General features: G+C 69.8%; 50 protein-coding genes, 1 tRNA gene and 2 pseudogenes (1 of these 53 only partly in view). 28 read left to right on the forward strand and 25 right to left on the reverse strand.

Annotated elements, in window-relative coordinates; all coding sequences use genetic code 11:
* Positions 1–100 precede the first annotated feature (100 nt).
* Positions 101–1,381, forward strand: coding sequence for a glycosyltransferase family 39 protein (locus tag AB0C59_RS08400; protein ID WP_363001943.1), 1,281 nt, complete (start codon positions 101–103; stop codon positions 1,379–1,381).
* Positions 1,382–1,606: 225 nt separating this feature from the next.
* On the opposite strand, the gene AB0C59_RS08405 is transcribed toward AB0C59_RS08400, so the two are convergent.
* Together AB0C59_RS08405 and AB0C59_RS08410 are read right to left on the reverse strand one after the other, a co-directional pair.
* A complete protein-coding gene (locus AB0C59_RS08405; RefSeq protein ID WP_007383480.1) occupies positions 1,607–1,810 on the reverse strand; it encodes a cold-shock protein in 204 nt (67 codons plus the stop codon).
* A gap of 228 nt (positions 1,811–2,038) precedes the next feature.
* Entirely contained in the window at positions 2,039–2,377 is a 339-nt protein-coding gene (locus tag AB0C59_RS08410; protein WP_363001945.1) for a MerR family transcriptional regulator, read from the reverse strand.
* 770 nt (positions 2,378–3,147) lie between these two features.
* Here AB0C59_RS08410 and AB0C59_RS08415 point away from each other — a divergent pair.
* Positions 3,148–4,512: a phosphatase PAP2 family protein gene (locus AB0C59_RS08415; RefSeq protein ID WP_363002390.1), complete on the forward strand. Its 1,365-nt coding sequence runs from the start codon at positions 3,148–3,150 to the stop codon at positions 4,510–4,512.
* Positions 4,513–4,616: 104 nt separating this feature from the next.
* Here the strand turns inward: AB0C59_RS08415 and AB0C59_RS08420 are convergent, their stop codons facing one another.
* Positions 4,617–5,159 carry a DUF4232 domain-containing protein gene (locus AB0C59_RS08420; protein WP_363001947.1) on the reverse strand — a complete coding sequence of 181 codons (543 nt, stop codon included), beginning with the start codon at positions 5,157–5,159 and terminating at the stop codon, positions 4,617–4,619.
* 303 nt (positions 5,160–5,462) lie between these two features.
* Here AB0C59_RS08420 and AB0C59_RS08425 point away from each other — a divergent pair.
* The 7 genes and pseudogenes from AB0C59_RS08425 to AB0C59_RS08455 form a co-directional block, all read left to right on the forward strand.
* Positions 5,463–5,609, forward strand: a pseudogene (locus AB0C59_RS08425) (helix-turn-helix transcriptional regulator); the annotation flags it as partial.
* Between the two features lie 975 nt (positions 5,610–6,584).
* Positions 6,585–7,172 carry a hypothetical protein gene (locus AB0C59_RS08430; protein ID WP_363002424.1) on the forward strand — a complete coding sequence of 196 codons (588 nt, stop codon included), beginning with the start codon at positions 6,585–6,587 and terminating at the stop codon, positions 7,170–7,172.
* A 195-nt stretch (positions 7,173–7,367) separates the two neighbouring features.
* Positions 7,368–8,762 (forward strand): hypothetical protein, encoded by a 1,395-nt coding sequence (locus tag AB0C59_RS08435; protein ID WP_363001949.1) that lies wholly within the window; start codon positions 7,368–7,370, stop codon positions 8,760–8,762.
* 152 nt (positions 8,763–8,914) lie between these two features.
* Positions 8,915–11,470, forward strand: coding sequence for a hypothetical protein (locus AB0C59_RS08440; protein ID WP_363001951.1), 2,556 nt, complete (start codon positions 8,915–8,917; stop codon positions 11,468–11,470).
* A 588-nt stretch (positions 11,471–12,058) separates the two neighbouring features.
* Positions 12,059–13,318, forward strand: a complete 1,260-nt coding sequence (locus AB0C59_RS08445; RefSeq protein ID WP_363001953.1) for a nucleotide sugar dehydrogenase — start codon at positions 12,059–12,061, stop codon at positions 13,316–13,318.
* Positions 13,319–13,339: 21 nt separating this feature from the next.
* Positions 13,340–13,513, forward strand: coding sequence for a hypothetical protein (locus tag AB0C59_RS08450; protein ID WP_363001955.1), 174 nt, complete (start codon positions 13,340–13,342; stop codon positions 13,511–13,513).
* 29 nt (positions 13,514–13,542) lie between these two features.
* On the forward strand, positions 13,543–14,826 hold the full coding sequence (locus AB0C59_RS08455) for a glycosyltransferase (protein WP_363001956.1): 1,284 nt from the start codon (positions 13,543–13,545) through the stop codon (positions 14,824–14,826).
* 616 nt (positions 14,827–15,442) lie between these two features.
* Here AB0C59_RS08455 and AB0C59_RS08460 read toward each other — a convergent pair.
* Entirely contained in the window at positions 15,443–16,534 is a 1,092-nt protein-coding gene (locus AB0C59_RS08460; protein ID WP_363001958.1) for a DUF1152 domain-containing protein, read from the reverse strand.
* 177 nt (positions 16,535–16,711) lie between these two features.
* Here AB0C59_RS08460 and AB0C59_RS08465 point away from each other — a divergent pair, with 177 nt between their 5' ends.
* The 3 genes from AB0C59_RS08465 to AB0C59_RS08475 all read left to right on the forward strand — a co-directional run bounded on the left by AB0C59_RS08465 (position 16,712) and on the right by AB0C59_RS08475 (position 18,346).
* Positions 16,712–16,837, forward strand: coding sequence for a hypothetical protein (locus AB0C59_RS08465; RefSeq protein ID WP_363001960.1), 126 nt, complete (start codon positions 16,712–16,714; stop codon positions 16,835–16,837).
* Positions 16,834–17,541 carry an SDR family oxidoreductase gene (locus tag AB0C59_RS08470; RefSeq protein ID WP_363001962.1) on the forward strand — a complete coding sequence of 236 codons (708 nt, stop codon included), beginning with the start codon at positions 16,834–16,836 and terminating at the stop codon, positions 17,539–17,541. Before AB0C59_RS08465 ends, AB0C59_RS08470 begins: the two co-directional genes overlap by 4 nt.
* A 217-nt stretch (positions 17,542–17,758) precedes the next feature.
* Complete coding sequence (locus tag AB0C59_RS08475) at positions 17,759–18,346, forward strand: hypothetical protein (protein WP_363001964.1); 588 nt, start codon at positions 17,759–17,761, stop codon at positions 18,344–18,346.
* Here the strand turns inward: AB0C59_RS08475 and AB0C59_RS08480 are convergent.
* The 4 genes from AB0C59_RS08480 to AB0C59_RS08495 form a co-directional block, all read right to left on the reverse strand.
* Entirely contained in the window at positions 18,334–19,314 is a 981-nt protein-coding gene (locus AB0C59_RS08480; protein WP_363001966.1) for a hypothetical protein, read from the reverse strand. The two genes, AB0C59_RS08475 and AB0C59_RS08480, sit on opposite strands and share 13 nt — an antisense overlap.
* A gap of 277 nt (positions 19,315–19,591) precedes the next feature.
* Positions 19,592–19,774, reverse strand: a complete 183-nt coding sequence (locus tag AB0C59_RS08485) for a hypothetical protein (protein ID WP_363001968.1) — start codon at positions 19,772–19,774, stop codon at positions 19,592–19,594.
* A gap of 417 nt (positions 19,775–20,191) precedes the next feature.
* Positions 20,192–20,584 (reverse strand): nuclear transport factor 2 family protein, encoded by a 393-nt coding sequence (locus AB0C59_RS08490; protein WP_363001970.1) that lies wholly within the window; start codon positions 20,582–20,584, stop codon positions 20,192–20,194.
* Positions 20,585–20,653: 69 nt separating this feature from the next.
* A complete protein-coding gene (locus AB0C59_RS08495; protein WP_363001972.1) occupies positions 20,654–21,886 on the reverse strand; it encodes an alpha/beta hydrolase in 1,233 nt (410 codons plus the stop codon).
* A 128-nt stretch (positions 21,887–22,014) separates the two neighbouring features.
* On the opposite strand from AB0C59_RS08495, the gene AB0C59_RS08500 reads away from it, so the two are divergent.
* The 3 genes and pseudogenes from AB0C59_RS08500 (at position 22,015) to AB0C59_RS08510 (ending at position 23,355) form a co-directional block, all read left to right on the forward strand.
* On the forward strand, positions 22,015–22,611 hold the full coding sequence (locus AB0C59_RS08500; protein ID WP_363001974.1) for a TetR/AcrR family transcriptional regulator: 597 nt from the start codon (positions 22,015–22,017) through the stop codon (positions 22,609–22,611).
* A 219-nt stretch (positions 22,612–22,830) separates the two neighbouring features.
* Positions 22,831–23,112, forward strand: coding sequence for a hypothetical protein (locus AB0C59_RS08505; RefSeq protein WP_363001976.1), 282 nt, complete (start codon positions 22,831–22,833; stop codon positions 23,110–23,112).
* Positions 23,109–23,355: pseudogene (locus AB0C59_RS08510) on the forward strand (hypothetical protein). Before AB0C59_RS08505 ends, AB0C59_RS08510 begins: the two are co-directional and overlap by 4 nt.
* 507 nt (positions 23,356–23,862) lie before the next feature.
* On the opposite strand, the gene AB0C59_RS08515 reads toward AB0C59_RS08510, so the two are convergent.
* The 7 genes from AB0C59_RS08515 to AB0C59_RS08545 all read right to left on the reverse strand — a co-directional run bounded on the left by AB0C59_RS08515 (position 23,863) and on the right by AB0C59_RS08545 (position 30,419).
* Positions 23,863–24,663 (reverse strand): FkbM family methyltransferase, encoded by an 801-nt coding sequence (locus AB0C59_RS08515; protein ID WP_363001978.1) that lies wholly within the window; start codon positions 24,661–24,663, stop codon positions 23,863–23,865.
* Between the two features lie 871 nt (positions 24,664–25,534).
* Positions 25,535–27,283 carry a diadenylate cyclase gene (locus AB0C59_RS08520; RefSeq protein WP_363001980.1) on the reverse strand — a complete coding sequence of 583 codons (1,749 nt, stop codon included), beginning with the start codon at positions 27,281–27,283 and terminating at the stop codon, positions 25,535–25,537.
* 10 nt (positions 27,284–27,293) lie between these two features.
* Positions 27,294–27,965, reverse strand: a complete 672-nt coding sequence (locus AB0C59_RS08525; RefSeq protein WP_363001981.1) for a hypothetical protein — start codon at positions 27,963–27,965, stop codon at positions 27,294–27,296.
* Positions 27,938–28,852, reverse strand: a complete 915-nt coding sequence (locus tag AB0C59_RS08530; RefSeq protein ID WP_363001983.1) for a nucleotidyltransferase — start codon at positions 28,850–28,852, stop codon at positions 27,938–27,940. The genes AB0C59_RS08525 and AB0C59_RS08530 overlap by 28 nt, the downstream gene beginning before the upstream one ends.
* A 307-nt stretch (positions 28,853–29,159) precedes the next feature.
* A complete protein-coding gene (locus AB0C59_RS08535) occupies positions 29,160–29,543 on the reverse strand; it encodes a hypothetical protein (RefSeq protein ID WP_363001985.1) in 384 nt (127 codons plus the stop codon).
* Complete coding sequence (locus AB0C59_RS08540; RefSeq protein WP_363001987.1) at positions 29,537–29,965, reverse strand: ATP-binding protein; 429 nt, start codon at positions 29,963–29,965, stop codon at positions 29,537–29,539. Before AB0C59_RS08540 ends, AB0C59_RS08535 begins: the two co-directional genes overlap by 7 nt.
* A gap of 46 nt (positions 29,966–30,011) precedes the next feature.
* Positions 30,012–30,419 carry an NUDIX hydrolase gene (locus AB0C59_RS08545; RefSeq protein WP_363002392.1) on the reverse strand — a complete coding sequence of 136 codons (408 nt, stop codon included), beginning with the start codon at positions 30,417–30,419 and terminating at the stop codon, positions 30,012–30,014.
* Positions 30,420–30,526: 107 nt separating this feature from the next.
* Between AB0C59_RS08545 and AB0C59_RS08550 the strand changes: the two genes are divergently transcribed.
* Entirely contained in the window at positions 30,527–31,315 is a 789-nt protein-coding gene (locus tag AB0C59_RS08550; protein ID WP_363001989.1) for a GntR family transcriptional regulator, read from the forward strand.
* Positions 31,316–31,618: 303 nt separating this feature from the next.
* Here AB0C59_RS08550 and AB0C59_RS08555 read toward each other — a convergent pair.
* Positions 31,619–31,692: transfer RNA gene (locus tag AB0C59_RS08555), tRNA-Gly, on the reverse strand.
* A gap of 479 nt (positions 31,693–32,171) precedes the next feature.
* Here AB0C59_RS08555 and dcd point away from each other — a divergent pair.
* A complete protein-coding gene (gene dcd, locus AB0C59_RS08560) occupies positions 32,172–32,747 on the forward strand; it encodes a dCTP deaminase (RefSeq protein WP_363001991.1) in 576 nt (191 codons plus the stop codon).
* A 22-nt stretch (positions 32,748–32,769) separates the two neighbouring features.
* On the opposite strand, the gene AB0C59_RS08565 is transcribed toward dcd, so the two are convergent.
* The 3 genes from AB0C59_RS08565 to AB0C59_RS08575 are packed head-to-tail and all read right to left on the reverse strand — an operon-like array spanning position 32,770 to position 36,181.
* A complete protein-coding gene (locus AB0C59_RS08565) occupies positions 32,770–33,783 on the reverse strand; it encodes a YIP1 family protein (RefSeq protein ID WP_363001993.1) in 1,014 nt (337 codons plus the stop codon).
* 47 nt (positions 33,784–33,830) lie between these two features.
* Positions 33,831–35,015: an MraY family glycosyltransferase gene (locus AB0C59_RS08570; protein WP_363001995.1), complete on the reverse strand. Its 1,185-nt coding sequence runs from the start codon at positions 35,013–35,015 to the stop codon at positions 33,831–33,833.
* A 5-nt stretch (positions 35,016–35,020) separates the two neighbouring features.
* Complete coding sequence (locus AB0C59_RS08575; RefSeq protein ID WP_363001997.1) at positions 35,021–36,181, reverse strand: NAD-dependent epimerase/dehydratase family protein; 1,161 nt, start codon at positions 36,179–36,181, stop codon at positions 35,021–35,023.
* Positions 36,182–36,455: 274 nt separating this feature from the next.
* On the opposite strand from AB0C59_RS08575, the gene AB0C59_RS08580 reads away from it, so the two are divergent.
* The gene (locus AB0C59_RS08580; protein ID WP_363001999.1) at positions 36,456–37,748 is read left to right on the forward strand and encodes a nucleotide sugar dehydrogenase; all 1,293 of its coding nucleotides are present in this window, start codon (positions 36,456–36,458) and stop codon (positions 37,746–37,748) included.
* A gap of 69 nt (positions 37,749–37,817) precedes the next feature.
* On the opposite strand, the gene AB0C59_RS08585 is transcribed toward AB0C59_RS08580, so the two are convergent.
* The 4 genes from AB0C59_RS08585 to AB0C59_RS08600 all read right to left on the reverse strand — a co-directional run bounded on the left by AB0C59_RS08585 (position 37,818) and on the right by AB0C59_RS08600 (position 43,297).
* Positions 37,818–38,747: an NAD-dependent epimerase/dehydratase family protein gene (locus AB0C59_RS08585; protein WP_363002001.1), complete on the reverse strand. Its 930-nt coding sequence runs from the start codon at positions 38,745–38,747 to the stop codon at positions 37,818–37,820.
* Positions 38,744–39,901 (reverse strand): glycosyltransferase, encoded by a 1,158-nt coding sequence (locus AB0C59_RS08590; protein WP_363002003.1) that lies wholly within the window; start codon positions 39,899–39,901, stop codon positions 38,744–38,746. Before AB0C59_RS08590 ends, AB0C59_RS08585 begins: the two co-directional genes overlap by 4 nt.
* Before the next feature lie 258 nt (positions 39,902–40,159).
* A complete protein-coding gene (locus AB0C59_RS08595) occupies positions 40,160–42,442 on the reverse strand; it encodes a (Fe-S)-binding protein (protein WP_363002005.1) in 2,283 nt (760 codons plus the stop codon).
* A 285-nt stretch (positions 42,443–42,727) separates the two neighbouring features.
* Positions 42,728–43,297 carry an LPXTG cell wall anchor domain-containing protein gene (locus tag AB0C59_RS08600; protein WP_363002007.1) on the reverse strand — a complete coding sequence of 190 codons (570 nt, stop codon included), beginning with the start codon at positions 43,295–43,297 and terminating at the stop codon, positions 42,728–42,730.
* A 321-nt stretch (positions 43,298–43,618) separates the two neighbouring features.
* On the opposite strand from AB0C59_RS08600, the gene AB0C59_RS08605 reads away from it, so the two are divergent.
* The 8 genes from AB0C59_RS08605 (at position 43,619) to AB0C59_RS08640 (ending at position 52,793) form a co-directional block, all read left to right on the forward strand.
* Positions 43,619–45,079: a polysaccharide biosynthesis tyrosine autokinase gene (locus tag AB0C59_RS08605; protein ID WP_363002009.1), complete on the forward strand. Its 1,461-nt coding sequence runs from the start codon at positions 43,619–43,621 to the stop codon at positions 45,077–45,079.
* Positions 45,076–45,819 (forward strand): hypothetical protein, encoded by a 744-nt coding sequence (locus tag AB0C59_RS08610; protein ID WP_363002011.1) that lies wholly within the window; start codon positions 45,076–45,078, stop codon positions 45,817–45,819. Before AB0C59_RS08605 ends, AB0C59_RS08610 begins: the two co-directional genes overlap by 4 nt.
* 161 nt (positions 45,820–45,980) lie before the next feature.
* Positions 45,981–47,834 (forward strand): molecular chaperone DnaK, encoded by a 1,854-nt coding sequence (gene dnaK / locus AB0C59_RS08615; RefSeq protein ID WP_363002013.1) that lies wholly within the window; start codon positions 45,981–45,983, stop codon positions 47,832–47,834.
* Positions 47,831–48,493, forward strand: a complete 663-nt coding sequence (grpE, locus tag AB0C59_RS08620) for a nucleotide exchange factor GrpE (RefSeq protein ID WP_363002015.1) — start codon at positions 47,831–47,833, stop codon at positions 48,491–48,493. The genes dnaK and grpE overlap by 4 nt, the downstream gene beginning before the upstream one ends.
* A gap of 81 nt (positions 48,494–48,574) precedes the next feature.
* On the forward strand, positions 48,575–49,750 hold the full coding sequence (gene dnaJ / locus AB0C59_RS08625; RefSeq protein ID WP_363002017.1) for a molecular chaperone DnaJ: 1,176 nt from the start codon (positions 48,575–48,577) through the stop codon (positions 49,748–49,750).
* Positions 49,751–49,754: 4 nt separating this feature from the next.
* Complete coding sequence (locus AB0C59_RS08630) at positions 49,755–50,201, forward strand: helix-turn-helix domain-containing protein (protein WP_363002019.1); 447 nt, start codon at positions 49,755–49,757, stop codon at positions 50,199–50,201.
* Between the two features lie 252 nt (positions 50,202–50,453).
* A complete protein-coding gene (locus AB0C59_RS08635) occupies positions 50,454–51,557 on the forward strand; it encodes a substrate-binding domain-containing protein (RefSeq protein WP_363002021.1) in 1,104 nt (367 codons plus the stop codon).
* A gap of 135 nt (positions 51,558–51,692) precedes the next feature.
* Positions 51,693–52,793: a LuxR C-terminal-related transcriptional regulator gene (locus AB0C59_RS08640; RefSeq protein ID WP_363002023.1), complete on the forward strand. Its 1,101-nt coding sequence runs from the start codon at positions 51,693–51,695 to the stop codon at positions 52,791–52,793.
* On the opposite strand, the gene AB0C59_RS08645 is transcribed toward AB0C59_RS08640, so the two are convergent.
* Entirely contained in the window at positions 52,732–53,733 is a 1,002-nt protein-coding gene (locus tag AB0C59_RS08645) for a helix-turn-helix transcriptional regulator (RefSeq protein ID WP_363002025.1), read from the reverse strand. The genes AB0C59_RS08640 and AB0C59_RS08645 overlap by 62 nt on opposite strands.
* Before the next feature lie 340 nt (positions 53,734–54,073).
* Between AB0C59_RS08645 and AB0C59_RS08650 the strand changes: the two genes are divergently transcribed.
* Positions 54,074–54,409: a hypothetical protein gene (locus AB0C59_RS08650; protein WP_363002027.1), complete on the forward strand. Its 336-nt coding sequence runs from the start codon at positions 54,074–54,076 to the stop codon at positions 54,407–54,409.
* A 190-nt stretch (positions 54,410–54,599) separates the two neighbouring features.
* On the opposite strand, the gene AB0C59_RS08655 is transcribed toward AB0C59_RS08650, so the two are convergent.
* On the reverse strand, positions 54,600–55,013 hold the full coding sequence (locus AB0C59_RS08655) for a TIGR03618 family F420-dependent PPOX class oxidoreductase (protein ID WP_363002029.1): 414 nt from the start codon (positions 55,011–55,013) through the stop codon (positions 54,600–54,602).
* A gap of 147 nt (positions 55,014–55,160) precedes the next feature.
* On the opposite strand from AB0C59_RS08655, the gene clpB reads away from it, so the two are divergent.
* A protein-coding gene (gene clpB / locus AB0C59_RS08660; protein WP_363002030.1) for an ATP-dependent chaperone ClpB crosses the window boundary here: on the forward strand, positions 55,161–57,288 show its 5' portion. Its footprint extends 518 nt past the window's final position; 2,128 of the gene's 2,646 nt are visible here — the first part of the coding sequence; the start codon lies at positions 55,161–55,163; its stop codon lies beyond the right edge, outside the window.

Below are 57,288 nucleotides of genomic sequence, written 5' to 3' on the forward strand. Positions count from 1 at the left end.
CTGCTCCTGGGCAGGTGACGGAGGTGGTGGTGCTGGTCGCGGCGAACCTGGTCGCGACGGTCGTCCGGTTCCTGCTCTTCCGCACCTGGGTGTTCCGCGGATGAACGACGGCGCCACCTCCACGCTCACCCCCGCCGCCCGGAGCTGGAACGCGAGGCCGTCGCGGCCGCCCGCCGCCGCGGCCCCCGACCGCCGGGACCGACTGCGCCGCGCGGCGCGGCACTACGGCCCGGTCCTGGCCGTCTACGGCTCGCTCAAGTTCGTCGGCTTCGCCGCCTTCATGTGGCTGCTGCACGCCGCCGGGGACTTCCGCTCGAAGAACCCCCGCTTCGGCGGCGGCGCCCACCCGTGGGACGTGCTGGCCACCTGGGACGGCTGGTGGTACCAGCAGATCGCCGCGCACGGCTACCACCCGCAACTGATCCCGGTCCCCGGCGCCACCGGCCCCATCACGCTCGAAGGCAACTCGGCGGCGTTCTTCCCGCTCTACCCGGCGCTGATCCGGCTGGTGTCCGAACTCACCGGCCTCGGCACCTACGGCGCCGGCCTGCTGGTCTCCGTCGTCGCCTCCTTCGCCGCCGCGCTCGGCATCCACGCCGTCACCGCACGCCTCGCCGGCAGGGGGGCGGGGCTCGCCGCGGCCGGCCTGTGGGCCGTCTGGCCCGGTTCCGGCGTGGAGTGGGCCGTCTACTCCGACTCCCTCTACGTGGCCCTCGCCGCCTGGACCTGCCATGCCGTCCTGACCCGCCGCTGGCTCACCGCCGGCCTCCTGGCCTGCGTGGCCGGGCTCAACCGGCCCACCGCCGCGGCGCTGATAGCCGCCGTCGGCATCGCGGCCCTGCTCGCGCTCCACCGGCGCCGGGACGGCGTCCTGCGTCCCGTGGCCGCGATGCTCGTCGCCCCCCTAGGCCTCGTCGCCTACCTCGCCTGGGTGGGGCACAAGATGGGCGACTACGGCGGCTACTTCACGCTCCAGTCCGGCGCCTGGGCCCACCAGTGGGACTTCGGCCGGCAGACCCTCGACGTCTTCACCGCCGTCCCCGTGGGCCGCTACGACTATCTCTTCGCATGTCCGTTCGAGGACGTGATCGGTGTCGGTGTCGTCCTGCTCGCGCTCGCGCTGCTCCCGCTGCTGATCAGGCTGCGCCCCCCGGCGGTCCTGACGGTCTACACCGTGGTGACCCTCGTGCTCGTCCTGGGCAGCCAGCAGATCTTCGGCAACGTCTCCCGCTACCTGCTCCCCCTCTTCCCGCTGTTCCTCCCGCTCGCCCTCGCCCTGCGCCGCCTCAGCCTGACCCACCAGCTCGTCCTGCTCGGCATCGCGGCCCTGGCCTCCGGCTCGTACGCGGGCTACGGCCTCTTCGAACTCGGCGTCCCGTGACCGTCGGCCGGGCCCGGGGCGCCGGCGGCGCGCGGATTCACGAAGACGCCGGTGAGTTCCCGAGGACCCGGCCCCCCGGAATGGCCGAGAACGGATGACCGGGAGCAGTCGGCGGGGGTCGGCCTGCGGGGAGCAGTCGGTGGGGAACAAAGGATCGGGGCCCGCACTCCTGGAGTGCGGGCCCCGATCACTGGGCTGGCCGGTCGATGCGACAGGCCATCAAAGTCAGGCCGGAACGATGTTCTCCGCCTGGGGGCCCTTCTGGCCCTGCGTGACGTCGAAGGTGACCTTCTGGCCTTCCTGAAGCTCGCGGAAGCCGGAGGTGGCGATGTTCGAGTAGTGGGCGAACACGTCGGCGCCGCCGCCGTCCTGCTCGATGAAGCCGAAGCCCTTTTCCGCGTTGAACCACTTCACGGTGCCAGATGCCATATTGAATCTCCCTTGGGGGGCAGTGTCGGACTCCGCACCTTACGGAGCCGGATCGCCGCGATGATCACCCCTCCGGAAAGATCCGGAAAGCTCCGCGAAGAACACATCTCTGGCAATCAAAACTGCAACTGCCGTCACGCTAACACAGCCCGGCGGGAAGTCCCGTGCATTTTCGGACCCGTCCAGGAATTCTCACCCGACGCGGCCGGTGATTCTGCACCGGCGGGACTAGATATCCGCTCCGCGCCCGCCCAGCCTCCGGCGCATGTCCCGGTTCAGGCTCAGGGCGGCGTCGAGTTGGTCCTCCAGCCAGACGATGCGGCACGCCGCCTCGATCGGGGTGCCCTGGTCGACCAGCTCCCGGGCGCGCGCGGCGATGCGCAACTGGCGACGGGAGTACCTGCGGTGGCCGCCCACCGAACGCAGCGGGGTGATCAGCTCGGCCTCGCCGACCGCCCGCAGGAAGGCCGGGGTGGTACCGAGGACGTCGGCGGCACGGCCCATCGTGTAGGCGGGATAGTCGTCGTTGTCGAGGTTCCCGGCGACGGGGGTGTTCTCAGCGGGCATGACACCTTCGTTTCGGGGCCGCGGCGAGGGCCCGGACGGGCGGTGCGCCCGTGCTCCGAGCCGGTCGTACCGTCCGCGTCGTGCGACCACCCTAACTCCGGCGGGCACGGATATCTGTTCCCGCCGTGACAGATTCTCACCCGCGGCCGCCGACCGGCCCGGGCGCCCCCGTACGCACCACCGGCGCGCCGGGGCGCGGCGCGGACCACCGGGAGCCGGGGGAGCCGGGCCTGCGGCGGTGGGGCTAAGCGGCCCTGCGCCGCGCTCCACGCGGGCCCGGGAAGGGCTCCTGGGCGTCCGCGTCGTCGAGCAGGGCGGCCTCGTACGGACCGAAGTCCGGGGCCTGGAAGGGCTGGGTCACCGGGGGCGGCGACGCCGCCGCGGCGCGGCGGGGTTGCTCGTGCAGAGCGGAGAACAGCGACGACGGTTCGATGAGAGGTCTCTCTTTCCCTACAGGTCCCCGAGGGGGCCTGGTGTGCCGTGACCGGGCACAGCGGTCCTACGCGGTCCTACAGCGTGCTCATCTTGGCCTACGCGCCCAAGATCCGCATGTACGTATGCGCGCACACCCCCCGAGGGTCACTCCGCCGTCGGCTAGAGTGACCCGAGACCAGACGTAGGGGGACGTAGCGGTTACGGGACGGTGTCCCGTGGCGCGACAAGAACGAGGACGCCCCCCGGCAGGGCCCGTTCCGACGCAGAGCAGCAGCCAGCACATCGGCCATGAGTTGATACCCAATCCCTCGCGGATCCCTCCGCGGACACAGCAGATACCGGCGTCCACCACGGGGCGCCGCCCACGCGTGGCCCTGCGGGCCGCGGCAGCCGTCGTGGCGCTCGGATTCCTCGCCGCGCTGGAGGCCTGCGCCCGGCACTACGGCCTGCCGGGGCCGATCAGCGGCCAGCTGCGGGAGCTCGTGGCTCCCCCCAGCTCGGGCTTTCTGCTGTACGCCGGCCTGGCCCTGACGATGGTCGTGCTGACCTGGCGGGAACGGTTCATCGCGGCGGGTGCCGCGATCGGCCTGGACCTCGCCATCGCGACCGTCCGGTGGCTGGCCGGCATCGAGGTGACCGGCGGCCACCCCTTCGGCAACGGGGCGCTGTGGGTGATCGTCGGCCTCTCCGTCGTCGCGGTCACGCGCCGCACCGGCCGGGAGCGCGCCCTGCTGCTGAAGGGCGTCGGCCTGGGCCTGCTGCTCGTGGCCGGCCGCAAGACGGGTGACACCTGGCTGCTCATCACCTCCAAGACCCGCCCGACGGTGCTCGACCAGTACCTGGCGACCGCCGATCACGCGCTGGGCGACCCGTCGTGGCTGATGGGCCGGATCGTCACGGCCAGTGGTCCGATCGGCTTCGGCCTGCTCGACATCGTCTACGCCCAGCTCGCGGTGGCCGCGGTCTGCGTCACGCTGTACCAGCTGCGCCACGTGGCGAGCGCGCGGCGCTTCCCGCGCCACCACCTGGTGCGCACCTTCCTGGTGATCGGCCTCGTCGGGCCGGCCGTCTACCTGGTCTTCCCGGTGGTCGGACCGCTCTACGCCTTCAGCACCGGGGCCGAGCACTGGGCGTCGTTCCCCCTCTGGCAGCAGGCGCCGTCCACGGCGCACTGGGCGGTGGGCGACCTGTGGCCGCACACGGCGCCGCCGGCCGGCATCCCGCACCCCATGCCGTTCGACGCTCTCACCCCGCGCAACTGCATGCCGAGCCTGCACACGGCCTGGGCCGTCGCGATCTTCGTCCACTCCCGCGGCGGTCCGCGCTCGCTGCGCTTCGCCGGGGCGTTCTGGCTGGTCGCCACGCTCACCGCGACCCTGGGATTCGGCATGCACTACGGCGTGGACCTGATCGCCGGTGTGGTGTTCTCGCTCACCGTCGAGGCGGCCCTGCGCACGTACGACCACGGCTGGGACCGCTCGGGTCTGGCGCTGGTCGCCTACGGCGTGACGGTCTTCACCGCGCTCCTGCTGTCCTACCGCTTCCTGTCGGTGCAGATGGCCGCCCGTCCCGCGGTGTCCGGCGCCCTGCTCGTCCTGGCGATGATCTCGGTGATCTACGGCTACACACGTACCGTCGAGGCCTGGAAGCCGGGGGGCGTCCCCGCCCCCCGACCGGAGCCGCAGCCCGAACTCTCCTGAGGCGGGCGGAACCGACCGCCGACCCCACCGTGCCCCCCGTGAAGGCGGGGTCCGGTGCGGTCGGGCGGCGGCTGCGTCGGGGGTGCCGGGGGTGCTGGTGGCGGCTACCAGGCGAGGGCGTCCGCGGCGTTGTTCTGCCAGTAGGTGACGGTGCCGGCGCTGTTGAAGAAGACGCCGCCGTGCGGCAGCTTCAGGGTCTTCTCGGGGTTGATCGCGTGGCCGTCCCGGGTGGAGAAGAGCACGCCCAGGGTCTTCACGGTGCTGCCCCCTTCGCCGTCGGGGGAGTACGTCGTGATGCCCGCGTACGCGGACTGGCCGGGCTCGAGCGTCAGCACGGCCTGCGGAACGGTCTCGTCGGCCCATGCCAGCGGGGCCTGGGCGTCGGCGCCGGCCCTCAGGAACGGGGCGCTGTAGGCGAAGCAGGGCTTGCTGCCGGTGTTGGTGGCCTTGAGCAGCAGGTGGTTGATCGGGCGGGACACCTCGGTGACGGTGACCTTGGTGTTCGCCGAGGTGCAGGTGACCGGGGACGCCTTCGGGGTGGCGGCGGAGGCGGTCGCCCCGGCGGCCTGGATCCCGACGAGCGCCAGGGCGGCGGCGACGACCATGGCGGAGGCGGCGCGGGAGGTGGAACGAGTGGCGGTACGCATGAGAGGACTGCCCTTTCTCTGCATCAGGAAGATGATCGTCCGTTTGTGGACTGTGGTGGTCGGTCTTGTTCTGGTCGTGCGGGGTACGGCGGTGGAAGCGCCCCAAGTGCGGCCCGTACGAGCAGAGTCGAGCGGGGGCGAGCACCGTGTGGGGCGGGGCGCCGTGCTTGGATGGATCAAGCCTGCGGCACGCGACGTCCCATCCGCCGTTCCATCGGGGATTTCGGGATGTCGGGATGCGCGAATCGGCTCTGAACTGGGGAAACGCGACCCCTCTGGGACGCGGGACGGAATGGGGAACGAGTGGGGGCGGCTCGGGAGATCGCTGACTTCGCGGCGCTGTTGCGCGAGTTGAAGCAGCGGTCGGGGTTGAGTTACGAAGCTCTGGCCAAGCGTGCGCGGATGAGCACCTCGACGCTGCACCGGTACTGCAACGGGGAGGGAGTGCCGGCCGACAGCGCGGCCGTCGCCCGCTTCGCCCGGGCCTGCCGGGCGACTCCCGAGGAGTCGGTCGAGGTGTACCGGCGCTGGACCCTGGCGCACGCGGCACGGGAACGCGGCCGGCGGCCGGCGGCGGACACGGGACCGGACGGCACGGACAGGACTGCGACGACCGCACCTGGCACGAACCCGGCCCCCCGCACCCCGGACACCCCCGCGGACGGCCCCCTTCCGGAGGCCGGTTCAAAGACGGCACCTCCGTCCACGCCTGCGCCGCCACCTGGTTCGAAGTCCGCGTCTGCGTTCACGCCTGTGCCGTCGCCTGGTTCGAAGGCGGCACCTCCGCTCGCCCCCGCGCCGTCGCCCGCGTCTGCCGACGGGTCCGCTTCCGCCGCCGCGTCCGCGTCCGGGTCGGCCTCCGCCGCCGTCCCCGCGCCGCCGACCGAGCCCGGGTCAACCTCAACCTCCGTGTCGTTGCCCGCGCCTGAGTCAACCTCCGCCTCCGCCTCGCCGACCACGCCCGGGTCCCCCTCCGCCTCCGAGGGCGCGCCCGGGGCCCCTCCCGGGGTGCCCGGGGTCGTCGCCGACCTGTCGTCGGTGGCGGCACCGGGAGCGGAACCCGCCCGCCGCCGACCGGCGTTCCCGCGGACCGTGCGCGGGCGCTCGGCCCTGATCGCGGTGAGCGCCGCCGCCGTCGTGGCCGTGGCCGTGTCCACCGCGCTCACGGTCGGCCCGAGGGGCGGGGGGACGGAGTCGGCGGCGAAGAGCGGCCGGCCGGCCCCCACCGCGCCCGCACCGACGCGGCCGGACGCCACCGCGTCCTCGCCGCACCCCTCGGCGTCGGCGTCCCCGTCGACCTCCGCCCCCGCGAGCGGTTCCCCCGCCCCCGCCTCGGCCTCGGCCTCCGGGACGCCCGACACCGAGCCGACGACCCCCGGCACGAGGACGGGCCCGGCCCAGGACGTCGAGGGGGTCCCGCTCACGGTGCACACCCGCACCTACGCCTGGGACGACCCGCAGTGCGAGGGGAAGTACCTGATCGACCGGCCTCCCGCCAAGGTCGCGCCGCCGGTGATGGGGCAGTACGTGCCGGGCTGGGTGAGGGCGCAGGGAGCCATCGCCGCCGACCGGCAGCGGGTGGCGCTCACCGTCCAGGGCACCGGGGACGCCCCCGTCGTCATCGAGTCCCTGCGCGTCGTCGTGGTCGACGCGAGCGCGCCGCCGGCCTGGAACGCCTACCTGGGGTCCTCGGGCTGCGGCGGGGGCGTGGAGACGAGGTCGCTCGACACCGACCTGGACGCCCCTCGGCCCGTCCTCGTGCCGAAGGCCGGCCAGCGCGCCCTCCCCTACGAGGTCAGCGAGTCCGATCCCGAGGTGCTGTACCTCACCGCGCAGGTCGAGACCCGCGACGTGCGCTGGTACGTGGACCTGCGATGGAGCAGCGGCGGCCGTCAGGGCAGCATCCGGATCGACGACCACGGAGCGCCGTTCCGCACCAGCGGCAGCCGGGGCCGTCGCGTCTACGAGTACCCGCTCGGCAGCACCCAGTGGTACGACGCGACGCAGAGCTGACCCGGGGGGCGCGTGCGCGCCGCGGCGCACGAACGCAGGAACGGTCGGGCGAACGGGGGAAATCGCGCGGGCCCCGTGATTCCCGGCCGGTGGATATCAGGACATGGTGGCAATCTTTCTGACATGTTGTCAGCCGAGTCAGGTGCAGGCGCCCTCGCCCGCCTGACCCGCATCGTTCAGTCAGAAGGGCATCGCATGGTTTTCGCGCGCGTGCAAAGACTGCTGGGCAGACGGGTCCCCACCGTCGTCCTGGCGGCGCTCATGGCCACCGGTGCGGCGGTGTCGGCGGGCCAGACCGCCGCGGCCGCCCCTCCGGTCCCCGGCACCGTCCAGTCCTGGGGAGCCAACACCTGGGGTCAGCTCGGTGACGGAACCACCACCGGCCACAGCAACCCGGTGCAGGTGTGCGGCATCAACCAGACGCTCCCCTGCGCCCCGCTTCCCCACGACGTGGTGAGCGTCTCCGCGGGCGGTGCCCACAGCCTGGCGCTGCGCCGGGACGGCACCGTCCTGGCGTGGGGGCTGAACGACCTCGGCCAGCTCGGCGACGGCACCTCCGGTGTCTTCAACAGCCGCAGCACCCCGGTGCGGGTGTGCGCCGTCGGCCAGACCGCGCCCTGCACCCGCTTCCTGACCGACGTGGTGGCCGTGGCCGCCGGCGGCTCCCACAGCCTGGCCCTGCGCCGGGACGGCACCGTCGTCGCCTGGGGGTTCAACGGCCTGGGCCAGCTCGGCAACGCCACCGCCGTCAACCAGGCCACGCCGGTTCCGGTGTGCGCGGTCGGCCAGAGCCTCCCCTGCACCCGCGAACTGACGAACGTGCACGCCATCTCCGCCGGGAACTTCGACAGCCTGGCGCTGCGCCGGGACGGCACCGTCGTCGCCTGGGGCCAGAACAACAACGGTGAGCTGGGCGACGGCACCGCCATCAACCGCGCCACGCCGGTGCGGGTGTGCGCCGTCGGCCAGAGCGCGCCCTGCACCCGCTTCCTGGCCGGGGTGACCTCCCTCGACGCGGGCGACGACCACAACCTGGCCCTGATGGAGAACGGCACCGTCACTTCCTGGGGCGTCAACCCCCAGGGTGAGCTGGGCGACGGGACCACCACGAACCGGAACACCCCGGTACGGGTGTGCGCGGTCGGCCGGACGGCCCCCTGCGGCCGCCTGCTGGGCGGGGTGCACGCCGTCTCCGCCGGCGGCTCCCACAGCCTCGCGCTGGGTGAGCGCGGCACGGTCACCTCCTGGGGCGCGAACGACAGCGGCCAGCTCGGCGACGGCACCACCACCGACCGCAGTGCGCCGGTGCGGGTGTGCGCCATCGGCCAGGCCGCCCCGTGCACCCGCCTGCTCGCCGACGTGCAGGCCGTCTCCGCGGGCCAGAACCACAGCCTGGCGCTGCGCGGGTGGTCCGGCGTCGACGCGTGGGGAGGCAACGGCGACGGTCAGCTCGGCGACGCCACCGCCATCGACCGCACCACACCGGTACGGGTGTGCGCCATCGGCCAGACCGCCCCGTGCGCCCGCCTCCTCAGCCATGTGCACGCCGTCTCCGCAGGAGGCTTCTACAACCTGGCGGTCGTTCGCTGACCGACCGGGGGAGTTCGTGCTCAGGGGCCTGACCGTCCCGCCCGGGACGGCCAGGCCCCTGAGGAGAGGGCGAGGAGAGGACTCGGTCGACGCTCCGTCAGTGGCAGGAGCTATCGTCCGACTTGCTTGCTCACTTTCTTCACAGGAGCTCCATGAGCCTCAAGCAGGTCTCCCTCACCGCGGCGATATCGGTCGTCGCGGGGCTGGCCACGGTCACCGTCGGCCTCACCGGCCCCGTCGCCCGGGCCGACAGCACGGCGCCCCTGCCGCTGTCCCACTACGCGCACATGCTGGTCGACGCCGCTCATCAGCACCTCTTCTTCAGTCAGGGCGCCGGCTCGACCGGCATCCTGGTGACCGACCTGTCCGGCACCCCCGTCACGACCATCGAGGACGAGCCGGGCGCCACGGGCCTCGCGCTGTCCGCCGACGGCACCGCCGTCTACGCGGCCCTGTCGGACGGCGCCGCGGTCGCCGCCATCGACACGGCGACGCTCACCGACTCCGCCCGCTACCCGACCGGCACGGGCAGCGCCCCGGCCTCCGTCGCGGTGGCGGGCGGCCGGCTCTGGTACGGGTACACGGCGGACGGCAAGGGCGCCATCGGCTCGATCGACCCGTCCGCCGCCGACCCGGCGGGCACGCCCCAGCCGTCGATGTCGCACTGGTCGGTCGCACCGCTGCTCGCGGCGGGCGCGGGGGTGCTCGCGGCCGAGGAACCGCAGCAGAGCCTCAGCCACGTCGCCACCTTCGACGTCTCCTCGGGGACGGCGTCCACCAAGGCCGACACCCTCGTCTACGGCGGCACGGCGGGCGGCTTCCAGGTCACCGCGGACGGCGCCAAGGTCGTACTCGCCGCGCCCCAGCAGCTCGCCGCGGAGGTCTACCGCACCGCGGACCTCTCCTTCGCCAACCCCTCCGCCTACGGCACCGGCGGCGCCGGCCCGAACGCGCTCGCCCTGGACGCCGACGGGACGCTCGCCGTCGGCAGCGTCTCGGGCTCGACAGCCGGTGTCCATGTGTACGCCGGCTGGAACCCCCTCGCCGAGAACCATCTCTCCCTCCCGTCCGGGACCCTGGCCCCGGACGGTCTGCGCTGGGGAGCCGACGGCCTGACGCTCTACGGCGTCGTGCGGGACTCCTCGGGGGCCTACACCCTCGACGTGCTGGGCGCCCCCAAGCTCGCCGACACCCAGCTGTCCCTGAGCCTCGCGCAGTACCCGGTTCCCACCCAGCCGTACTCGGTCGTCGGATCCCTGACCACCAGGGGCCTGATACCGGTCGGCGCGTCGCTCCAGGTCACCCGCGACGGCGCGCCCCTGCCCGACGCCACCCTGGCCAAGGACGGAACCTTCGCCATCGGTGACACCAGCCCGGACGAGGGCGCCCGCGTCTACCAGGTGACGTACGCGGGCGACGCGACGCACCGGCCCGCGACGGCGTCCCTGACCGCGCACGTGTCGCGGCTGCCGACCGACATCCCCTTCCCCGAGCTCAGCTCGGTGACACCCCGTTCGGTGGTCTTCACCGGCTCGCTCACGACCCAGCTGAACCTCGGCAGCCTTCCCCAGGGCACCACCGTCCAGGTGTCCCGGACGAACGAGGACACCCAGGAGGAGACGCGACTGCCGTCGGTCGCGGTCGACCCCGCCACCACCGAGTTCACCGTCACCGACGCCCCGGGCAGCGCGGGACGCTTCACCTACCACCTGTCGTACGCGGGTGACGCCACCCACCTGCCGACCGCCTCCGACGCGTCCCTCCAGGTCTCCCCGTACGCCCCGGCCCTGACGCTGAAGGCGCCCGCGACCGCGGGCCGCGGCGCCGCGCTGACGTTCGGCGGCACACTGGGCGACGGGCCGTTCGACGCCGGCGAGAAGGCCACCGTGTCCCGCACGGACGCCGCCCACGCGCAGACGCCCGCGACATGGACCGTGCCCGTGGCGGCCGACGGCACGATCACCGTCAAGGACACGCCGTCCATCGGCGGCGCGAACACCTACACCGTCAGCTACCCGGGCGACGCCTCCCACCGGGCGGCCACCGCGTCCGCGATCGTCCAGGTGTCGCGCGCCGCGACGGCCCTGTCCGTCACCACCGACGCGTCCTCGTACGCGTACGGCGCGACCGCCACCGTCACCGCCCACCTGGGCACGACGTACGACGGCCGCACGGTCTCGCTCTACGCCCAGCCGTACGGCGGCAGCAAGGCGCTGGTCAGGACCGGCACCGTGGACAAGGCCGGCAACCTGGCGGTCCCGTACAAGCTCACCCGCAACACGACGTTCACGGCGTCCTTCGCGGGCGACTACCGCTACGCCCCGGCCACGGCCACCCGCACCGCGTACGACCAGGTGAGGATCGCGGAGACCCTCGGCGGCTCCTACACGAGCACGACGTACGGCGGTATCGCCTACCGCGTCTACCACCAGTCCGCGAAGCCGCGGGTGACGTCCGTGGTGACGCCGAACAAGTCCGGCCAGTGCGTGAAGCTCCAGGCCCAGGAGTACTACAGCGGCGCCTGGCACACGCTCACCACCTCCGGCTGCTACCCCCTCGACCAGAACAGCACCGTGGTGACGCAGCTGACCCTCACCCACGCGGTCGGCCAGAAGTTCCGGGTGCGCTCGGAGTACGTGCACAGCACGAAGGACGTCACCAGTCTCAGCACGTGGGGCGGCTGGCTCTACTTCACCGTCAGGACCTGACCCGCCTCGCCTCCCTTACCCTGATGAGAGGACCAACCCCGGGCCCGTCGGCCCGGGGTTCTTCTTTGCCGCGGCCGATGACTGGCAGTTGTGAAGATCGACTGTCGGATTTCGCGCACCCGCACGACGGGGAGCGGGGTGGCGGGCGCTCGCCGGGGGCCACCGCCGCCGCCGTGAACCGTGTGCGACAGAAAATCCAAGTCCCCTCGTGTGTCCCCTATGTGATGCCTTGTCATGCATTGCTTCGACGGGTCGTCAGTCCGTGCATCTCGAATCGGTAAAGAGGGGTTCCGTCTCGGCCAATCTTGTTGAACTCTTAAGGTCCACAAATGAGGGGGAATTGTGAAGATCACTGTGTGCGCCGGCCGCACACCCGGGCAGGGGGCTCGGACGGGTCGGTGACCCAGCGGTGATGTGAGAGGGCCGCCCACTGCAGCCCCAGCGGGTCGAGCACGCCTCTCCGCGCCGCGATCCATCGCAGTACCCGACGCCGCGGCCGCCTGCCTCAGGGCCAGGCAGCCGCATTTCAGGGGCGCCGTCTTCCGGTCCGCTTACACGTGCGAGCCGGATCTAGGGGAGGAATCCACCATGCACATCAGCGTGCTCGGGCAGGGCTATGTCGGCCTGCCCCTGGCCTTGCAGGCCGCCGAGGCCGGCCACACCGTGACTGGCTACGAACCCGACCCGAACCGCTGCCAGAGCCTGGCGGCCGGCCTGTCGTACATCGAGGACATCGACTCGGCCCGCCTGCGGGACGTGCTGCGCTCGGGCGCCTACACCCCCAGCGCGAACCCGAAGGACCTCAAGGGGTTCGACGTCGCCGTCATCACCGTGCCGACACCGCTCACCGACCGCGCCCCCGACCTCAGCTGCGTGCGCGAGGCCGGCGAGCTGCTGGGCCGATGGCTGGAACCCGGCGCGACCGTGGTGCTGGAGTCGACCACGCACCCGGGCACCACCCGCGAGGTCCTGATCCCCCTCCTGGAGGAGGGCTCGGGCCTCGTCGCCGGCCGGGACTTCCACGTCGGATTCAGCCCCGAGCGCATCGACCCCGGCAACCCGGTGTGGCGACTGGAGAACACCCCCAAGATCGTCGCCGGGCTCACGGAAGCCTGCCTGCACCGCGTGAAGTCCTTCTACGACTCGGTCACCGACATCACCGTGCCGGCCTCCGGCCTGGAGGAGGCCGAGCTGGCCAAGGTGTTCGAGAACACCTACCGCCACGTCAACATAGCCCTGGTCAACGAGCTCTCGCGGATGGCGCACACCCTCGGCGTGGACGTCTGGCACACCCTCGAACTGGCGGCCACCAAGCCCTTCGGGTTCACCAAGTTCCTGCCTGGTCCGGGCGTGGGTGGACACTGCCTCCCCATCGACCCGGTCTACCTCAGCCACCACGTCAAGACCCAGCACGGGCAGACCTTCCGGCTCATCGAACTGGCCCAGGACATCAACGAGAGCCAGCCCGACTACGTGGTGCGCCGCCTGCAGGACGCACTCAGCCGCCGCTTCCGGTGCAGCGTGCACGGCGCCCGCATCCTCGCCCTCGGCGCCGCCTACAAGCCCGGCACCGCCGACTCCCGCCAGTCACCGGCGGTCCAGGTCATCGACCGGCTGCGCGGCATGGGCGCCGACGTCACCGTCGTCGACCCGTATCTGTCCGACGGCGGCTTCAAGGACATCCCCTTCGCCGCGGCGGACAACGCCAGGAGCGTGGCCGACTTCGACGCCGTCGTCCTGCTCACCCCGCACGGCGAGTTCGACCTCACGAAGGTCGCCGACGAGGCGGCCTACGTGCTGGACACACGCGGTGCCATGCCGCTTCACGACAACGTCGAGCGTCTCTGACGCTCAGGAGGGAAGAAGAGAATGTACGGACAGAATGGTGTGGGTGCCGCGATAGGTACCGCCACCGGGGGAGCCGCTCTGGCGGCCACGGGCGGCACGGCCCTGGGATGGATCGTGCTGGGGGCCATGCTCTTCGTGCTCAGCGGCGTGATGGTCTTCCGCTTGGCCACGCGCAGCAAGCGGGCGATCGCTTGAGCACTGCACCACGGGTGAGACTCACCGTGGTGACCGCTGTGGTGGTGGCGCTGGCCGCTGCCACCGTGGTGGTCCACCTCCAGTCGAAGAGCCCGATCCTGACGTTCTACTGGTGGCTCGGCATGATGGTGATCGTGCTCTGCCTGGCCTCGTTCCTGAAGGGCCGCTCCTTCACGCACCTGCCGGTGGCACCTGGCCGTACCGTGGCCATCATCCCCGCCTTCGAAGAACCCACCGAGAACCTGCACCGCACCGTGTGGTCGCTGCTCGCCCAGACGCACCCGCTCGACGAGATCCACGTGATCGACGACGGGTCGCAGCAGCACCCCGTGGAGCCCTTCGACCACCCCCGGGTCTTCTGGCACCGGCAGGAGAACAAGGGCAAGCGCGGGGCCCAGGTCGCGGTGCTCAGGCACCTTCAGGAGCAGGGCAAGCACTTCGACTTCGTCCTCACCATCGACTCGGACGGCGAGCCCTTCCCGGACGCTCTGGAGCAGCAGCTCCGGGCCATGAGCAACCCTAAGATCCAGGCCACCACCGGCATGATCTACATCCGCAACTTCGAGGAGACCTGGGTCTCTCGGGCCGCGGACATCGACATCGGCACCTCCTGCGTGATGATGCGGTCCTCACGCTCCATGCTCGGAGCGCTGGAGACCACGTCGGGCGCACTGGCCCTCTACCGGGCCGAACTGCTCTACGACCACCTGGACGCGTACGAGGTGGAGTGCGGGACGGGAGACGATCGCTGGCTCGCGCTGAGGGCGCTCATGCGCGGTGAGGTCGTGGCCGTCAACGAGGCGGGCGTGATCACCGACATGCCGACCACACTGAAGAAGACGTACCGCCAGCGCCTGCGCTGGGCCCGGTCGTGGTGGTGGATGCTGCCGTTCGTGTACGCGCGGCTGTCCCTGAAGCAGCTCATCTCGCCGACGTTCGGTCTGCTCCAACTCGTCATCACCCCGGTGATGCTGGCCTGGACCCTCGTGATGACGGTGATGACCCTCGGCGGCAGGTACCACAACCCCGGCGTGGCCCTGGTGTACCTCGTGGTGTACCTCATGGTCCGGTACGGCCAGTCAGGCCTGTACGTGCTCATGCGGCCGGACATGACCACACGCCAGCGGTGGCACTCGTGGCTCGTCGGAACCCCGGCATCCGTGTTCATGAACGTCGTGCTGCTGTGCCCCACCAGGTACTGGGCTCTGTTCAAGCTCCGTGACAACGCATGGCAGTCGCGGGGGCTGACGGCCAAGACGGCTCTACCCAAGGGGCGTCACCACGCGGAGCCGAAGGACCTGCTCAACGCGTGACCGTCGGTGAGGCGCTCAAGTCTGTTTCCCCGGCGGCTGGATGACGACGAGGCGCCAGATCACCGACTCGGGTGCCGCGAACTTCCAAGCCAATTGACGCAGACGGGCGTGCGGGATCTCCGCGGAGAACACCCCGCTCCCGTCCCCGCACCGGGACCCGGCGAGAGTCCCGCCGGCGGTGGCTATGGCGAACGTGGAGGGGCCGGCGCACGTCCACATCACCGTGACGGACGAGGCGGTCCCCGCTGACGCGGGAAGAGTGACATGGCCTGCGCCCCGCCCCGACCCGGTGTACAGGGTCCTCGACCCCACGGGGACCGGGGACCGGACGGGATCGGGAAGGCGCTCCGGAGCCGTCGGGGTCCGTGTCCCGGAGGGCGCCGCACCGTGCGCGGTGGTCGCTCGCGGATGGGCGCCACCGGAACAGGCGGTGAGCAACGCCAGGGCCAACAGGCCGACAGGCAGCAGGGAGGGCTTCAACAGGTCGTCCTCAACTCATGAGCGGGCGACGTCAGCCCTGTCGGGCCTGCTGGCGCCATGGTCTCTCCGAGCGGCACTGTAACCGCAGGCCGCCAGGAGCGCGGACGCAGCCGAGGGCCGGAGCGGGAGCGGGTGCTCAGGCTCCGGAGGAGATGCGCCATAGCGGCGCGTCGTACTGATCCGGCCGCCGGCTGACGAGGAGTCGGCGCAGGTCGTCGCGTCCGTGGCCGCCCAGGTTCAGGGCCTCCGTGATGCGGCGGAACGTCGTGTGGGTGACTCCGCGGGATCGGGCCTCAGCCTCGAACCGGTGGAGTCGGGCCAAGGCGGCCTCCGGGTCCAGCTCGGTGTGTGGTTGTTCCCGGAGCCGCATGGACTTGTCGCGTTCGTAGTCGATCTCCGAATAGCCGCAGACCTCACGGCTGTGCGCTTCGACCTCTTCGAGGTTCTCGGTCGCCATGATGGCGCGGGCCAGCCGGTTGCGGTCCAAGGCCGCATCCAGATCCACCTCGTGCACGGTCGGGCTCTCGTCCGTCAGGGGTACGGGAAGCCCTGCGTCCCGGATCTCGCACACGCCCCGCACGCCACGGGCTGAAGCCGCGAGGGCACCGGTCGCCTCGGACGGGTGCCACTCCAGGACAGAGCCGATCAACCGGGTGTCCCGCGCCGTGAAGGTGTGGACGAGGGGGCCGAGCACGTCGCGCAGGTCGTCCGGCAGGAGTTCGCCGTCGAGTCCGGGACCGGCGACCAGCAGACGTACGGGTGCGTTCACCTGACAGCACGCGGCGAGCGCGAGGGCGTCGGCGAGCGGACTCCTGAGCGTCGGTTCCTCACCCCGCGCCAGGATGTCCCCGCCCACGTCCAGGAGGTCGATCGACTCGGGTGCCAAGTGATCGACCAGCGTTTCGAGTTGGCGGACGACGCCCTCGGCGCCGTGGTGCGGGTCGAGCAGCGCGAAGGTCTGCGGGAGCTCCGCGGCGAGTCGGGGGAGCGTCGAGCCCGCCGGAGCGACCGGTCGAGCCCCCGCCGGCACCGCCCATACCGCCGGTGTGATCTGTTCAAGGCCGCTGAAGTCGCCCAACCCCCGCGGGCCCGGTTTCGGGTCGATCAGAAGACGGTCCCACGCGTAGGTGAGGATCACCGTCCGGCTCCCGCCGTACAGGGCGCCGTCGAGCATGGCCGCCGCGACGGCGTCGCCCCCTCCTCCGGCTGCGACGATCAACCGCGTCATGCGTCCAGCGTACGGGCTCACGGGTGGGCACTCACCTCACCGACACCTGGCCCCCTCTGATCCACTGGGGCGCATGCGGCCGACGGCGTACGGGCCTCATGTTCGTGGTCGAGACGGTCGGGCTTTTCGGCCGAGTTCTCCGGGTGCCCCTTCGGCCGCCCCTCTACCTACCACCATGTGAAGAGCATCGGGGCGACCATCGAACTCGTCGATGCGGCCCTCCAACCGGGCTTCCTGGCCGCCTGGCAGCCCGACGGCAAGCTGATGGACACCCTGCACGAACGAGCACTGGAGGAACAGTGAGCGCGACTCCCCCATCCGTCACCCTGATCACCGGAGGGTCGACGGGCATCGGCGCCGAAACCGTACGGCGGCTGCTCAAGTCCGGGCACCATGTCTGCGCCACCGGGCGGGACATGGACAAGCTCAGCGGACTCGCCCGGACTCTCGGCGACCCGGAGGAACTGCTGCTCCTGCCCGGCGACGCCGCCGACGCGGACACCGTCGAGGCGGCGGTGCGCGCCACGGTGCGGCGCTTCGGGCGGATCGACAACGTCATCGCGAACGCCGGCTTCTCCACTCACGATTCGGTGGCGGACGGCGACCCCGAGCTGATGCGCACGATGCTCCTCACCAACGTCCTGGGCCCCACGCTCCTGATCCGTGCCGCGCTGGACGAACTGAAGAAGACGCGCGGCCGGATCGTGCTGCTCGGTTCGGTCGCCGGTCTCAAGTACGGCCCCGGCAACTTCTACTCGGTCACCAAGTGGGCCGTCCACGCCCTTGCGGAGAACACACGCATGCTGGTCACCGAGTCAGGCGTCGGGGTGAGCCTGATCGCCCCCGGCAAGGTCGACACACCGTTCTGGGACACACGCGGAGGCACCCCGCCCGGCCCCGCACTCAGCGCGGAGCACGTCGCCGACGGCATCATGTGGGTGCTCGGCCAGCCGGCCGGTGTCGACGTGAACACCGTGACCATCCGGCCGACCGGCCAGGTCAACTGAGGGGCGAGAAGGAGCAGCACCTCCAGGCAGCACATGGTGATCATCGTGGTCCGGGACTCGCCCACCCACCACCGGCCGGCCACACCCGCGAGCCCGGCCGCGACTGTCCACGATGAAGTGGTAGTGAGGCGGACATCTGTCCGATACACGCCCGACAACCCTCGTGGAATCAAGGCGATTCGGGTCACCATGGGGTGTGCGATTCGACTCCGTTCCCATGCCGGCGACCGTCGAGGCCAGACCTCGTGACAGCCGTGGCTACCCCGTGCCCGCGATCACCCCGTGGGAGGGCGACCAGCCCCAGTTCGCGCTCACCGACTACGGACGCAGCGCCGAGTGCGCGCGCCGGCGGCTGTGTTCGGTCTGCGACACGCTGATGCCCAGGGGGCCGGTGTGGCGGGTGGTCGGTGCCGCGGAAAGCGACGCGATCCGCGAGGCGCTGGCCGCCGGGCGACCGTACCGCAACATGGCGCCGACCCTGGAGGCTCCGGGGCACCGCGCGTGCATGCTCTACGCCTCGATGGTCTGCCCGTACCTGGCGCGCCCCAACGCGCGGCGGGGGCTTGACGCACAGACCCCGGACGACATGACCGCGCATGTCGTCCGGGGTGCTGTTCGTGGGGAGATGGGTGCCGTGGTGGGCTACGGCGACTACGAGTTCGCCGTCACCAAGGCCCAGGTCCTGTTCCGCTTCCTCGATGTGGTCGAGTACCTGCCGCATGACACGGCCGACCACCACCTGCCGGAGCTTCGGGCCGAACTCGCCCGTTCCGGAGGCAGGTTGGGAGGCGGTCAGCCGCGGTAGGCGGCCAGTCCGGTGTGGGTGGAGACCTTGACGGGCCGACCGAAGCCGTGGGCGGTCTTCGTGAGGGTGTAGGTACCGGTGGGGGCGCGGAACGCGATGGTCCTGCCGTTGGGCGACCAGGTGGGCTCGGTGTAGTTCGTGGTGGCGTCGGGGGTGATGTCCTTGACGACGCTGCCGGTACTCCTGAAGTCCTCGACGAAGAGGTGGTCGTGCCCGTGGACCGAACGGACGAAGACGACCTCGTCGTTGTCGGGGGAGAGGGCGGGCTCGGAGCCCTTGGCGAGCGCGCCGCCCTGCTGCCGCAGGTAGTCGTCGCGGATGTAGACCTCGCCGGTGCGGGTGTTCTCGTAGACGGACGAACCGTAGGTGCCGCCGGCGTTCGGCCAGGTGTTCCCGGTCTGGGGGACGCTGCTGCCGCCTTCGCCGGCGTAGCCGTTCAGGCTGATCCTGGCCGGCCTGCCGTGGTTGCTGGTGGCTTTGACGCCTTCCAGGACGGTGCTGCCGTGGATCTTGGCCGAGAAGATGAGGTTGTTCTTCGCGGGGAGCTGGTTCCCCGGCTGGGCGGCCGCCACCTGCCAGGTGGGGTGGGACCAGGTCTGTCCGCCCGGGTTGGCGGCGACGGTGACGCGGTGGCTGCCGTCGGGGTTGGAGACCACGAGGTCGCCGTGCCCGTCGATGAAGGCGGCCTTGCTGCCGTCGGGCTTCCAGGCGAGGTCGCGAACGACCGTGCCGAAGTCGACGGACCTGCCGTTGATCACGACGTGGCGGGTGCCGTCGCTGATGGTGAGCCCTCTGGGCACGGTGAGCGTGTGTGCGGACGTGGCTGCGGCGACCATCGCGGCGCTGCCCTTGCCGACACCGCCGGAGGACGGAGCGGCCGTCGCGGCGGCCGTGCCGCACAGGGTGAGCAGTGCGGCGGCACCCGCGGTGACGACGGCCGCGGTGCTCCGACGGTAACGAGCGGACATCAAGGTTCCCCCCAGAAATGTGATGACGCTGCGGTGAGAGTGCCGCGGGAACCGCCGGCCGTCCCCGGAACCCGGACCGGTCCGCTCGGCTCGCTGCCTCTCGCGACAGGAGGAGTCTTTCAACCGAGGGTGCCGGAGTCGTCCGTTTCCCGTCACAGCCGTGCAATAGCGGGGCAGACGGGGGTGAAGAACGCCAGGCGGGCGAAGTCCGACGCCGACGCCGTCGTGCCGACCGCCGGCACGCGTACGGGGCCCGCCACGGCAGGGGGAAGGGGAGCTACTTCCCTCGCCGCACTGGCCGGGTCCCTGCGACGGTGAGAAGGAGCAGCACCTCCAGGCAGCACATGGTGATCACCGTGCTCCAGGACTCGCCCACCCACCACCGGCCGGCCGCACCCGCGAGCCCGACCACCAACGCCGCCCCGCCCAGGGCGATCCACGTACGCACTCCTCGCGACATGCCGCCTGCTTACAGGTCCCCGAACTCCCAGGCAAGCGAGCCGGGGAAGAGCCATCGACCGCGACCCCCAACCAAGGCTCCCGTGACGTCCCCCGCTGACCACGGTCGTAGCCCTGCCCGCCGGAGGCGTGGGCTCACCGGCGGAACAAAGCCGCGAGAGGCGCTGAGCCCGGCCACATGCCCCGGCCGCGAGGCCCGATGACCCGGGGGCGGCGGCATCCTCTGCGCCGACGGAGCTGGTTCTGGTGGGGGCAGCCGTCTTCGAGCGCACTCGGTGCCGGGTGGCGCGTGAGCCGGCCGGGAGGAGGCGCCGCGAACGCGCGCGCGGGCCGGACATGTCATGTCCGGCCCTGGCGGCTCAGTCACCGGACGGTGCCGGTGCTGCCGGTGTGCGATCTCCTCGCGGCGTGGGGGTGGTCAGCGGGCGCTCCCGAGGTCGCGGTCGGCCTCGGAGCCCTTGAGCAGCAGGGTCGTCTCCTCGATGCGGTGGAAGCGGCCGTCGGCGGCGAGGTCGGCGAAGACGTAGACCTCCATGGTCACGGCCGAGCCGTCCTTCTTGGTCAGGTGGCAGGTGTGGCGGTCGGCGTACTTGTCGCCGTCGTACAGCTCCTCGTGGACCTCGATCTCGCCTCCCGTGACGACGGCGCGCACGTGCTCCATGTGCTGCACGAACTCGGCGCGGTCGGCCCACTCGCCGTCCGTTCGCTGGCGGTACTCGGGGGTGAAGTGGCGCTCCACCGCCTCCTCCAGGGTGAGCTGGTCGTTGAGGAGCAGGTCGGTGAGGGCGGCCTTGATTCCCGTGCGGGCCATGGGAGTTCTTCCTTCGGGTGAGCGTCCAGCGGGTGGCGGGTGTGTCCGGAGCGGGTGGGCGGCTGTCGGTCAGGTGGCGGGGGTGGTGCCGGCGAGGGTGTCGTCGAGCCAGTCGTAGATCCGGGCCTGGGCCAGGCGCATGGCGCCCGGGTGGCAGTGGGCTCCCGCGCCTTCCTCGGTCGTGAAGACCATGAGGGTCTTGGGGCAGGTCAGGTGCTCGAAGAGCTGCTCGGGCTGGCCCTTGAAGAACATGTCCTCCACGGCGTCGCAGACGAGGACGGGGCACTGGATCCGCTCGGCGATGCCGTCGGCGAGGGTGTAGTCGAGGTAGGAGGCGTTGAAGGCGCGGGGGGTGTCGACACCCATGACGTACATGCCGTGGTTGAAGGCCCAGCGGGAGATCGGGTCCCTGGCCATGAGCTGCTCGAGGGCCGTGTCGAGTTCCGGAGCCGACTGCGCACGCAGGAGCCGTTCGGCTTCCTCGCGGGTGCCGGGGATGTTGCGGGTGGAGACCTCGCCGAGGTCGTAGAGGCCGTCGATGGCTATCACCGCGGCGAGACGGTGTTCGAAGGCGGCGGCCCTGGGGGCGAGGACGCCGCCCATGCTGAGGCCCAGGAGCGTCATGCGGTCGTTGTCGATCTCGGGGATGGTCTCGGCGAAGTCGACGACGGGGGTGATGACGTTCTCCCAGTCGGGGCGGAAGACCAGGCCCTCGTGGTGTCGCGGGCCGGGCATGCCGGGTCCGTCGAAGACCAGCACGTTGTAGCCGCGCTCGACGCCGGCGATCGCTCCGAAGAAGTGCATCTCCTCCGCGGTGCCGTCGAAGCCGTTGTGCATGATCAGGGTCGGGCGGGGGGTCCCGGAGTCGTCGACGCGGTACAGGTAGCCCGGCAGGGTGGTGTTCTCGTAGGGGATCTCGACGGGCTCGATGCGCGGGGTGGTGTAGAGGGCCACCGCGGTCCTGAAGCACTCCACGGAGCGGTCGTAGGCGTGGTCGTGGCGCGGGTCGCAGGTCTGGCCGTGCAGGAAGAACTCCGCCGACCGGTAGTAGTTCGACGCCCGCAGGAACCCGTCCCGGGCGCTCACCTCGTGGCCGGCCTCCAGCGCCTTCTGGGCCTCGGCGGAGACGCGGTCGGCGGTGGCGGCCCACTCGGTGTACCAGCTGTCGTAGTCACCCTCGGTGATCCGCCCGGCGGTGGAGATGACCTCGCCGAAGTCCGCGCCGCCGTAGGCGATGTGGCTCACCGAGCGCAGGGTCTCGTACCAGAACTGGATGTTGTTGGGGAACAGAAGCTGCTGCATCGCACTCTCCTCCGAGCATCGGCCGTCGGCCGCCGAATCCCTCTGCAAGCACAGATCTGTGCTTGCGATGAAGGGAACTGTAGACCCGTCGGACGCAGGAAGCAAATATCTGTGCTTACGATGGTTGTATGAGCCCGAAGCCACCGGCACCACGTATCCGCAAGAGCCCCGAGCAGGTCCGCTCGGCCGTCCATCAGGCGGTCGTCGACCTCCTCTCCGACCCGGAGGGAGTCGACCTGTCCATCCCCGCGATCGCGGCGCGCGCGGGGGTCAACCACACCAGCGTCTACCGGCGTTGGGGCAGCCGAGAGGCGCTGCTGGCCGACGTGGTCACCACCCGTCTCGAACGGGACTCGCCGTTGAACGACACCGGCAGCCTGCGCGGGGACCTCATCGCCTGGGCGCAGGCCGGGGTGGCGAGCATCCGCACGCCCGAGGGCCGGCTCCTCATCCGCGCCGTCGCCCTGTCCATGCCCGGCGGCGCCACCGCGCCGGGGGAGCGCACGCAGCAGTTCGAGCGCCGGATCGCCTCCATCGAGAGCATCCGGGAACGTGCGGTGGCCCGCGGCGAGGTCCCGCCGCCCCTGGAGGACATCCTGGACCAGCTCATCGCACCGCTCTACGTCCGAGCCATCTTCGCCATCGACGTCCCGGCCACCGGCTACCCCGAACTGCTCGTGGACAGACTGCTCAGCGGCACCCGCGCACCCGACACCGCCGCGTGAACGCGGCGGCCCGTACCCGGCGCCGGAGCCGTTCCAGGGCCTCCTCCAGGGGGAACCGGGCCGGAGCACCCGACCGGAGGTGCCCGCCACCTGGGTGAGGAGGGGCGGCCCGGTGCCGCATGCCGCACGGTCAGCGCGCGTCGTCCAGCGGCGGCCTCCGTCGAGAGCGTGGTCATCGGGCGCCGCCCGCTGTGCCATTTCGAATGGCACACTCGGAGTGTGACTGACGACGACGTCGACTTCCCGCCCGGCGACGGCCCCACCAGCGGCATCTCCGTCACCTTGACCGCCGGAACCCTGCAGGCCATCCGTGAGCGGGTCGGCAAGCGAGGTGTCTCGGCTTACCTGGAGAAGGCGGCCCAGCGGCAGATCGAGCGCGACAATCTGGACGAGCTGATCGCGGACTTCGACAAGGTGCATGGTCCGGCCGACCCCGAGGCCGTGGCGGCGAAGCGTGCCCGGCTGACCGGCGGTGCCTCGGACGCCGGGGCGGCCGCGTGAGCGGTGCTCTGGTCCTGGACAGCGAGGGCCTGGCGAAGGCTGTACGGCGTGATCGGGAGATCCACGAGTGGCTGACGGCGGCTCGCGACGCGGCCACAAGACGGCCACAAGTACGCCATCGACGCCATGCTGTGCGCGACCGCCCTGCAGCATTCAGGCCGGGTGACGATCCTGACTTCCGATGTGGAAGACATCGGCCGGCTCACTGCCGAGCATCCACGCGTGAGCGCGGAGAAGGTCTGAGCCGGGGCACCTTGCGGAGACGGCGGCGCTCGGTGTGCGCGAGCGTCTGGGGGGGGCACGGCCCTCGTGACCCACATCGACCCCGGAATCGGCCCGAGCGTCCGTCGCTCCCGCACGGAGGGTGTCCCAGGAGAGCCCTCATGCTCAGGCGCCGTCGGCGGAGGGCTCCGGAACCGGCCAGATGATCTCCACCTGTTTCGGCGTGCTCGATCTCCTCGTCCTCGTCCGAGTGCTGGGCAAGGGGGAGGGTCCGGTGCCCGACATCACGACATTGAGGTCTGCCGGAATGCTGACTGCTGCGGTCGCGGCGATCGTCGCTTCCCGGGCTGAGAGCGCGGAGCGGGTCTGCCGGTCGTCGGGGTGGCTCGGGGGTGCCGTGGGCTGAGCTCCTGCCGTGGTCCTCCCGGAGCGGCGTGGATCCCTTCCCCCCCCCGTGAGTGCCGCCCGGCGGGAGAGACCCGCAAATGCATCGACCACTGAGTGCCGGGTGCCGGGTGCCACACGCGGTCAGGGCCTGATCGCGAACACCATGCCTATGTCGCCGGCCTGCTGGACCGGGTTCTGCTCGGTGCTGACTGCGAAGCCGTGTGTGAGGAGGGTCGCGCAGACCGCGTCGCGGTTCTGCCGCCAGCGCTCCACCTCCACCACGGCCTGGCGGATCAGCGGCCAGTGCCGTTCCTCGATTCCCCTGAGGACCTCGAGTTCGGCGCCTTCCACATCGATCTTGAGCAGGTCGATGCGGTCGATGCCGTGCTCGCTGAGCGCCGATGACAGGGTCCGGACCTTCACCCGGTGCGTCTCAAGGCGCCGCATCACCCGCAGCTTGCGGCCGACGAGAACAGTGAGAATGGGGAGGGGTACGCGGCGCAGGACCGGTCCCAGGCCGCCCTGACTGATCATTTCGACAATGCTGGCGGTGACCCGGCGCCGCTCGGCCTCGATGTTCCCCTGATCTCGCGAGGAAGAAGAGAAGATCGTGGCGGCCGGAACGTAGCTGAAATCGATCTCGTCCTCGCGAGACGCCAACCCGTAAGGGAGCGGGGTCAGGCGCCCGTTGAAGAAGTCACGAGCGTTGCGCTCAAGCGTCGCGTGGAGTGGAGGCAACGGCTCGAAGGCATAAATCCGCACGTCCCCATCCAGCCGTTCGTACACGGCCGCCGAGAACACGCCGATGTTGGCCCCCACGTCGAGTACCGTCGCGCCCGGCGTGCATGCGATGCCGTGGGTGAAGTAGCCGCCCACCTCCTCACGCAGGAAGGACAACTCCCAAGGATTGATGCTATGCAGTTCCATCGCATTCATGGCCATGACAAAGTCATTAGCAGGACTGGGACGGCAATCCAATCCGTGTGGCTCACTTCGGCCGATTCCCTCGCCTGGCAGTGCGGCCGCGCCGGCCCACGGGCGCCAACTGGCGAACACCCGCCACGAGGTTCGTCCGGTGTCCCCTCGGCGGAGCGACTGCGGCCCGGCTGGGGCGCGACAAAAGACCCCCGGGCCGTCATCAGCCTGGGGGTTCATGGTGGAGCGGGTGACGAGAATCGAACTCGCGCTCTCAGCTTGGGAAGCTCGGGTTTCTTGGTGGCGGATGCTCGGCTGACCTGCGGCCGAGTGGGCTGGAGCTCTGATCGCCCCCGTGGTCAATCCCTGCTGTTCCCCGTGGTTCTCCGCAGGATCTGGCACGCGAATGGCATGGTCTTTGCCTCGAAGTCCCTTGGCGGAGCTGGGGCCCGGAGTGCCTGAGCCTCAGCCGACGACAGTCAGCCACGACGGCGGGTGCGCCGACCGAACACGCACGCGTGTGCCTCGCCGCACCCCCACCGGCCTCAGCCACGCTGCCATGTCGTCAACCAGATGAACTGCGCCGGTGGAAGCGTGGCGGTGAGGCCTTGGGCGATGACCCCAGACATTCAGGGCGATATCGAGTGCCTTTCTCTCGCGCAGCCATCGTTGCTCAACCAGAGGCGAGAAGCCGGGCGAAGCACTCACCGAAGTGCGGCGATCAATGCCCCGATCCCGGCCAGATTCGAGGAAATTTCGAGCAGTGACAGCGATGTCTCACAGAGATACGCTCTCGCGTAACTACTGTAAACAAATTTGCGTTTACTAGTCGGTGGGATCTAGCTTGTCCTCAAGTGCCTACGAACGTAGAACCGACCGGAACGCAGAACTGGTCGGCTCACTCTTCTTCCCTCAGCCAATAGCTGTCATTCATCTTGGGGTCAGGCCTCAGCGGAGAATGCTCAATCCTCATCTGTGTATTTTCCATGCGCCATTCCTCGATTCCCTCACGGGCATGGTTCAAGGAATTACAATCATCGACAGAGAGATAGAATTGCAATGCCTCCACGCGCTTCCAAAGTCTATTAATGCGCTCCAGTTGAGGAGGTCGTTGCGCAGCCAGGGAAAAGTATGCCGTCAGAGTCCCGTTGACCTCGTTCCGAGACAGACGCGAATTAAGATGAGGCAAGATATCAATTCCACCATCAGCACTATATACGACAACGATGGTGGGCGATCGTCCAGTGCCAAGGTAACGAACTGCATTATTTAGTCGGCTACCTCGGGCTGGATCTCCTTCCCCTTTAGCCACGCCATCGAGGATTACGCCGATTGCGTGGCAGAACCCCTGGGAGTCAAGCAGAACGGCGCCATCCATATCCGTAAGTTGGGTCAGTATATTTGTTGACAATGGGGCTGGCTCAACTGCCCACGATTGTGGTGATAGCCGCTGTGCTTCCCCTTTTGCATCGGCAGAAATGATGAGCATCGCCCCGTGGCGGTGCTTACCGATGGCTCGGGCCGCGCGCACTAGGGCATCGCTATCGACTTCAGGAAAAAGACGATCGCAAAGGCTAATAAAGTAGCCTTCATCAAGGACATGCTTCGGCAAACTAGGTGTTCCGTCGCGGACTGAAACTAGTGCAGTGCCAGCATGTGACAGCTCCCAATAGCCCCGCCTCAGAAATGTTACGACGAAGACTGACTCGGTTGCTGGATCATAGTCGGATCGTACCGTTCCAAGTCCATATATTTCTTCCCCGTCGGAGAGTACGTCGGCGGTTGGCCCGCTCCCTTCGAGTAGTTTACGAATAGCCAACGTGTTGCGGCTATCCACCGGGTTCGCGAGTTTCACGTTCACGTCAATGGCTGGGTTATCTGGCTGCGCTAGCACCAGCCGCCCAGCTCCTTCCCGCCCCTCATACGGAAGCGCTGAAAGCTGGTTCATTAGCACATGAAAGTCACTCGCAAACCAATAGCCAATACAGTAAATCATGGTCCGCAACATCATCTCTGTCGCGGTCCGCACAACCTCACCTGTACTTACACCAAGCACGTCCAAACCAGCGCCGGCTTCCGGCATGTAGAGAGCACGGCGCGCGCGTCCAAGAATCTCCCAGATAACCGCATGCACGAGTGATGGAAATACGTCCATACGGGCAGACGTGGTCGTTGAAATCTGTGGCACGTTTGCAACGGCATGCTTTTCGGTGCTGATGATGACATGAACCTCATAGTCGTCAACTCGTACCGAGTTACTGGCGAAGTAGATTCGCTCCTCGTGCCCGTCCAATGAACCAAGCGTTTCTTCGAGGGCTTCGGCACGCATCCGATTCTTCAGGCGCTCATGGAAGATCTCATGCGCCCTACGGTCACTATGATGGATGTCACTCTCGGGATTATCTCGGTATTTCGTGGCGGCAAGAAGTTTAACTCCCGCAAGATCTACAGTGCTATACAGATCCTCTCCCTGCTCCACGCAGATAGGGAATGGGTGCTGACCAGCTGCCCGAAAACCAACGAGGATGCACCTGCCTTCAGCGTCGAAATCGACCTGCTTGAAGGCTTCCTCAACCTCATGTTCAATAGAGATTCGGAAGCTGTCTTGGAAACCCCACATGAATTGCTCGATGACGCGCCCACTCACGATGTCTCCTTTATTTGTCGCCTACGAACGGGCTCGTGCGGTTAAAACCATCGGCAGCAAGAGCAGATTCAGCGCTGCTGTAACGGGCAGAAGACCACTCAGAAAAACGCAGCTCACCATCAGTTCGCCGATCGGTGAAATACACTCCTTCCAGCCCCTCGCTGGGCTGGAAACCGATGTACGCTTCGGCAGCGCCTTTGTGTCGTACACTGCGGTCACGCACACCGGGGCGAGGAGTATTGACATACTGCCAACTGAGTCGCCACCGGCCGTCAGAGTCATGGATAAGCTTGGCGTGCTCAGAAATTGACTTTGACTCCCCAGTGAACAGCGTAACTGTGCACTTCGACGCCGACTGGGAAACGTAAATGGCAGTGGGAATTGGCGGGACGCTCTCTCCATTCGGATGCACGTAGGAAGACACCAACTCACCTCGCCACGTTCCGGCTACCAACGGCACGCCCGTGAAGTATCGCACCACCTTCCACTTCCAGATGAATCGCTCCCACAGAGCGAACGCCAGGGCAGCGATCGTTCCAGCAATGGAATAGATACGGAGTGGTACCTGTGAGAAGCCCTGGCCGGCAAGCAAAGCAAGGACCAGCCAGACGAGGGCAGCAATACCAATGCCGATGCGAACCTTGACGTTTTCCATCAGTTGTCGAGCCCCAGGTTCTGCCACGCCTTCAGCGTAAGTTCATGCGCGTCTTCCATAGACCATTTCTGTGCAGGTCCGAACAGCGGCTTGATACCATTCGGCTCGCGCCAGTCCGTAGCGGAACCGCCGGGCTTGGTCTGGTTCCAGATGTGTCGAATGACATGCGTGATGTCATCGGTGAGTGGCGTTGCACCTCCGTGGTTAAAGTGTCCGTCCGGCGTGCAATACACCAAGCACTCCATGAAGTAGCTTGGTAGTGCTTCGATTTCACCAGCCGCCACAAGATCGTTTTCTATGCGCTTGAGGATCCGCACCATCTGCTTATAGCGCCTGCCAGTTCGATTCACATTCTTATCGACCCCGTTGGTGTACTGTTGCTCGGGGTAGTTAATGACCCACTCGCCGTTCATGCGTCGAGTTGTGGTTCCCTCGAAATATTGAACCCTTCCCATGGCGTCGTAGTAATACTTCCGGTGTCCGAAGGAAGGCACGACATCAGCCTTAACGCGACCGCCATTTTCGGCTATTTCAATGGCAGTAGATCCAGACGTGTCACAGTTGCTGCCGTACGCGGCGCGCATTGCCTTCTCTAGCTCCTCGCGAAAAGCAGCTCCTTCGTAACGCTTACCAGTCAGAGGTTGCCGCACGATCTTGTCCGCTGGGCGCAGTGCTTCATCGTCAAAGTAGTTGAATCCCTTGTGGATCACTGCGATGTCAACGTCACTGTCCGCGCGAACGTTGGTGTTGTTCTTGTACGAGCCCTTCGGCAGGAACCTGATGCCGATGCCGTCGAAGCCGTCCCAGCTCTCAACTGCTTTGCGCACCATGCGCTCGGCTCGCTCTTGCTTTTCTTGCTCGGTGTTGCTGGACGGTGCCTTGTAACGCGCCAGCTTCTCTTCCAGTGCTGTCATTGTTGACCCTCGTTCTTACGTTCTTGCGCATCGGTACTACCGCCGATGTCATGTGCCGGGTCCTGGGGGCAGGACTCGGCACACAATCAAGCTAGCTGTGAGCACCGGCAGTTGCCCATCCCTCGTCAGGTAGCGGCTCGGTGGCACCAAGTTGCTTGATCCGCAGCTGTCGAGGGCGCGGTACGGTTCCCGGCCGGGCTGGAGCGGGGCGGAGACAGGAGCGCAGGCCCGGCCGGGGGCCGGGCCGCGCGCGGGGAGCGGAGCGAGCCGCCTTGAACCAGTAGAGAAACTTGTAACGCAGTCGGCTTTAGCTGGTGCGTGCAGCTGTGAAGGAGTAGGCGCACGCGGGCAGTTCTACGCCTCGGCGGTGGGTCAGGGGTAGGAAGAGCACCGGTCGGACTGTCCACGTGATGCGCAGGCGAGCGTGGGTGATGGACACGGTGCAAGGCTTGCGGTGCAGCAGGGCTCGACGGGTGTCGATGCGCTGGTCGTAGAGCCGCTCCCAGGCCTCGGTGCTGGTGGCTGTGTCGAGGGCTGGTGAGATGGTGCGAAGGATGGTGCCCACCCAGTTGTTGGCCTCTACGGCGGAGTACGCGTCGTAGGCGGCTGTGAGCGCCGGCGCCTGCTGCTGGTCCAGGTCCTGTGTCCAGCATTCGCACCAGAAGCCGGGCCTGGTCGTCGTCTTCAGCATGGCTGGCCCCCGGGCTGGCCGTTGGTGAAGAGTTCCGCGGTGACCGTGCGGCCCGGGTGGCGGTCGTGGATGACGACGCGGTGGGCGAGCAGGCTGACCATGCCCAGGCCCCGGCCGTGTTCGGCGTCCTGGTCCTGGTGCTCGATCTTGGGGAGGGTGCTGGTGCCGCCGTCGTCGGTGACCGAGAGCGCCACCACCTGAGTCGAGACCGCGACGGCGAGGTGGAAGCTGCCGTACTCGCGGCCGCTGGCGGTGTGGAGGATCGCGTTGGCGCTCAGCTCGCTCACGATCAGCTCGGCGTCCTCCGCGAGGGGGGAGCCGCGCAGGATGTCGCGGGTCCATCGGCGGGCCCGGCTCACTTCTTCGGGGAATCCTGGGCAACTCATTCCCCAGACCCGAGCCGTACTCATATACTCGTGCATACAAGTTCCTTCATGCTGGTAGGCCGCCATGTGCAGCAGGTTCGGGCTAGACGAGTTTCACGCCGTCGTGGGCGCGAATGGCCGGCGGGGTCGTCGCGTCGAGTGCGTCCAGGACACGGATCGCGTACGCCTCGTCGGCAAGCTCAGTGATCTCTTCGCGGGTGGCCCAGCGCAGTGCGCGGGTCTCGTCACCGGTGGTGGGCGTGCCGTCCGCGGCTTCACAGCGGAAGACCAGGGAGACGATCAGGCCCGTCATGTTCTTGTAGACGCCGGTCAGGGTCGCCGGAAGTGCGATCTTGATGCCGGTCTCTTCGAGGACCTCGCGCTGAAGGGCCTCGGGGATGGTCTCCTCGCGTTCGAGGACACCGCCCGGCGGTTCCCAGTGGCCGTTGTCCCGGCGCTGGATCAGGAGGGCCCGGCCCTGGTCGTCCACGACGACCCCGGCCACGCTCACGGAGTGCGGGCGTTCTGTACTCACGTTCCTCGGCCCTCTCGGATGACTAGGCTCCCCACCGTAGCAACAACACTCACCCGCTCGTCTAGATATCTAAAGGAGTACATATGAGCCCCCTCTCCTCGGGCCTCCTCGGTGATCTCGACCCCACGAGTGATCGTGCGGTGTTCAGACAGATCGCCGACCAACTGCGCGAGGCCATCGACGACGGGCGGTTCCGTGAGGGGGAGAAGCTGCCCTCGGAGGCGGAGCTGGTCGAGCACTACGGGGTCTCCCGGATGACCGTGCGGAACTCCTTCTCCATCCTGACGGGGGAGGGGCTCGTGCACGCCGAGCACGGCAAGGGCGTCTTCGTCCGACCGCGCCCACCGGTGCGACGACTGGCCTCCGACCGGTTCGCCCGGCGTCATCGGGAGCAGGGCAAGTCCGCGTTCATCGTGGAGGCCGACGCCGCCGGCAGCCACCCCACGGTCGACAGCCTGGAGGTCAAGGAGGAGAAGGCGAGCCAGGACATCTCCACCCGGCTCGGGTCCGTGCGTCGAGTGCTTGCCCGGCGCCGCCGCTACCTCCTCGACGGGCGCCCGGTCGAGTTCGCCGCCTCCTACCTCCCGCTCGACATCGCACGCGGGACTCCGATCGCCGAACCCAACCCCGGCCCCGGCGGCATCTACGCCCGCCTCGAAGAACTCGGCCACCACCTCGACCACTTCGAGGAGGAGATCCGCGCCCGGATGCCCTCACCCACCGAGGTCAAGACACTGCACCTGGCCGCCGGCGTCCCCGTCATCCATCTGATCCGGACCGCCTTCGACAAAGAAGGACGGGCCGTCGAAGTCTGCGACACGGTCATGGCGGCGGACACCTACGTCCTTGCCTACCAACTCCCGGCGACCTGACCGGGTGAGCGACGGCGGAGCACGGGACACGCTCCTCAACCCGTACACCCCGACACACCTATTCGTGTAGCTGAGTCGGCAGGTCGTGTGCAAGGCGATCCACATGAGCCTGGAGATCGGGTTCGCAAGACGACACGTGTCTAGATGAGCACAATAGGGGCATTTCCGTGCGCACCATCCGCGTTGAGGCCTCGGCTTCGGCGAAGAAGGCGACCCGCAAGCCTTCTGGCGCGAATCTGGCACGCGCCGACTGATCATCAGGGACAGCAAAAAGGCCCGGGTCTGTGACCTGGGCCTTCGTCGTGGAGCGGGTGACGAGAATCGAACTCGCGCTCTCAGCTTGGGAAGCTGATGTTCTACCATTAAACTACACCCGCGTAACGCCGATGATCATCGGTGTCGTAGCGCTCGCTCACTGTACCCCATGTCGGACCCCCGGTGCCCGGACCGCGGGGTTCCCCGTGCGTCGGTAGGGGTGGACGCGGCTGCGGGGGGCCGGAGTTGGGGCGTACGGTGGGGTGCCGGAGTGCCGCCTGGAGGGCCGTCCCTTTCATCCCGTAATGTGGCTTTCGTCGCCGTCATGGCAGTGAGACGCAGGCTCTTGGGGAAGGGACGCAGAGAACTTGTTGGAGCGCACCGTCGTCCGTTGTGCCGAAGGGCACGTGTTCAGCACCGCTTCGTTCCCGATGCAGCAGGCCGGGCGCCTCGGTCCCGGCCGGCTCGTCCGGTGTCCGCGCTGCGCCCGGCTGCGCAGTGCGGTGCCGGTGCCGCTGGGCAAGCGGTAGCCGTAAGCGGTACAGGCGCGCGGAGGCGGCGGGATTGTGGCTGCTCCGCGCGCCTTGCGTATTCTCGGGACGTGCTTCTCTCAGACATGGACATCCGGACCGAGATCGACAAGGGGCGGGTCGCCATCGACCCGTTCGATCCGAGCATGGTGCAGCCCTCGAGTATCGACGTGCGCCTCGACCGCTACTTCCGGGTGTTCGAGAACCACAAGTACCCCCACATCGACCCCTCCGTCGAGCAGTCCGACCTCACCCGGCTCGTCGAGCCGGAGGGCGACGAGCCGTTCATCCTGCACCCCGGGGAGTTCGTGCTCGCCAGCACCTACGAGGTCATCACGCTTCCCGACGACCTCGCCTCGCGGCTGGAGGGCAAGAGCTCGCTCGGGCGCCTCGGGCTCGTCACCCACTCCACCGCCGGGTTCATCGACCCCGGCTTCTCGGGCCATGTGACGCTCGAGCTGTCCAACCTCGCCACCCTCCCGATCAAGCTCTGGCCGGGCATGAAGATCGGGCAGCTGTGCATGTTCCGGCTCAGCTCGCCGTCCGAGTTCCCGTACGGCAGCGAGCGGTACGGATCGCGCTACCAGGGGCAGCGCGGCCCCACCGCCTCCCGCTCCTTCGTCAACTTCCACCGCACCCAGGTGTGAGGCGGCCCACCGGCTGGAACGGCTAGAACGTGCCCAGCTTCACGATCGACAGGATCGCGATCAGCTGGATCGCCGACGCCGCCAGGGCCCGCGGCCACGGCAGGTCGTGGGACCTGGACACCATCAGGGTGAGCAGCGCGCCCGCCGCGATCCAGGTCGCCCAGCCCAGCACCTGGACGAACGCGGCGTCGCCGCCGGCGAACATCGCCACGAGCAGGCGGGGCGCGTCCGTGATGGCCATGATCAGCATGGACAGGCCCACGGTGGGCTGCCAGGCGCCGTCGCCGCCGAGCTGACGGGCCAGGGTGTGGGTGACCACGCCCAGGATGAACGAGCTGAGCACCATCGCCACGGCCGTCGTCAGGACGATCGGGACCGCGCTCGACAGGGTCGCGCCGATCGCGTCCTCGCGGGCGCCGTCGAAGCCGAAGACCGCGAGCAGGCCGTAGACGAAGGTCACGACGAGGGCCGGGGTCCACATCGTGTAGTCGCGCATCCGCAGGAAGGTCGGGCCGGGGGCCGTCACGATGCCCCGCAGCAGGTCCTTCCAGTGCAGCGGGGGCCCGACCGGCGGCGCGGACGCCTGACCGGCGCGGTAGGTCTCACCCGCGCTGTAGGGGTCCTCGCCGACGGAGAACGCCTGGGTGTGACCCGGGTTGTTCGCCGCGTACGGATCCGGCGACCCGGGGTGCCCCTGGGCGCCGCCGTCGCCGAAGTACTCCGGCTCCCCCTGAGCCCCCTGGGCCTGCCACTGGGACTGCCCACCGCCGTACGGCCCCGGGCCGCCGTAGGGCCCTGCCCCGCCCTGCGCCCCGCCGTGCTGCTGGCGCGAGGGCGCGGAGGGGTAGCCGTACGACGACGGGCGCTGCGGTGCCTGCTGCCCGTACGGGGGGTGCTGCGGTCGCGCTTGCGGGGCGCGGTTGTCACGGCCGCGTCCGATCCTGAATCCAGCCACGCCTTCGAACGTACCTGGTCCCGGAAGGCCGCGTACCGGGCCCAGGGCGACGGGCCCGGCATTGCTGCTGAGCTGTGACATCCCCTAAGGGTTCCGGGGCAGTTAAGGCGAGAGGGCCGGCACGGGTGTCACGGGACCGCGGGTGGAGCGGGCGCCGGCGTCCTGCGGGCCGCCCGTGAGTGCGGTACCGCGGTCGGCCGGAGCTGGCCGCCGCGGCGTACGGGGCCGCCGCGCGGCCGCAGGCGCAGGGTGAGGGGGGAGGCCGCGCCGGGCACCGACCCGGTCGGGACCACCACGCCCGGGGAGGGCGCCGTGCCGGTGGGGAGCTTGAGCAGCAGCCGTACCGCCGTGACACCGGTCAGGCAGATCACGGCGAGTGCCGCGCCGGGGGCGAGGAGCCGGTGGGTCACCAGCGCCGACGCCAGGCAGCCGGCCACCGCGACCGCGCTCAGCGTCCGTACGACCTGCCGCACCGGCATCCCCATGCGGCGCAGCCGGTGGGCGATGTGGTCCGTGCCGCCCTGGAGCAGCGGTCTGGACTCCCGGTGGCGGGAGAACATCACCAGGGCCGTGTCCAGTGTCGGCACCAGGGTGGCGAGAAGGAGGCTGACGGGCCCGGTGAGGCCCGGCCGGCCGTCGTGGAGCACCGTCATCGCCGAGGCCAGGGTGAAGCCGAGGAAGAGCGACCCCGCGTCACCGAGGAAGATCCGCGCCGGATGCCTGTTGTGGAAGAGGAAGCCGAGGCAGGCGCCGGTCAGGGACGCCGTCAGCACGCCGAGGACGCCCGGCCCGTCGACGAGGGCACTCACGCACACGAAGAGGCCGACGACGGCGCACAGGGAGGACGCCGCGCCGTCCATGTTGTCCAGGAAGTTGAAGGCGTTCATGGTGAAGACGATCCAGACGACGGCCAGGACCACGTCCACCGCGTTGCCGAACACGGCCGGGTGCCCTCCGGCGAGCACCACCGCGGTGGCCGCCGCGATCTCGGCGCCCAGTCGCGGCCCCGCGCCGAGGGGGCGCAGATCGTCGACGAGCCCGAGCAGGCACATGAGCGCCGCGCCGCCGAGCAGCAGCGCGAGCACGGGTGTGAACGCGCCCGCGACGGCGGCCGCGGCGGTGCTCGCGGCGAGGGTCGCGACCGCGACGGCGATCCCGCCGAGGTAGGGCGTCGGCCTGCTGTGCGCCTTGCGGGCGCTGGGGCGGTCGGTGATCCCGTGGCGCAGGGCGAAGCGTCTGAGCGGTTCCGTCAGCAGCAGCCCGAGCAGGAGGGCCGCGCCCCCGGCGCCCGCCGCCGCGAGTGCCTCGCTCATGCCGCTCACCGGTGCGCCAGCGCCGACTCGGCGGCGGGCCGGCAGGTCGACGGGGCGGAGGCGGCTACGGCGGACGGGGCGGCGGGGGAGGCGGGGAGGGCGGTGGGGACGGCCGTCGGAACGCGCGGCTCCGAGGCGCTCGGCACGCGTGCCGGTGCCTCGCCGGCGGGGCCGGTGCGCGGATCGCCGTGCAGATCGGCCCGGGCGTCCGCGATCGCGTCCGTGAGGATGTCGGCCAGGGTGTGCCGCGGCCGCCAGCCGGTCAGGGCGCGGAGCTTGGCGGTGTTCGGGACGCGCCGTTCCATGTCCTCGAAGCCGGGACCGTACGCGTCGGCGTACGACAGGTGCTGGACGGCCGAGACGCTCCCGGCGCGGGTGACGATCCGGTCGGCCAGCTCCCGGATGCTGATCTCCTCGTCCGCGCCGATGTTGAAGGTCTCTCCCACGGCGCCCGGGTGCTCCAGCAGGAGCAGCAGGGCCGCGACCGCGTCCGCGACGTGCAGGAAGCAGCGCCGCTGACTGCCGTCCGCGTGGATGGTGAGCGGCTCGCCCCGGACGGCCTGCCGGGCGAAGCGGGGGATGACCATGCCGTACGCCGGGCTCTGGCGGGGGCCCACGGTGTTGAAGAACCGGACGACGGTCGAGCGCAGGCCCCGCTCCCGGTGGTAGAGGACGGCCATGATCTCGTCCATCGCCTTGGCGGTGCTGTAGGACCACCGGGCCACGGACGGGCTGCCGAGGATACGGTCGGAGCCCTCGGTGAGCGGCCCCGACGAATTCTTTCCGTAGATTTCCGAAGTGCTGGCGACGAGAATCCTGCGATCGTGCCGCACCGCGCTCTCGATGACGTTCTCGGCGCCTTTTGTGTTCGTGATGAACGACCTCAGTGTCTGCTCGACAATGAGCTTGACTCCTACGGCGGCAGCCAGATGGATGACGTTATCGGATTCTGCCACCAGTTCATCCACGAGGGCTGCGTCGAGGATGGATCCGCGGACGAAGCGGAATCGTCGGTCCGTCTGTGCCCGGGTGAGGTTCTCCTGCCGTCCGGTGGTGAGATCGTCGAGTACTACCACGTTGTGCCCGCTTGTCAGCAACGCGTCGACGAGATGCGAGCCGATGAATCCGGCTCCACCCGTGACCAGGTAATTCAAACTGCGGTCCATGTGCGGCTTCACTCCGGTTCGGGTTGCGGTGTCTCAGTTCCACAGCGCGCGGCAGCATTGCCGAGCCAACGTTCACCTATGCGATCCGTCATGGAAGTTGAAACGTCGTCAAGAAATTCGTTGCTCTTCGGCGCGCCCGCTTGGTTACGGAATCAGGGTGATGGACGGCGGACACAACCAGATGGTTCCGGCCAGATCCCTCGCGCATGAGCGTCAATGGAGGTTGGTGTCTGGCATATGCCGAACCCCCCCCCATGAAAACGGAGTGATGAGCGTGCGTCAGAGATGCGAGAGCGACACGGTCACCGGCGGGCGGAAGCTGGTCGTCGTAGGTCTGGGGTATGTGGGGCTTCCCCTCGCCGTGCGGGCGGCGGAGGCGGGGTACACGGTCGTCGGAGTGGACACGGACGAGTTGCGGGTCAAGCGTCTGGGTGCCGGCGACTCCTACGTCGAGGACATCGGCGATCTGCGCCTCGTGGCGGCCGTGGACGGCGGCCGGCTCCACGCCACCACCGACTACGCCCGCACCGAGGGCTTCGACGTCTGCGTCATCACCGTGCCGACGCCGCTGCGGGAGGGCGTACCGGACCTGAGCTTCGTGGAGTGCGCGGGCCGCAGCATCGCCCCGCACATCACCCCCGGCGCCACGGTGGTCCTGGAGTCCACGACCTATCCCGGCACGACCGAGACCCTGCTGCGGCCGCTGCTGGAGGAGGGCAGTGGGCTGGTGGCGGGGCGGGACTTCCACCTCGGTTACAGCCCGGAGCGCATCGACCCGGGCAACCCCGAGTGGCGCCTGGAGAACACCCCCAAGGTGATCTCCGGGATCGACCCGGTGTCACTGGGGCACGTCGAGCGCTTCTACGGCGACGTCGTCGCGCGCACCGTGTCCGTGAGCTCCTGCCGGACCGCCGAGCTGACCAAGCTGCTGGAGAACACCTTCCGGCACGTCAACATCGCCATGGTCAACGAGATGGCCATGGTGTCACGGCAGTTGGGGGCCGACATCTGGGAGGCGATCGACGCCGCGAGCACCAAGCCGTTCGGCTTCATGCCGTTCCGGCCCGGCCCCGGGGTGGGCGGGCACTGCCTGCCGGTCGACCCGTCCTATCTGTCCTGGCAGGTGAAGCGGCTGCTGCGGCAGGAGCTGCGGTTCATCGGGCTGGCCAACGAGATCAACGACCACATGCCCGCGCACGTCGTGCGGCGGATCACGCGCGGGCTCAACGAGCGCGGAAAGCCGGTCAAGGGGTCGCGGGTGCTTCAACTCGGGCTGGCGTACAAGAAGAACACCGGGGACATCCGTGAGTCGCCGGCCCTCACCCTCGCCCGGTCGCTGCTCACGCTCGGGGCGCGGCTGGCGGTGGTGGAGCCGTACACGGAGGCGCATCTGGTGCCGACGGACATCACGCGCGTGGAGTTGACGGAGGCGGAGGTCCGGGCGGCGGACGTGATCGTGGTGGCGACCGACCACGACGACTTCGACTACGCGCTCGTCGAGCGGGCGGGGGCCTATGTGCTGGACACGCGCAACCGCTGCCGGGGCGCCGCGGTCGAGGTCCTCTGACAGGCGGCGAGGGCGCGGGTCAGGGGCGCGGGGAGCGTGCACTCCCCGCGCCCCGGGGGGCCGGGCCGGTCAGGCCAGGGACCGGAACCAGCGCACCGTCTCCTCCAGGCCCTCCTCCAGCGGGGTCGCCCTGAGGTTCGGGAACAGGGCGCGCAGGGCCGTGTCGTCGGCCTGGGAGTCGCGTACGTCGCCTCGGCGGGCGTCCTCGTGGCGGATCTCGATCGCCGACCCCAGCGCCTTGGCGAGCTGGTGCGCGAGTTCCAGCACGCTCACCCGGGTGCCGAAGGCCAGGTTGACCGGTGCCGGGCAGGTGACCTCGCGTTCGACGGCGTCGGCCAGGACCCGCGCCACCGTGCCGACGTAGGTGAAGTCACGGGTCTGGTGGCCGTCGCCGTGCACCGTCAGCGGCTCGCCCCGCAGCGCCGCGTCGACGAAGGACGGGACGACCGCGGCGTACGCGTGCCCCGCGCTCTGCAGCGGTCCGTAGACGTTGAAGAAGCGGAAGACGAGCGCCGGAAGGCCGAACGCCGGGCCGTACGCGAGGACGTAGGCCTCGGTGGCGAGCTTGCTGGCCGCGTACGGGCTCAGCGGCCGGGTCGGCAGGCCCTCGTGCTTGGGCAGGTCGGTGACCGAGCCGTACACCGAGGACGAGGAGGCGGCGACCAGGTGGGTGCCCGCGCGGCGGCACGCCTCCAGCACCCGTACGGTGCCGGTCGCGTTGACGTCGTGGCTGGCGAACGGGTCCGCCAGGGAGCGCGGCACGGACGGGCGGGCGGCCAGGTGGACCACGGCGTCGGCCCCGGCCACCACGTCCTCCAGCAGGGCGGGGTCCAGGATGCTGCCCTCGACCAGCTCGGCGCCCGTGCCCGCGAGGTTGGCCGCCGAGCCGGTGCTCAGGTCGTCCAGGGCGACGACGTCGCCGATGCCAGGGCGCGAGAGCAGTTCGCGGCACAGGTTGGCTCCGATGAAGCCGGCGCCTCCGGTCACTACGACGTTCAACGGTTCACACCTTTCGGTTGGGCGGGTGGCGGCCACCAGCCGCGTGCGACGGCGATGGAGGCGTAGAGGTCGTGGGTGTCCCGGACCAGGCGCTCGGCTCCGAACCGGCTCTCGGTGTGGGCGCGTGCCTGCTCCCCCATGCGGTGCCGCAGCGCGGCGTCACCGAGGAGCCGGACGGTGTGCCGGGCGAGTTCACCGGCGTCGGGCGCGGCCAGCAGCCCGGTGCGGCCGTCCTGGACCACCTCGGAGACGCTGCCCACGTTCGTGGCCACGGACGGCAGCCCGGCCAGGCCCGCCTCGATGAGGCTGACCGGCATGCCCTCGTTGTCCGAGGTGAGCAGCACCAGGTCCGAGGCGGCGTACACGGTCTCCACGTCGGGCCGCCAGCCCAGCAGGCACAGGTGGTCGCGCAGATCGGCCGCCGCCGCCAGTTCGCCGTACAGGTCCCCGTCCCCGCACACCGCGAACCGCGCGTCCGGCACGGCCCGCCGCACCGCGCGGGCGACGGCCAGGAAGCGGTCGGGCCGTTTGATCCGCGTCAGCCGTCCGACGAAGGCGACGACGGGACCCTCCTCGGGAAGACCGAGCCGCGCGCGGGCCTCGGAGCGCGGCGGGGGCACGGCGGACGTGGTGCCCGGCGGGATCACGCTGTACTGCCGCGCCCGGCCGATGCCGGCGGCGAGCAGGTCGTCGCGCACGCCGGCCCCCACCGCCACCAGCCGGTCCGTGACGGCCGCCAGGCCCCGTTCGGCCTGGACGAGGACGCGGGTCTTCGCCGGGGAGAAGTAGCCCTGCAGCAGGTGGCCGTGGAAGGTGTGCACGCAGGCGGGCACCCGTGCGAGCCTGGCCGCGACGCGTCCCAGTGCCCCGGCCTTGGCGGTGTGGGTGTGCACGATGTGCGGCCGGAACTCGCGCATCGCGGCCGTGAGCGCGGCCAAGGCCCGCAGGTCGTCGGCGGGCCGCACGGCGCGGCCCAGGGTCGCCACCCGCCGCACCGGCACGTCCGGGGCCCGCTGGTCCACGTAGTCGGCCTCGTCGGGGCCGACGTACCCGGCGTACAGGCGGTGGTCGAACACCTCCGGGTCCAGGCCGCGCATCAGATGGGAGACCTGGAGGGCCGGGCCGCCCACGTTCATCCGCGCGATGACCCTCATCACCCGGACACGGGAGTGTTCGCGACCGGTGGTGCGACGCCGGGCAGTCACCATTCAGCCTCACCGCGTTCGATCCACGATCCTGACGGACCGTCATGGTCACACGGGGGAAAGTGCGCACGGGGGCGACGTGCCGCCCGCCCGAAGACGGCACACCTACGGCGTACACGGCCGAGGGGCCGCGGTCGCGCGCGGCGACTGCGGCCCCTCGGTGGGCGATGCGTTCGGTGACCGATGTCCTCGGTGACCGACGGCCCTCTACTGCACGGGCTCGGGCTCCGGCTCGCTCTCGGCCTCCGCCTCGCCCGCCGGGTCGGCGGGCGTCCTGACGGAGTCGAGGAGCAGCTGGGCGACGTCCACGACCTGGATGGACTCCTTGGCCTTGCCGTCGTTCTTCTTGCCGTTGACCGAGTCGGTCAGCATGACGAGGCAGAACGGGCAGGCCGTCGAGACGATGTCCGGGTTGAGCGAGAGGGCCTCGTCGACGCGCTCGTTGTTGATGCGCTTGCCGATCCGCTCCTCCATCCACATGCGGGCGCCACCGGCGCCGCAGCAGAAGCCGCGCTCCTTGTGGCGGTGCATCTCCTCGTTGCGCAGCCCGGGGACCTTGCCGATGATCTCGCGCGGCGGCGTGTAGATCTTGTTGTGGCGGCCCAGGTAGCACGGGTCGTGGTAGGTGATGATGCCCTCGACCGGGGTGACCGGGACCAGCTTGCCCTCGTCCACCAGGTGCTGGAGCAGCTGGGTGTGGTGGATGACCTCGTAGTCGCCGCCGAGCTGCGGGTACTCGTTGCCCAGGGTGTTGAGGCAGTGCGGGCAGGTCGCGACGATCTTCTTGGCCGTCCTCGGCTTGCGGGACTCCTCGGTCACCTTGCCGTCGTCGTCCATCTCCTCGCCGAACGCCATGTTCAGGGACATGACGTTCTCCATGCCGAGCTCCTGGAACAGGGGCTCGTTGCCGAGGCGGCGGGCGGAGTCACCGGTGCACTTCTCGTCGCCGCCCATGATCGCGAACTTGACGCCCGCGATGTGGAGCAGCTCGGCGAAGGCCTTGGTGGTCTTCTTGGCCCGGTCCTCCAGGGCGCCGGCGCAGCCGACCCAGTAGAGGTACTCGACCTCGGTGAGGTCCTCGATGTCCTGGCCGACGACCGGCACCTCGAAGTCGACCTCCTTGGTCCACTCCAGGCGCTGCTTCTTGGCCAGGCCCCAGGGGTTGCCCTTCTTCTCCAGGTTCTTGAGCATCGTGCCCGCCTCGGACGGGAACGCGGACTCGATCATCACCTGGTAGCGGCGCATGTCCACGATGTGGTCGACGTGCTCGATGTCCACCGGGCACTGCTCGACGCAGGCGCCGCAGGTGGTGCAGGACCACAGGACGTCCGGGTCGATGACGCCGTTCTCCTCGGCGGTGCCGATCAGCGGGCGCTCGGCCTCCGCGAGGGCGGCGGCGGGTACGTCCTTGAGCTGCTCCTCGGACGCCTTCTCCTCGCCCTCCATGGTCTTGCCGCCACCGGCGAGCAGGTAGGGCGCCTTGGCGTGCGCGTGGTCGCGCAGCGACATGATCAGCAGCTTCGGGGACAGCGGCTTGCCGGTGTTCCAGGCGGGGCACTGCGACTGGCAGCGGCCGCACTCGGTGCAGGTGGAGAAGTCCAGCAGGCCCTTCCACGAGAACTGCTCGACCTGGGAGACGCCGAAGACGTCGTCCTCGCCCGGGTCGGTGAAGTCGATCGCCTTGCCGCCGGAGGTCATCGGGAGCAGCGCGCCGAGCGCGGTGTCGCCCTTGGCGTTGCGCTTGAACCAGATGTTCGGGAAGCCCAGGAAGCGGTGCCAGGCCACGCCCATGTCGGTCTTCAGGGAGACCGTGATCATCCAGATGAAGGAGGTGGAGATCTTCAGGCAGGCGAAGAGGTAGGTCAGGTTCTGCAGCGTGGAGACGTCCATGCCCCGCAGCCAGGCCACCACCGGGTACGAGATGAAGAACGACGCCTCGTAGCCGTCCACGTGGTGCTGGGCGCCCTCCAGCGCGTGCAGCATGAAGATGCAGACGCCGATGATGAGGATGACCGCCTCGACGAAGTACGCCTGGCCGGTGTTGGAGCCGGCGAAGCGGGACTTGCGGCCCGGCTTGTTCGCCTTGCTCAGCTGGCGGATCACGATGAGGGTCGCGATGCCGAGCGTGGTGGTGGTGCCGATGAACTCGACGAAGACGTTGTACGGCGTCCACTCGCCGAGGATCGGCAGGAGCCAGTCGGCCTGGAACAGCTGGCCGATGGCGTTCACGATCGTCAGGATCAGGGTGTAGAAGCCCACCGCCACGAACCAGTGCGCGACACCGACGACGCCCCAGCGGTTCATGCGGGTGTGGCCGAGGAACTCCCGGGCCACCGTCAGGGTGCGGTTCTTCCAGTCGTCGGTTCGGGTGCCCGCGGGCACGTTCTGTCCGAGCCGCACGAAGCGGTAGATCTGCGCGATGGCTCGGGCGAACAACGCCACGCCGACCACGATCAGGACCAGCGACACGATGATCGCGGCGAGTTGCATTTCGGGGCTCCTCGGGCCTGCGAGGGACATTACTAAGCGGTAACTTATGCAGTCCGTTCGAGACTACCCGCATCTTTCCCCGCACTGTAGCCAGGGGCGGGGTGATCTGAGTCGCTGAGGGTCACCTCTGTCCGGCGGGGGCGGGCGCGACCGCCCCGACCGCCCCGGACGCGCGGACGGCGCCCCGGTCGAGACCGGGACGCCGTGGTACCGCCGTGCGGATGATGCCTCGCCCTCGGGGGCCGCCCTCGGGGGCCGCCCCTCAGGGAAGCGTGTCGGGGAACGTCACGAACTGCGGCGGCGGCGCGCCGCGAACAGCATGCCGCCACCCGCGGCCATCATCCCGGCCGCGGTGCCGCCGTAGGCGAGGGCCTTCTCGCTGCCGGTCTGGGCCAGGGCGCGCTCGTGGCCCGGGTGGTGGGCCCCGCCGCGCCCGTCGTCCACCGCGCCGGTGCGGTCGAAGATCGGCGGGTACGCCCCGCGCCGCAGCACGTGGATGCGCGCGACGCAGGTGTGGCCGGAGCGCCAGCCGGTGAGCCTGAACTGGTGCCAGCCGCGAGCGAACCAGGGGATGCGGGTGTGGCCGTCGACCGTTCCGTCGTGGTGCGCGTGGCGCAGGGAGACCGGGAGCCGGTCCAGCGCCACGGAGATCCGCTCGCGGGGGGTGAATCCCGTGCCGTGGAAGTGCACCCTCTCCCCGACGTGCACCACGGTGGCGCTGAGCGTCAGGCACGACGGCGGTGGCGGGTACGCGGCGGCGTGGGCGGTCTGGGCTCCTACCAGTGGTGCGGCGACGAGCACGGCGGCGGACGCGGCCGATGCCAGTGCGACGCGCCACCTGGGCGATGACGTCATCTTGTTCACTCTCCTCGCTCCTCGAGTTCCTTCGGGCCAGGCGGCTGGCGCGTCGGCCGTGTTCGCGGTCCGTTCACCAGGGCGATCTACTCACTGGATCTAGATATATGGGATAAATGCGACATATCTAAGGCGGTTGACGGGGCGTCGCCCAGAAGCCACCGGATGGGGGAGCGGTGAGGGGCGTTCGGCGGGTCGACAGGGCCGGTGCCGGGGGTGTCTCCCCCGCTCGGAGGGTGCGAGTCCTTATCTTCGGCTGCGTGTAAAGGGAGCAGAACATCACAAAACGGATGGTTCCCGCGGTCCTATGAGGGGTGCAGCTTGGATCTCCACGGTTTCCTGAAGGCCCTTGCCAGACGCTGGCCGACCGTCGTGGCGTGCCTGGCCGTCGCGGTCGGGGCGGCGCTCGCCGTGACGGGCTTGAGCACCGCCGTCTACGAGGCCAGGACGCAGCTCTTCGTCGCCACGCGCACGGGCGCGGACACCGCCCAGCTGAACCAGGGGCAGAGCTTCTCGCAGGCGCGCGTGCAGTCGTACGCCGCGATCGTGACGACACGTCAGGTGACCGAGTCCGTGGTGCGGGAGCTGAAGCTGCCCGGCACACCGGAGGAACTGGCGTCCCGGATCACCGCCGTGGCCCCGCTCAACACGGTGCTCATCGACATCACCGTCAGGGACACCGTCCCCGCGCGGGCCGCCCGGGTCGCCAACGCCGTGGCGAAGCGGTTCAGCGAGGTCGTGGAGCACCTGGAGACCCCCAGGCGCCTGCCGGACTCGGACGACAAGCGGCACCGCAAGGCCGCCGCCCGGGACCAGGACGAGGTCTCACCCGTCTCCCTCGGGGTCACCCAGGAGGCCATCACCCCCACCGCGCCCGTCTCGCCCCGCCCGGTGCTGAACCTGGCCGCGGGGGTGCTCGGCGGGCTGCTGCTCGCCGCCGCGTTCGTCGCCCTGCGCGAGACGCTCGACACCACGCTCAAGACGAGCGAGGCGCTGGGCGAGTTCACCGCCCTGCCCGGCCTCGGCAGCATCCCCTACGACCGTGACGCGCCGAGGAGCCCGCTGATCACCGCGGACGTGCACTCCACACGCGCCGAGGCCTTCCGCAAGCTGCGCACCAACCTGCAGTTCTCCCGGGTGGACGACCCGCCGCGGATCATCGTGGTGACGAGTTCGGTGCCGGGCGAGGGCAAGACCAACACCGCCGTGAACCTCGCGCTCTCGCTCGCCGAGGCGGGCGTGGCCACCTGCCTGGTGGACGCGGACCTGCGCCGCCCGTGCGTGGCCCCGACCTTCGGCCTCGTCCAGGACGCCGGCCTGACCACGGTGCTCATCGGGCAGGCCCGGATCGAGGACGTGGTGCAGCAGGCGGTCGGCGGGCTCGCGGTGCTCACCAGCGGGCCCGTGCCGCCGAACCCCACGGAACTGCTCGCCTCGGCGCGCATGGAGGAGGTGCTGCGCGAACTGGCGGACACCTACCACGTGGTGATCGTCGACACCGCGCCGCTGCTGCCGGTCGCCGACACCGTGGGCCTCGCCTCGCTGGCGCAGGGCGCGCTGCTGGTCGTCCGGGCCGCGAAGACCAGGCGGGACCAGGTCCGCACCGCCGCCCAGTCGCTCGAACGGGTGGGCGTACGGGTCCTCGGCACCGTCTTCAGCGTGGCGCCGGTGCCCAAGGGCGGCGGCTACGGCCCCTACGGCCACTACGGCGAACTGCCCGCCCCCCGGGGCTCGACGGCGCGCACGGCGGCGGCGGGATCGCGGCGCGAGGGCGAGAAGTGACCCGGGTCCTGTTCGTCTGCACGGGCAACGTGCACCGCTCGGTGCTCGCCGAGCGGTTGCTCGCCGCGCGCCTGCCGGCCGGCTCGGCGGTGCGCGCGGAGAGCGCGGGCACCCTCGCGCACCGGCGGCCGGGGATGGAGAGCGGCACCCGGGCGGTGCTGGAGCGGCTGGGCGGGGACGGCCACGGCTTCTCGGCGCGCCCGCTCACCGGGCGGCTCGTCGCCGAGGCGTCGTTGGTGCTCGGGCTCGCGCGCGAGCACCGGGAGGCGGCCGTGCGGCTCGCGCCCGCGGCGATGCGGCGCTGCTTCACGCTGAAGGAGTTCGTGCGGCTGGCCGCGGCGGCGCCCGGCCGGGAGGAGGACCGGCGCGGCGACCGGGGCGGCGCGCCCGGTGCGGACGGCGGGCCGGGCGGCCGCGGGGTCCCGTGGACCGTGCGGCTGGCGACGGTGGACGGGCGGCACCGGATCGACACGCGTGCCCCGGCGGCGCGTGGGGAAGGTGCGGGCGGGGCGGGCCCTGCGGCCGGCTCGGGAACCGGCGGCGGCTTCGACCGCGTGGTGGCCGCCGCGGCCTCGCGCCGCGGCTCGGCCGGCGCGGTCCCCGAGGCCGAGGACGACGTCGCGGACCCCTGGGCGAAGCCGCACGACGTGCTCTACGCGTGCGCCCGGGAGATCGACCAGGCGGTGAGCCGACTGGCCCTGCTGCTGGGCGGCGGCCGTGAGGACGGGGCGAGCGCCTGACCGCGCGAGAGGCTCGGGCATGCCCTGAGCAGGCATTTTCTCGCGGTTGCCGAGCGATGCCGCCCATAAGTTGAGTCTTGTCGACTCAGGTCTGTTGACGGCGGGCGAACGGTCATGCATCCTTGAGCCTGTTCCACTCAAGTCAGCTGGAGGAATCAAAAATGGCACGTGCGGTCGGCATCGACCTGGGCACGACTAACTCCGTCGTCAGCGTTCTGGAGGGCGGCGAGCCCACCGTCATCACCAACGCAGAGGGCGCCAGGACCACGCCGTCCGTCGTCGCCTTCGCCAAGAACGGCGAGGTGCTCGTCGGCGAGGTGGCCAAGCGCCAGGCGGTCACCAACGTGGACCGGACCGTCCGGTCGGTCAAGCGCCACATGGGCACCGACTGGAAGATCAACCTGGACGGCAAGGACTTCAACCCGCAGCAGATGAGCGCCTTCATCCTGCAGAAGCTGAAGCGGGACGCCGAGTCGTACCTGGGCGAGAAGGTGACCGACGCGGTCATCACCGTCCCCGCGTACTTCAACGACTCGGAGCGCCAGGCCACCAAGGAGGCCGGCGAGATCGCGGGCCTGAACGTCCTGCGCATCGTCAACGAGCCGACGGCCGCCGCCCTGGCGTACGGCCTCGACAAGGACGACCAGACCATCCTCGTCTTCGACCTCGGTGGCGGCACCTTCGACGTGTCCCTCCTGGAGATCGGTGACGGCGTCGTCGAGGTGAAGGCCACCAACGGTGACAACCACCTCGGTGGTGACGACTGGGACCAGCGCGTCGTCGACTACCTGGTCAAGCAGTTCCAGTCCGGTCACGGCGTGGACCTGAGCAAGGACAAGATGGCCCTCCAGCGCCTCCGCGAGGCTGCCGAGAAGGCCAAGATCGAGCTCTCCTCCTCCACCGAGACCTCGATCAACCTGCCCTACATCACGGCCTCCGCCGAGGGCCCGCTGCACCTGGACGAGAAGCTCACCCGGGCTCAGTTCCAGCAGCTGACGGCCGACCTGCTGGAGCGCTGCAAGACGCCGTTCCACAACGTCATCAAGGACGCGGGCATCCAGCTCAGCGAGATCGACCACGTCGTCCTCGTCGGTGGCTCCACCCGTATGCCGGCCGTCGCCGAGCTCGTCAAGGAGCTGACCGGCGGCAAGGACGCCAACAAGGGCGTCAACCCGGACGAGGTCGTCGCCATCGGCGCCGCGCTCCAGGCCGGTGTCCTCAAGGGTGAGGTCAAGGACGTCCTGCTCCTCGACGTGACCCCGCTGTCCCTCGGTATCGAGACCAAGGGCGGCATCATGACCAAGCTCATCGAGCGCAACACCACGATCCCGACCAAGCGGTCCGAGATCTTCACGACGGCCGAGGACAACCAGCCGTCCGTGCAGATCCAGGTCTACCAGGGCGAGCGCGAGATCGCGGCGTACAACAAGAAGCTCGGCATGTTCGAGCTGACCGGTCTGCCCCCGGCGCCGCGCGGCGTCCCGCAGATCGAGGTCGCCTTCGACATCGACGCCAACGGCATCATGCACGTCACGGCGAAGGACCTCGGCACCGGCAAGGAGCAGAAGATGACCGTCACCGGCGGCTCCTCGCTGCCGAAGGACGAGGTCGACCGGATGCGCCAGGAGGCCGAGCAGTACGCGGAGGAGGACCACCGCCGCCGCGAGGCCGCCGAGACCCGCAACCAGGGCGAGCAGCTCGTCTACCAGACGGAGAAGTTCCTCAAGGACAACGAGGACAAGGTCCCCGCCGAGGTCAGGACCGAGGTCGAGGAGTCCGTCGCCGAGCTGAAGGAGAAGCTCAAGGGCGAGGACACCGCCGAGATCCGCACCGCCACCGAGAAGGTCGCGGCCGTCTCGCAGAAGCTCGGCCAGGCCATGTACGCCGACGCCCAGGCCGCTCAGGCCGCCGGCGGCGCCGGTGACGAGGCCGCCGGTGCCGGCCAGGCCAAGGCCGACGACGACGTCGTGGACGCCGAGATCGTCGACGAGGACCGCAAGGACGGTGCCGCGTGACGGAGGAGACCCCGGGCTTCGAGGAGAAGCCCGACGTCCCCTCCGGCGCCACCCCCGAGGACGCCGAGCCGCAGGCCGCCCCCTCCTCCGAGAAGGAGGCGGCGGCCCCGGCGGGGGACGCGAACGCGCAGAACGCCGGACTGGTGGCGCAGCTCGACCAGGTCCGCACGGCGCTCGGTGAGCGCACGGCAGACCTCCAGCGCCTCCAGGCGGAGTACCAGAACTACCGCCGCCGCGTCGAACGCGACCGGATCACGGTCAAGGAGATCGCCATCGCGAACCTCCTGACCGAGCTCCTGCCCGTGCTCGACGACATCGGCCGCGCCCGGGACCACAGCGAACTCGTCGGCGGCTTCAAGTCCGTCGCCGAGTCGCTGGAGACCATCGCGGCGAAGATGGGTCTGCAGCAGTTCGGCAAGGAGGGCGAGCCCTTCGACCCGACGATCCACGAGGCCCTGATGCACTCGTACGCGCCGGACGTCACCGAGACGACGTGCGTGGCGATCCTGCAGCCCGGGTACCGCTTCGGCGAGCGCACCATCCGCCCCGCGCGGGTGGCCGTCGCCGAACCGCAGCCGGGAGCGCAGACGGTCAAGGCGGAGGAGGCGTCCGAGCAGTCGGGCGACGACAAGGAGAGCGGTGGCCCGGACGAGGGCTGACGTGATCGCGTGGGGAGCCGGCCCAGGGCTCCCCACGCTCCTGGCCACGATGGACACCGAGTGGAAGGAGGGGCGTCGGGGATGAGCACCAAGGACTTCATCGAGAAGGACTACTACAAGGTTCTCGGCGTCCCCAAGGACGCGACCGAAGCCGAGATCAAGAAGGCGTACCGCAAGCTCGCCCGCGAGTTCCACCCGGACGCCAACAAGGGCAACACCAGGGCGGAGGAGCGCTTCAAGGAGATCTCCGAGGCGAACGACGTCCTCGGCGACGCCAAGAAGCGCAAGGAGTACGACGACGCGCGCGCCCTCTTCGGCAACGGCGGCTTCCGCCCCGGCCCCGGCGCCTCGGGAGGATCGTTCAACTTCGACCTGGGCGACCTCTTCGGAGGCCAGGGCGGGACGGCAGGCGGAGGGTTCGGCGGCGGCGGTATCGGCGACGTCTTCGGCGGCCTGTTCAACCGAGGCGGCGGCGCGGGCCCGCGGACGCAGCCGCGGCGCGGCCAGGACGTCGAGTCCGAGGTCACGCTGAGCTTCATGGAGGCGGTGGACGGCGCGACGGTCCCGCTGCGCATGTCCTCCCAGTCGCCCTGCAAGGCCTGTTCGGGCACCGGCGACAAGAACGGCACGCCCCGCGTGTGCCCGACCTGCGTCGGCACCGGCCAGGTGGCGCGCGGCTCGGGCGGCGGCTTCTCGCTGACCGACCCGTGCCCGGACTGCAAGGGCCGAGGCCTGATCGCCGAGCACCCCTGCGCGGAGTGCAAGGGCAGCGGCCGGGCGAAGTCGTCCCGGACCATGCAGGTCCGCATCCCCGCGGGCGTCACGGACGGGCAGCGCATCCGGCTGCGTGGCAAGGGCGCGCCCGGCGAGCGGGGCGGCCCGGCCGGCGACCTCTATGTCGTGGTGCACGTGGACGCGCACCCGGTCTTCGGCCGCAGGGGCGACAACCTGACGGTCACCGTCCCCGTGACCATCGCCGAGGCCGCGCTCGGCGCCGAGATCCGGGTGCCCACCCTCGGCGGGCCCCCGGTGACGCTGAAACTGCCCCCCGGCACCCCCGGCGGGCGCACCATGCGCGCCCGCGGCAAGGGAGCGGTCCGCAAGGACGGCACCCGGGGCGACCTCCTGGTCACCGTCGAGGTGAGTGTCCCGCAGGACGTCACGGGGAAGGCTCGTGACGCCCTGGAGGCGTATCGCGAGGCGACCGCGGACGAGGACCCGCGGGCCGAGCTGTTCCAGGCGGCGAAGGGAGCATGAGGAGATGGACGGCCGTCGACGCAACCCGTACGAACTGACCGAGGAAACCCCGGTCTACGTCATCTCGGTGGCGGCCCAGCTCTCCGGCCTGCACCCGCAGACCCTGCGCCAGTACGACCGCCTCGGACTGGTCTCCCCCGACCGCACCGCCGGCCGGGGCCGGCGCTACTCGGCCCGCGACATCGAACTGCTGCGCCAGGTGCAGCAGTTGTCGCAGGACGAGGGCATCAACCTGGCGGGCATCAAGCGCATCATCGAGCTGGAGAACCAGGTCGCCGCGCTCCAGTCCCGGGTCGCCGAGCTCCAGGACGCCCTGGAGGGCGCCGCGACGGCGATGCGCCAGCGCGAGGCGGCGGTGCACGCGTCGTACCGCCGTGACCTGGTGCCGTACCAGGAGGTCCAGCAGACCAGCGCGCTGGTCGTGTGGCGACCGCCGAAGCGGAAGCCGTAGCAGCGAGGTACGAGGGGCCGGAAGACCAGCGTCTTCCGGCCCCTCGTCGTGCGAAGGTCCGGAAACGGACTGGACGCCATACCTTCTTGGTCTTCACTTGACTTCCACGCGGATGCTGTTGCCATCTCGTTAACCGGTACTTCTTGACGGTGTGCACCGTCTCCGCGTTGGCTTTCAGCCATTGGGACGCAATGCTGCTCCCGCGCCCGGAAGGCACCTGTTGTGACTGTTCGTACCACCCGTAGGACTGTTGTGCGCCGTACCGCCATAGCCCTGGCCGCATCCACGGCGGCCGTCTCGCTCGCCGCATGCGGCGTCATCGACGGATCCGGGGGCGGCGGCTCAGCAACCCCGAAGAAGGGCGACGACATCACGGTGGGCCTCCTTCTGCCCGAGAAGGAGAACCCGAGGTACGAGAGCTTCGACTACCCCGACATCCAGAAGCAGGTCCTGTCCCTGACCCACGGCAAGGGCAAGGTCGACTACGCCAACGCCGAGCAGGACGCGGCCAAGCAGAGCCAGCAGCTCGACCAGATGATCGCCGACAAGGTCGACGTGCTGCTGGTGGACCCGGTGGACTCCAAGGCCATCGCGCCGGGCGTGCAGAAGGCGAAGGACGCGGGCATCCCCGTCATCGCCTACGACCGGCTCGCGCAGGGCCCGATCGACGCGTACATCTCCTTCGACAACGAGCTCGTCGGGGAGGTGCAGGGGCGCTCCCTCGCCGAGAAGCTCAACAACCCGTCCGGGACGAGCAAGATCGTCATGATGAACGGCTCGCCCACCGACCCGAACGCGGCGCAGTTCAAGGCGGGCGCGCTCAGCGAGCTCTCGGGCAAGGCGAACATCGTCAGGAAGTACGACACCAAGGACTGGAAGCCGGCCAACGCCAAGGCGAACATGCTGGACGCGATCAAGGCGGTCGGAGCGAACAGCATCTCCGGGGTGTACGCCGCGAACGACGGCATGGCCGGGGCGGTCATCGAGGCCCTCAAGGAGTCGGGCGTCACCCAGCTCCCGCCGGTGACCGGGCAGGACGCGTCGCTGGAGGCGGTGCAGCGGATCGTGTCGGGCGAGCAGTACATGAGCGTGTACAAGCCCTACCCGACGGAGGCGACCAACGCCGCGGAGATGGCGGTGGCCAAGGTCCAGGGCCGGGACATCGAGTTCGACGCGCTGACCCGCGACAAGGTCGACAGCCCGACCCAGAAGGACATCGCGGCGATGCTGGTGCCGGTGGTCGAGCTCACCCGCAAGAACATCAAGGACACGGTGCTCCAGGACGGCATCTACACCGTCAAGGACATCTGCACCCCCAAGTACCAGGCGGCCTGCGCGGCCATCAAGCTGGGCTGACCACCTGCCCCGTGCCCTGGAGCAGGGGCACGGGGCCCTGGTTGCGGACCCGCCCCGCTCCGCGCATAGTTGCGCTGCGAAGGCACGGTCACGCCTTCGCGGCATCGCCGCAGGAGCCAAAGCCAGGGGTGGAAGATGGCCGGGCACGGGACGGACGCGCATCCGCACGGCGCTGACCGCCTCTGCGAGACCGGGAACCGCGTGTACTCCCGCGCCGTACGCCGCGGCCGGGTTCCCCGCGCGGACGCCGACCCCGTCCCCTGCCTGCTGGAACTCGCGCTGCTGCACCCGGACCCGGACGACATGGACTGGCTGGTGCCGACCTCCCCGCAGGAGGTCATGACCCGGCTGCTGCGCGGCGTCCACGACGAGGTCAGCGCGAGCCAGGCCAGGATGGACGCGGCGGTGGCGGCGGCCGAGTGGTACGCCGGTCTCGGCGGCCACGGCGGCGAGCGCACGCCCCCGGAGGGTGTGGCGATCCGGGTCCTGGACGGGCTGCCGAGGATCCAGGCCGCGATGGACGAGGCCACCGAGCTGTGCGCGACGGAGGTGCTCACCGTCCAGCCGGGCGGCATCCGCCGCGAGGACGAGCTCTCCGAGGGCCTGCACCGGGCCCTGGAGATGCGCCGCAGAGGCGTCCGCATGCGCGACCTGTACACCCATGTCGCCCGCCACGGCCAGGGCCTGCACACCTACATGGAGCTGATGGGCGACGCGGCCGAGGCCCGCACCCTGGACGAGGTGCCCGAGCGTCTGATCGTCTTCGACCGCACGGTGGCCTTCGTCCCCGCGAACACCGACCGCACGATCGCGCTGGAGCTGCGCCACCCGGCGCTGGTCGACTACCTGGTGACGGTGTTCGAACGCCTGTGGCGGCTCGCGATCCCGCTCACCTCCCCGCTCCCGGACACGGGCATCGACGGCATCACCCACCGGGAGTGCTCGATCGCGGCGCTGCTCGCCGAGGGCCACCAGGACGCGGTGATCGCCGAACGGCTGGGCATCAGCGTCCGCACCTGCCGCGCGCACATCGCCCGGCTCTCGGAGACCCTGGGGGCGGCGAGCCGGACCCAGCTGGGTGTCCGCATCGCGCAGGAGGGGCTGGACGGCGCGGCGCGCCCGGTGGCGGCCGGGCCCATCGAGGTCGCGACCGGCCCGGGGCCGGCGCGGGGCGTCACCCGGGTGTCCCGCTCCCGGCTTCCTGGTCCTGGCTCAGGATCCCCGACTGTGCGATGAGGTAGCCGAGTTGGGCCCGGCTGCCGCTGCCGAGCGCGGAGGCGAGCTTGGCGATGTGGGCCCGGCAGGTGCGGACGTTCATCCCCAGCCGGCGCGCGATGGCCTCGTCCACATGGCCCTCGACCAGCAGCTTGGCGATGGAGTGCTGGATGTCGGTGATGCCGTCGGGCGCGGTCTCGTAGGGGGCGCCGGTGCTCAGCGGCACGGCGCGGGACCACATGAACTCGAAGACCTTGATCAGATAGCGCACCAGGCCCGGGTGGCGCAGCTCCAGGGCCACCTGGCGGTCGTCGCGGGTGGGAATGAAGGCGACCGTCTCGTCGCAGATGATGAGCCGCTCGACCAGTTCGTCGATCGTGCGGTACTCCACCTTGCCCTCGGCGAACTGGGACACGTACCCGATCGTCTCGGGCGAGAAGCGGGCCGTGTGCTGGTACAGGGTCCGGATGTTCACGCCGCGTTCGAGCAGGGGCCGGTCGCGCTCCAGGGCCTGGAGGAGGGTGTGCTCCAGGCGCCGGAAGCTCGGCTGCACGGTGAGCATCTCGGACCGGCAGCCGGCCGTGGCCAGGTCGAGCGCGGCGTTGATGCGGTCGAGTCCCTCCAGCACCGTGATCGAGTGCGTGGGCGCGGTCACCTGCGCGCTGAGGGTCATGAACGGCTCGAAGATTTCGGCCAGGTCCGTCGACAGGCGCCTGCGCTCGGAGATCTCGCGCTCCAGGGGGCTGAGCCGCTGGGCGAGCGCGACGGTGGGGGGAACCGGGCGAAGCCAGGTGGCGTCGTCAGGATCGGGGTGAAGGAGTGCGAACTCCATCAGACAGGGAGCGTCCTCCGCGTCGGCGCGGGCGATACGTCCCGTGCGCAGTGCGTTCGCGTAGAGGCGTTCCCCTTCCTCGCACAGCTCGGTCAAGGCGTGAGGATGTGGCGCTTTGGGCCGATTCATTGTCAAAGCTCCACCCCCCAGGGTCCTGAACGTGCAGGAACATGATGCACTGATTGTGTGGCCATGACGTGCCCGAATGAGCCATCGTCTTACTACAGGACGGGGGATTAGGGGACTTCAAGTGAGGACGAAGCCGACTATGGGTAAGAGAATGCTTCGCTCGGCGCTTGCCGTTATCTTCTCCGCCGGTGTGGCCATCGGTGTCATGAGTGGTCTCGCCGGTGCGGAGAACGCTGCGCCGACGGACAGCTCCTGGGGCGCGGCCGCTGTGAACGGCGTAGCGGGTCACGTCGGCGCCGTAACCCTGAGCGGCGCGGACGACAGTAGCTGGGGCTGACCGATGACCACTCCTCCGGACGACCGCTCATTCCGTCGGGAGATGGCCACGGCCTACCGCTCCGGCTGGCATTTCATCGACCTGGTCACCGCGGTCCCCCACAGCGGCGACTCACTGATGGTGACCGTCTTCGGTGAGCCGGTCGTCGTGACGCGGGACGAGGACGAGGACCTGCGGGCGTATCGGCTTCTGCGGCGGCCTCGGGGGGCGCCGCAGCCCGTACGATGCGCCATCCGGTACGGAATGATCTTTGTGAACCTGGACCAGCGCGACCACCGGCTGGTCGAGCCCGACACCTCCGACGTGAGGACCATCTCAGCCACCCCCCGCAGTGCCTGACGCGATTCCCCCGTCGCAAGAGATCGCCCAGGCACTTCCCCCCCGCAGCGGCGTCACCGTGACCTGAACACGGTGACGCCGCTGCATTTTGTGCGGGCATCTCCCAAATCCGTGGATTGGGTCAGCGCCCGGCTATGGCCGAAAAGCGATGTGTCCTCGGGGTGCGCCGCCGTGCCCCCGGAGCCGGCGCTCAGCCGCGTCCCAGGGCCCTGGTGAGCTCGATCTCGATCACGACCCGCGCCGGGTTGAGCCGGGGCGTGCGTCCGTACCGCTCGGTGTAGCGCCGCTCCGCGTCCGCGATCCGCTCCGGATCCGTCGAGACCCGTGCGCGGCCCTCCAGGGTCGCCCAGCGCCGCCCGTCCATCTGGCACACCGCGACCCGGACCCCCTCCGCGCCCGCCGCCGCCACGTACCGGGCCTTCGCGCTGGTCCCGCTCGTGATCACCCGGGCCAGCCGCGCCTCGGGCTCGTACGTCACTCCGACCGGGACGACGTGCGGGCTGCCGTCGGGGCGGAGCGTGGTCAGCGTGCACAGGTGCCGTTCCCGCCAGAAGGCCAGGTAGGAGGGGTCGGGTGTGCCGGGATCCGTGGGGGAGGAGCTCATGGGCCGGAACCTAGCCGGTCACCCGCCGGATCGCCCACTCGATCATCCGCGCGATCTCACCCCATCCTTGACTTGAGTGGGATAGACTCAACTTTGTGCAGGTTGCTCAAGTAAGGTGACGCCCGACGCGAGGAGGAGAAGGCGAACGTGGACGCCGAGCTGACCAACAGGAGCCGGGACGCGATCAACGCGGCCGGCGAGCGGGCCGTGGACAAGGGGAACCCGGACCTCACCCCCGCCCATCTGCTCCTGGCCCTGCTGGAGGGGCAGGACAACGAGAACATCACCGACCTGCTGGCCGCGGTCGAGGCGGACCTGGCGTCCGTGCGGTCCGGGGCCGAGCGCGTGCTCGCCGCGCTGCCCGGCGTCACCGGGTCGACCGTCGCCCCGCCCCAGCCCAACCGCGAACTGCTCGCCGTGATCGCCGACGCGGGCAGACGCGCCAAGGACCTCGGCGACGACTACGTCTCCACCGAGCACCTGCTCATCGGCACCGCCGCGAAGGGCGGCGCGGCGGGCGACGTACTCTCCCAGGCGGGAGCCGACGCCAGGAGGCTCCTCGACGCGTTCCAGAAGACCAGGGGAGGACGCCGGGTGACGACCCCGGACCCGGAGGGCCAGTACAAGGCCCTGGAGAAGTTCGGTACCGACTTCACCGCCGCCGCGCGCGACGGCAAGCTGGACCCGGTCATCGGCCGGGACCAGGAGATCCGCCGTGTCGTCCAGGTGCTGTCCCGCCGCACCAAGAACAACCCGGTGCTCATCGGTGAGCCCGGCGTCGGCAAGACGGCCGTCGTGGAGGGGCTCGCCCAGCGGATCGTGAAGGGCGACGTGCCCGAGTCCCTCAAGGACAAGCGGCTGGTCGCGCTCGACCTCGGCGCCATGGTGGCGGGCGCCAAGTACCGCGGCGAGTTCGAGGAGCGGCTGAAGACCGTCCTCGCCGAGATCAAGGACTCCGACGGCCAGATCATCACCTTCATCGACGAGCTGCACACCGTGGTGGGCGCCGGCGCCGGCGGCGACTCCGCGATGGACGCGGGCAACATGCTCAAGCCGATGTTGGCCCGTGGCGAGCTGCGCATGGTCGGTGCCACCACGCTGGACGAGTACCGCGAGCGGATCGAGAAGGACCCGGCGCTGGAGCGGCGCTTCCAGCAGGTGCTGGTCGCCGAGCCGACCGTCGAGGACACCATCGCGATCCTGCGCGGTCTCAAGGGCCGCTACGAGGCCCATCACAAGGTGCAGATCGCGGACAGCGCCCTGGTCGCCGCGGCCACCCTCTCCGACCGGTACATCACCTCCCGCTTCCTGCCCGACAAGGCCATCGACCTGGTGGACGAGTCGGCCTCCCGGCTGCGGATGGAGATCGACTCCTCGCCGGTCGAGATCGACGAGCTCCAGCGCGCCGTGGACCGGCTGCGCATGGAGGAGCTGGCGATCGGCAAGGAGACCGACCAGGCCTCCAGGGAGCGCCTGGACAAGCTGCGCCGCGACCTCGCCGACAAGGAGGAGGAGCTGCGGGGCCTGACCGCCCGCTGGGAGAAGGAGAAGCAGTCCCTCAACCGGGTCGGCGAACTCAAGGAGAAGCTGGACGACCTGCGCGGCCAGGCCGAACGCGCCCAGCGCGACGGCGACTTCGACTCCGCCTCCAAGCTGCTGTACGGCGAGATCCCGGGCCTGGAGAAGGAGCTGGAGGCGGCCTCCGAGGCCGAGGAGGAGGCCTCCAAGGACACGATGGTCAAGGACCAGGTCGGGCCCGACGACATCGCGGACGTCGTCGCCTCCTGGACCGGCATCCCCGCCGGACGGCTGCTGGAGGGCGAGACGCAGAAGCTGCTGCGCATGGAGGAGGAGATCGGCAGGCGGCTGATCGGCCAGTCCGAGGCCGTACGCGCCGTGTCGGACGCCGTACGCCGCAGCCGCGCCGGGATCTCCGACCCCGACCGCCCCACCGGCTCGTTCCTCTTCCTCGGCCCCACCGGCGTCGGCAAGACCGAACTGGCCAAGGCGCTGGCCGACTTCCTCTTCGACGACGAGCGGGCGATGGTCCGCATCGACATGTCGGAGTACAGCGAGAAGCACAGCGTGGCCCGCCTGGTCGGCGCCCCGCCCGGATACGTGGGCTACGAGGAGGGCGGCCAGCTCACCGAGGCCGTGCGCCGCCGCCCGTACAGCGTGGTGCTCCTGGACGAGGTGGAGAAGGCGCACCCCGAGGTCTTCGACATCCTGCTCCAGGTGCTGGACGACGGCCGCCTGACGGACGGCCAGGGCCGTA

The organism is Streptomyces sp. NPDC048664 (assembly GCF_040650555.1).
Lineage (GTDB): Bacteria > Actinomycetota > Actinomycetes > Streptomycetales > Streptomycetaceae > Streptomyces.

Bases quoted from the DNA above. Each gene is read 5' to 3' on its own strand.
- AB0C59_RS08530 (WP_363001983.1), bottom strand. From the start codon at position 28,852: ATGACAGCACTGGAAGAGAAGCTGGCGCGTTACAAGGCACCGTCCAGC.
- AB0C59_RS08630 (WP_363002019.1), top strand. From the start codon at position 49,755: ATGGACGGCCGTCGACGCAACCCGTACGAACTGACCGAGGAAACCCCG.
- AB0C59_RS08410 (WP_363001945.1), bottom strand. From the start codon at position 2,377: ATGCCCGCTGAGAACACCCCCGTCGCCGGGAACCTCGACAACGACGAC.
- AB0C59_RS08575 (WP_363001997.1), bottom strand. From the start codon at position 36,181: ATGGACCGCAGTTTGAATTACCTGGTCACGGGTGGAGCCGGATTCATC.
- AB0C59_RS08450 (WP_363001955.1), top strand. From the start codon at position 13,340: ATGTACGGACAGAATGGTGTGGGTGCCGCGATAGGTACCGCCACCGGG.
- AB0C59_RS08600 (WP_363002007.1), bottom strand. From the start codon at position 43,297: ATGACGTCATCGCCCAGGTGGCGCGTCGCACTGGCATCGGCCGCGTCC.
- dnaK (WP_363002013.1), top strand. From the start codon at position 45,981: ATGGCACGTGCGGTCGGCATCGACCTGGGCACGACTAACTCCGTCGTC.
- AB0C59_RS08490 (WP_363001970.1), bottom strand. From the start codon at position 20,584: ATGGCCCGCACGGGAATCAAGGCCGCCCTCACCGACCTGCTCCTCAAC.
- AB0C59_RS08550 (WP_363001989.1), top strand. From the start codon at position 30,527: ATGAGCCCCCTCTCCTCGGGCCTCCTCGGTGATCTCGACCCCACGAGT.
- AB0C59_RS08485 (WP_363001968.1), bottom strand. From the start codon at position 19,774: ATGTCGCGAGGAGTGCGTACGTGGATCGCCCTGGGCGGGGCGGCGTTG.
- AB0C59_RS08420 (WP_363001947.1), bottom strand. From the start codon at position 5,159: ATGCGTACCGCCACTCGTTCCACCTCCCGCGCCGCCTCCGCCATGGTC.
- AB0C59_RS08400 (WP_363001943.1), top strand. From the start codon at position 101: ATGAACGACGGCGCCACCTCCACGCTCACCCCCGCCGCCCGGAGCTGG.
- AB0C59_RS08480 (WP_363001966.1), bottom strand. From the start codon at position 19,314: ATGTCCGCTCGTTACCGTCGGAGCACCGCGGCCGTCGTCACCGCGGGT.
- AB0C59_RS08645 (WP_363002025.1), bottom strand. From the start codon at position 53,733: ATGAATCGGCCCAAAGCGCCACATCCTCACGCCTTGACCGAGCTGTGC.
- AB0C59_RS08440 (WP_363001951.1), top strand. From the start codon at position 8,915: ATGAGCCTCAAGCAGGTCTCCCTCACCGCGGCGATATCGGTCGTCGCG.
- AB0C59_RS08500 (WP_363001974.1), top strand. From the start codon at position 22,015: ATGAGCCCGAAGCCACCGGCACCACGTATCCGCAAGAGCCCCGAGCAG.
- AB0C59_RS08405 (WP_007383480.1), bottom strand. From the start codon at position 1,810: ATGGCATCTGGCACCGTGAAGTGGTTCAACGCGGAAAAGGGCTTCGGC.
- AB0C59_RS08535 (WP_363001985.1), bottom strand. From the start codon at position 29,543: ATGCTGAAGACGACGACCAGGCCCGGCTTCTGGTGCGAATGCTGGACA.
- AB0C59_RS08495 (WP_363001972.1), bottom strand. From the start codon at position 21,886: ATGCAGCAGCTTCTGTTCCCCAACAACATCCAGTTCTGGTACGAGACC.
- AB0C59_RS08515 (WP_363001978.1), bottom strand. From the start codon at position 24,663: ATGGCCATGAATGCGATGGAACTGCATAGCATCAATCCTTGGGAGTTG.
- AB0C59_RS08565 (WP_363001993.1), bottom strand. From the start codon at position 33,783: ATGTCACAGCTCAGCAGCAATGCCGGGCCCGTCGCCCTGGGCCCGGTA.
- AB0C59_RS08590 (WP_363002003.1), bottom strand. From the start codon at position 39,901: ATGAGGGTCATCGCGCGGATGAACGTGGGCGGCCCGGCCCTCCAGGTC.
- AB0C59_RS08460 (WP_363001958.1), bottom strand. From the start codon at position 16,534: ATGACGCGGTTGATCGTCGCAGCCGGAGGAGGGGGCGACGCCGTCGCG.
- AB0C59_RS08435 (WP_363001949.1), top strand. From the start codon at position 7,368: ATGGTTTTCGCGCGCGTGCAAAGACTGCTGGGCAGACGGGTCCCCACC.
- AB0C59_RS08445 (WP_363001953.1), top strand. From the start codon at position 12,059: ATGCACATCAGCGTGCTCGGGCAGGGCTATGTCGGCCTGCCCCTGGCC.
- AB0C59_RS08540 (WP_363001987.1), bottom strand. From the start codon at position 29,965: ATGCACGAGTATATGAGTACGGCTCGGGTCTGGGGAATGAGTTGCCCA.
- AB0C59_RS08475 (WP_363001964.1), top strand. From the start codon at position 17,759: ATGCCGGCGACCGTCGAGGCCAGACCTCGTGACAGCCGTGGCTACCCC.
- AB0C59_RS08655 (WP_363002029.1), bottom strand. From the start codon at position 55,013: ATGAGCTCCTCCCCCACGGATCCCGGCACACCCGACCCCTCCTACCTG.
- AB0C59_RS08650 (WP_363002027.1), top strand. From the start codon at position 54,074: ATGACCACTCCTCCGGACGACCGCTCATTCCGTCGGGAGATGGCCACG.
- AB0C59_RS08570 (WP_363001995.1), bottom strand. From the start codon at position 35,015: ATGAGCGAGGCACTCGCGGCGGCGGGCGCCGGGGGCGCGGCCCTCCTG.
- dnaJ (WP_363002017.1), top strand. From the start codon at position 48,575: ATGAGCACCAAGGACTTCATCGAGAAGGACTACTACAAGGTTCTCGGC.
- AB0C59_RS08595 (WP_363002005.1), bottom strand. From the start codon at position 42,442: ATGCAACTCGCCGCGATCATCGTGTCGCTGGTCCTGATCGTGGTCGGC.
- AB0C59_RS08640 (WP_363002023.1), top strand. From the start codon at position 51,693: ATGGCCGGGCACGGGACGGACGCGCATCCGCACGGCGCTGACCGCCTC.